Origin of the sequence: Winogradskyella sp. (assembly GCF_013213835.1) — a bacterium.
Lineage (GTDB): Bacteria > Bacteroidota > Bacteroidia > Flavobacteriales > Flavobacteriaceae > Winogradskyella.
The window spans coordinates 57,672-115,342 of record NZ_JABSSU010000003.1; the positions used below are offsets into that span (position 1 = coordinate 57,672).

Annotated in this window: 48 protein-coding genes (2 of these 48 cut by a window edge); 23 read left to right on the forward strand and 25 right to left on the reverse strand. The window is 32.4% G+C overall.

What is annotated here, in order from left to right; translation table 11 throughout:
• Positions 1–220, reverse strand: partial view of a DNA topoisomerase IV subunit B gene (locus tag HRU50_RS03095; RefSeq protein WP_296348066.1) — the beginning only. Its footprint begins 1,640 nt before the window's first position; 220 of the gene's 1,860 nt are visible here — the first part of the coding sequence; the start codon lies at positions 218–220; its stop codon lies beyond the left edge, outside the window.
• Positions 221–360: 140 nt separating this feature from the next.
• Positions 361–1,455, reverse strand: coding sequence for a redox-regulated ATPase YchF (gene ychF, locus HRU50_RS03100; RefSeq protein ID WP_296348068.1), 1,095 nt, complete (start codon positions 1,453–1,455; stop codon positions 361–363).
• A gap of 356 nt (positions 1,456–1,811) precedes the next feature.
• On the opposite strand from ychF, the gene HRU50_RS03105 reads away from it, so the two are divergent.
• Positions 1,812–2,846, forward strand: a complete 1,035-nt coding sequence (locus HRU50_RS03105; protein ID WP_296348070.1) for a hypothetical protein — start codon at positions 1,812–1,814, stop codon at positions 2,844–2,846.
• 68 nt (positions 2,847–2,914) lie between these two features.
• Positions 2,915–3,679, forward strand: a complete 765-nt coding sequence (locus HRU50_RS03110) for a TIGR02757 family protein (protein WP_296349077.1) — start codon at positions 2,915–2,917, stop codon at positions 3,677–3,679.
• A gap of 91 nt (positions 3,680–3,770) precedes the next feature.
• Here the strand turns inward: HRU50_RS03110 and HRU50_RS03115 are convergent, their stop codons facing one another.
• On the reverse strand, positions 3,771–5,660 hold the full coding sequence (locus HRU50_RS03115) for a peptidase M61 (protein WP_296348072.1): 1,890 nt from the start codon (positions 5,658–5,660) through the stop codon (positions 3,771–3,773).
• 85 nt (positions 5,661–5,745) lie between these two features.
• On the opposite strand from HRU50_RS03115, the gene HRU50_RS03120 reads away from it, so the two are divergent.
• From HRU50_RS03120 to HRU50_RS03140, 5 genes are all read left to right on the forward strand, one after another.
• The gene (locus HRU50_RS03120) at positions 5,746–6,753 is read left to right on the forward strand and encodes a glycosyltransferase family 2 protein (RefSeq protein WP_296348074.1); all 1,008 of its coding nucleotides are present in this window, start codon (positions 5,746–5,748) and stop codon (positions 6,751–6,753) included.
• Between the two features lie 73 nt (positions 6,754–6,826).
• A complete protein-coding gene (locus HRU50_RS03125) occupies positions 6,827–8,752 on the forward strand; it encodes a BatA domain-containing protein (RefSeq protein ID WP_296348076.1) in 1,926 nt (641 codons plus the stop codon).
• Positions 8,749–10,002 carry a dihydroorotase gene (locus tag HRU50_RS03130; RefSeq protein ID WP_296348078.1) on the forward strand — a complete coding sequence of 418 codons (1,254 nt, stop codon included), beginning with the start codon at positions 8,749–8,751 and terminating at the stop codon, positions 10,000–10,002. The genes HRU50_RS03125 and HRU50_RS03130 overlap by 4 nt, the downstream gene beginning before the upstream one ends.
• Positions 9,999–10,331, forward strand: coding sequence for a hypothetical protein (locus HRU50_RS03135; RefSeq protein WP_296348080.1), 333 nt, complete (start codon positions 9,999–10,001; stop codon positions 10,329–10,331). The genes HRU50_RS03130 and HRU50_RS03135 overlap by 4 nt, the downstream gene beginning before the upstream one ends.
• A 4-nt stretch (positions 10,332–10,335) precedes the next feature.
• Entirely contained in the window at positions 10,336–10,980 is a 645-nt protein-coding gene (locus tag HRU50_RS03140) for an alpha/beta fold hydrolase (protein ID WP_296348082.1), read from the forward strand.
• Here HRU50_RS03140 and HRU50_RS03145 read toward each other — a convergent pair.
• Entirely contained in the window at positions 10,977–11,483 is a 507-nt protein-coding gene (locus tag HRU50_RS03145) for a hydrolase (RefSeq protein ID WP_296348084.1), read from the reverse strand. The genes HRU50_RS03140 and HRU50_RS03145 overlap by 4 nt on opposite strands.
• A gap of 3 nt (positions 11,484–11,486) precedes the next feature.
• On the reverse strand, positions 11,487–12,248 hold the full coding sequence (locus HRU50_RS03150; protein WP_296348086.1) for an MBL fold metallo-hydrolase: 762 nt from the start codon (positions 12,246–12,248) through the stop codon (positions 11,487–11,489).
• A gap of 91 nt (positions 12,249–12,339) precedes the next feature.
• Here HRU50_RS03150 and HRU50_RS03155 point away from each other — a divergent pair, with 91 nt between their 5' ends.
• On the forward strand, positions 12,340–13,797 hold the full coding sequence (locus tag HRU50_RS03155; protein ID WP_296348088.1) for a TonB-dependent receptor: 1,458 nt from the start codon (positions 12,340–12,342) through the stop codon (positions 13,795–13,797).
• A 71-nt stretch (positions 13,798–13,868) separates the two neighbouring features.
• Here the strand turns inward: HRU50_RS03155 and bcp are convergent, their stop codons facing one another.
• Positions 13,869–14,324 carry a thioredoxin-dependent thiol peroxidase gene (bcp, locus tag HRU50_RS03160; RefSeq protein WP_296348090.1) on the reverse strand — a complete coding sequence of 152 codons (456 nt, stop codon included), beginning with the start codon at positions 14,322–14,324 and terminating at the stop codon, positions 13,869–13,871.
• Between the two features lie 89 nt (positions 14,325–14,413).
• A complete protein-coding gene (locus HRU50_RS03165; protein ID WP_296348092.1) occupies positions 14,414–15,469 on the reverse strand; it encodes a glycosyltransferase in 1,056 nt (351 codons plus the stop codon).
• 127 nt (positions 15,470–15,596) lie between these two features.
• On the opposite strand from HRU50_RS03165, the gene nth reads away from it, so the two are divergent.
• Positions 15,597–16,259, forward strand: a complete 663-nt coding sequence (gene nth, locus HRU50_RS03170; RefSeq protein ID WP_296348093.1) for an endonuclease III — start codon at positions 15,597–15,599, stop codon at positions 16,257–16,259.
• A gap of 27 nt (positions 16,260–16,286) precedes the next feature.
• Here nth and HRU50_RS03175 read toward each other — a convergent pair whose 3' ends face one another.
• Positions 16,287–16,430, reverse strand: coding sequence for a hypothetical protein (locus HRU50_RS03175; RefSeq protein WP_296348095.1), 144 nt, complete (start codon positions 16,428–16,430; stop codon positions 16,287–16,289).
• A gap of 57 nt (positions 16,431–16,487) precedes the next feature.
• Positions 16,488–17,072, reverse strand: coding sequence for a sigma-70 family RNA polymerase sigma factor (locus HRU50_RS03180; protein WP_296348097.1), 585 nt, complete (start codon positions 17,070–17,072; stop codon positions 16,488–16,490).
• Positions 17,073–17,306: 234 nt separating this feature from the next.
• On the opposite strand from HRU50_RS03180, the gene uvrA reads away from it, so the two are divergent.
• Positions 17,307–20,096: an excinuclease ABC subunit UvrA gene (gene uvrA / locus HRU50_RS03185; RefSeq protein ID WP_296348098.1), complete on the forward strand. Its 2,790-nt coding sequence runs from the start codon at positions 17,307–17,309 to the stop codon at positions 20,094–20,096.
• A 6-nt stretch (positions 20,097–20,102) separates the two neighbouring features.
• Here uvrA and HRU50_RS03190 read toward each other — a convergent pair whose 3' ends face one another.
• Complete coding sequence (locus HRU50_RS03190; protein WP_296348100.1) at positions 20,103–21,167, reverse strand: DUF3667 domain-containing protein; 1,065 nt, start codon at positions 21,165–21,167, stop codon at positions 20,103–20,105.
• Positions 21,168–21,392: 225 nt separating this feature from the next.
• Between HRU50_RS03190 and HRU50_RS03195 the strand changes: the two genes are divergently transcribed.
• On the forward strand, positions 21,393–22,076 hold the full coding sequence (locus HRU50_RS03195) for a hypothetical protein (protein ID WP_296348102.1): 684 nt from the start codon (positions 21,393–21,395) through the stop codon (positions 22,074–22,076).
• 159 nt (positions 22,077–22,235) lie between these two features.
• Positions 22,236–23,504, forward strand: coding sequence for a hypothetical protein (locus HRU50_RS03200; protein WP_296348104.1), 1,269 nt, complete (start codon positions 22,236–22,238; stop codon positions 23,502–23,504).
• Positions 23,505–23,613: 109 nt separating this feature from the next.
• Here the strand turns inward: HRU50_RS03200 and HRU50_RS03205 are convergent, their stop codons facing one another.
• The 3 genes from HRU50_RS03205 to HRU50_RS03215 all read right to left on the reverse strand — a co-directional run bounded on the left by HRU50_RS03205 (position 23,614) and on the right by HRU50_RS03215 (position 27,718).
• The gene (locus HRU50_RS03205) at positions 23,614–24,900 is read right to left on the reverse strand and encodes a glycosyltransferase (RefSeq protein ID WP_296348107.1); all 1,287 of its coding nucleotides are present in this window, start codon (positions 24,898–24,900) and stop codon (positions 23,614–23,616) included.
• 81 nt (positions 24,901–24,981) lie between these two features.
• Positions 24,982–27,387: a YfhO family protein gene (locus tag HRU50_RS03210; protein ID WP_296348109.1), complete on the reverse strand. Its 2,406-nt coding sequence runs from the start codon at positions 27,385–27,387 to the stop codon at positions 24,982–24,984.
• 58 nt (positions 27,388–27,445) lie between these two features.
• Positions 27,446–27,718: a DUF4834 family protein gene (locus HRU50_RS03215; protein WP_296348111.1), complete on the reverse strand. Its 273-nt coding sequence runs from the start codon at positions 27,716–27,718 to the stop codon at positions 27,446–27,448.
• 123 nt (positions 27,719–27,841) lie between these two features.
• Between HRU50_RS03215 and HRU50_RS03220 the strand changes: the two genes are divergently transcribed.
• Complete coding sequence (locus tag HRU50_RS03220; protein ID WP_296348113.1) at positions 27,842–28,813, forward strand: transporter; 972 nt, start codon at positions 27,842–27,844, stop codon at positions 28,811–28,813.
• A gap of 8 nt (positions 28,814–28,821) precedes the next feature.
• A complete protein-coding gene (locus HRU50_RS03225; protein WP_296348115.1) occupies positions 28,822–29,940 on the forward strand; it encodes a GNAT family N-acetyltransferase in 1,119 nt (372 codons plus the stop codon).
• 56 nt (positions 29,941–29,996) lie between these two features.
• On the opposite strand, the gene HRU50_RS03230 is transcribed toward HRU50_RS03225, so the two are convergent.
• From HRU50_RS03230 to HRU50_RS03240, 3 genes are all read right to left on the reverse strand, one after another.
• A complete protein-coding gene (locus HRU50_RS03230; RefSeq protein WP_296348117.1) occupies positions 29,997–31,256 on the reverse strand; it encodes an aminotransferase class I/II-fold pyridoxal phosphate-dependent enzyme in 1,260 nt (419 codons plus the stop codon).
• A 194-nt stretch (positions 31,257–31,450) separates the two neighbouring features.
• On the reverse strand, positions 31,451–32,488 hold the full coding sequence (locus tag HRU50_RS03235; protein ID WP_296348119.1) for a PLP-dependent cysteine synthase family protein: 1,038 nt from the start codon (positions 32,486–32,488) through the stop codon (positions 31,451–31,453).
• Between the two features lie 68 nt (positions 32,489–32,556).
• Positions 32,557–34,617 carry a S9 family peptidase gene (locus tag HRU50_RS03240; protein ID WP_296348121.1) on the reverse strand — a complete coding sequence of 687 codons (2,061 nt, stop codon included), beginning with the start codon at positions 34,615–34,617 and terminating at the stop codon, positions 32,557–32,559.
• Positions 34,618–34,693: 76 nt separating this feature from the next.
• Here HRU50_RS03240 and HRU50_RS03245 point away from each other — a divergent pair, with 76 nt between their 5' ends.
• Together HRU50_RS03245 and HRU50_RS03250 are read left to right on the forward strand one after the other, a co-directional pair.
• Positions 34,694–35,017 (forward strand): YbaB/EbfC family nucleoid-associated protein, encoded by a 324-nt coding sequence (locus HRU50_RS03245; RefSeq protein WP_296348123.1) that lies wholly within the window; start codon positions 34,694–34,696, stop codon positions 35,015–35,017.
• A gap of 148 nt (positions 35,018–35,165) precedes the next feature.
• Entirely contained in the window at positions 35,166–36,296 is a 1,131-nt protein-coding gene (locus tag HRU50_RS03250; protein ID WP_296348124.1) for a hypothetical protein, read from the forward strand.
• An 84-nt stretch (positions 36,297–36,380) separates the two neighbouring features.
• Here the strand turns inward: HRU50_RS03250 and HRU50_RS03255 are convergent, their stop codons facing one another.
• Positions 36,381–37,400 (reverse strand): GntG family PLP-dependent aldolase, encoded by a 1,020-nt coding sequence (locus HRU50_RS03255; protein ID WP_296348126.1) that lies wholly within the window; start codon positions 37,398–37,400, stop codon positions 36,381–36,383.
• Positions 37,401–37,505: 105 nt separating this feature from the next.
• Between HRU50_RS03255 and prfB the strand changes: the two genes are divergently transcribed.
• The 5 genes from prfB to HRU50_RS03280 all read left to right on the forward strand — a co-directional run bounded on the left by prfB (position 37,506) and on the right by HRU50_RS03280 (position 42,744).
• Positions 37,506–38,616, forward strand: a protein-coding gene (gene prfB / locus HRU50_RS03260; RefSeq protein ID WP_296348128.1) for a peptide chain release factor 2 whose coding sequence is annotated in 2 segments (ribosomal slippage) — positions 37,506–37,568 and positions 37,570–38,616 — 1,110 coding nt in all. Because the reading frame shifts where the segments join, the coding sequence is not laid out codon by codon here.
• Positions 38,617–39,234, forward strand: coding sequence for an HAD family phosphatase (locus HRU50_RS03265; protein WP_296348130.1), 618 nt, complete (start codon positions 38,617–38,619; stop codon positions 39,232–39,234).
• Positions 39,235–39,268: 34 nt separating this feature from the next.
• Entirely contained in the window at positions 39,269–39,610 is a 342-nt protein-coding gene (gene arsC, locus HRU50_RS03270) for an arsenate reductase (glutaredoxin) (RefSeq protein ID WP_296348133.1), read from the forward strand.
• Position 39,611: 1 nt separating this feature from the next.
• Positions 39,612–40,151: a hypothetical protein gene (locus HRU50_RS03275; RefSeq protein ID WP_296348135.1), complete on the forward strand. Its 540-nt coding sequence runs from the start codon at positions 39,612–39,614 to the stop codon at positions 40,149–40,151.
• Positions 40,152–40,266: 115 nt separating this feature from the next.
• On the forward strand, positions 40,267–42,744 hold the full coding sequence (locus tag HRU50_RS03280) for a TonB-dependent receptor (protein WP_296348137.1): 2,478 nt from the start codon (positions 40,267–40,269) through the stop codon (positions 42,742–42,744).
• Between the two features lie 167 nt (positions 42,745–42,911).
• Here HRU50_RS03280 and HRU50_RS03285 read toward each other — a convergent pair whose 3' ends face one another.
• From HRU50_RS03285 to HRU50_RS03300, 4 genes are read right to left on the reverse strand one after another with little or no spacing between them, the layout of a single operon-like run.
• Complete coding sequence (locus HRU50_RS03285; protein ID WP_296348138.1) at positions 42,912–43,613, reverse strand: hypothetical protein; 702 nt, start codon at positions 43,611–43,613, stop codon at positions 42,912–42,914.
• Positions 43,614–43,643: 30 nt separating this feature from the next.
• Positions 43,644–44,366 (reverse strand): serine protease, encoded by a 723-nt coding sequence (locus HRU50_RS03290; RefSeq protein WP_296348141.1) that lies wholly within the window; start codon positions 44,364–44,366, stop codon positions 43,644–43,646.
• A gap of 12 nt (positions 44,367–44,378) precedes the next feature.
• Positions 44,379–45,659: a trypsin-like peptidase domain-containing protein gene (locus tag HRU50_RS03295; RefSeq protein ID WP_296348143.1), complete on the reverse strand. Its 1,281-nt coding sequence runs from the start codon at positions 45,657–45,659 to the stop codon at positions 44,379–44,381.
• Between the two features lie 22 nt (positions 45,660–45,681).
• On the reverse strand, positions 45,682–48,603 hold the full coding sequence (locus HRU50_RS03300) for a hypothetical protein (RefSeq protein ID WP_296348145.1): 2,922 nt from the start codon (positions 48,601–48,603) through the stop codon (positions 45,682–45,684).
• A gap of 329 nt (positions 48,604–48,932) precedes the next feature.
• Between HRU50_RS03300 and HRU50_RS03305 the strand changes: the two genes are divergently transcribed.
• Positions 48,933–50,822, forward strand: coding sequence for a DUF294 nucleotidyltransferase-like domain-containing protein (locus HRU50_RS03305; protein WP_296348147.1), 1,890 nt, complete (start codon positions 48,933–48,935; stop codon positions 50,820–50,822).
• A 1-nt stretch (position 50,823) separates the two neighbouring features.
• Positions 50,824–51,486, forward strand: a complete 663-nt coding sequence (locus HRU50_RS03310) for a 3'-5' exonuclease (RefSeq protein ID WP_296348149.1) — start codon at positions 50,824–50,826, stop codon at positions 51,484–51,486.
• 41 nt (positions 51,487–51,527) lie between these two features.
• Here HRU50_RS03310 and HRU50_RS03315 read toward each other — a convergent pair whose 3' ends face one another.
• The 4 genes from HRU50_RS03315 to aceB all read right to left on the reverse strand — a co-directional run.
• Entirely contained in the window at positions 51,528–54,461 is a 2,934-nt protein-coding gene (locus HRU50_RS03315; RefSeq protein ID WP_296348151.1) for a fibronectin type III domain-containing protein, read from the reverse strand.
• A 2-nt stretch (positions 54,462–54,463) separates the two neighbouring features.
• On the reverse strand, positions 54,464–55,267 hold the full coding sequence (locus tag HRU50_RS03320; protein ID WP_296348153.1) for a hypothetical protein: 804 nt from the start codon (positions 55,265–55,267) through the stop codon (positions 54,464–54,466).
• 291 nt (positions 55,268–55,558) lie between these two features.
• A complete protein-coding gene (locus HRU50_RS03325) occupies positions 55,559–57,190 on the reverse strand; it encodes an isocitrate lyase (protein WP_296348156.1) in 1,632 nt (543 codons plus the stop codon).
• A gap of 105 nt (positions 57,191–57,295) precedes the next feature.
• On the reverse strand, positions 57,296–57,671 hold the 3' end of the coding sequence (gene aceB, locus HRU50_RS03330; RefSeq protein ID WP_296348158.1) for a malate synthase A. Its footprint extends 1,223 nt past the window's final position; 376 of the gene's 1,599 nt are visible here — the last part of the coding sequence; its start codon lies off the right edge, out of view — the gene reads right to left on this strand; the stop codon is at positions 57,296–57,298.

Sequence of the window (57,671 nt, forward strand, 5' to 3'; positions counted from 1 at the left end):
CCTTGTTACCTTGAATAGAAATTTCAATGGTTTTTCCGGCTCCCATGACGTATTCGTCAATAGAGTTATCTAAAACTTCTTTTAAAAGAATATAAATACCATCATCTGGTGACGAACCATCACCAAGTTTTCCGATATACATTCCTGGACGCATTCTAATATGCTCTTTCCAGTCGAGTGAACGTATATTATCTTCAGTATAATTAGCTTGTTGAGACATAAATAGATGAAACGTTAGATAGATGAACAATATAATATAACACTTCAAAAAATAAAACCACAACTACACAAAGTAATTAACAATAAAAAGCCCAATGTTGTTGAAAACATTGGGCTTTACGATATTTTTATATTGTCTTTTTACACGTTAAACAAGAAGTGCATTACATCTCCATCTTTCACAATGTAATTTTTTCCTTCTACACGCATTTTACCAGCTTCTTTTACTTTAGCTTCACTACCAAAAGACACATAATCATCATAAGCAATCACTTCTGCTCTAATAAAGCCTTTTTCAAAGTCTGTATGAATAACCCCAGCAGCTTGTGGTGCAGTCGCTCCAATGGTTACTGTCCAAGCTCTTACTTCTTTTACACCAGCTGTAAAATAGGTTTGCTGATTCAATAATTTATATGCTGCTCTAATTAATTTAGCCGAACCTGGTTCATCTAAACCTATGTCTTCTAAGAACATTTGGCGTTCTTCGTAGTCTTCTAACTCATTAATATCAGCTTCTGTACCAACTGCTAAAACTAATACTTCTGCATTTTCGCCCTTAACTGCTTCTCTAACCTTTTCTACATAAGCATTACCAGTATTTGCAGCACCTTCATCTACATTACAAACGTACATCACAGGCTTATCTGTAATAAATTGTAAAGGCTTTACATAGTCATCATAATCTTCTTCAGAAAACTCTAATGCTCTTACTGAAATACCAGATTCTAAACCGTCTTTTATTTTAAGCAAGACCGCTTCTTCCGCTTGCGCTTCTTTATTTCCTGTTTTTGCAGCACGCTTTACTTTATCTAGCTTCTTTTCTGTAGTTTCTAAATCTTTAAGCTGAAGCTCCATATCAATGGTTTCCTTATCTCTTATTGGGTCTACAGAACCATCAACATGTACAATATTATCGTTATCAAAACATCTTAAAACATGAAGAATTGCATCGGTTTCTCTAATGTTTGCTAGGAACTGATTTCCTAATCCTTCTCCCTTACTTGCACCTTTTACCAAACCTGCAATATCAACAATTTCTACAGTTGCAGGAATCACTTTTTCCGGGTTAACTAGCTCTTCTAACTTTGTTAATCTTGGGTCTGGTACATTTACCACACCAATATTTGGTTCTATAGTGCAAAACGGAAAGTTTGCACTTTGCGCTTTTGCGTTAGATAAACAGTTAAATAAAGTTGATTTTCCTACGTTTGGTAATCCTACTATTCCAGCTTTCATGGGCCTTTCCCTAGCCCTTTCCTGTGGAAAGGGAATCTTGCGGGTAATACATTAATTAAACAATTGATCCTTATTTCTCTTCATTCCAGTTGGGAAGAATTAAGGATTGGCTTTTTTGCGAGTGCAAATGTAATTAATTCATCTAATACTTTAAAAGAACAAATAGCCTTTGTTAAAAAGAACTATTTAAAAAATTATCTAAAGCATAGAACATATAAAAAAAATAAAGACTTATTTTCTTTACATATAAAATTAAGTATATTCTTACTTAAACGAACCTTAAAACGAATAAATTAATCAATAAACTTAGTTATTTATTAAATTTAGAGTAATAACAAATCTACAAACTACCTAAAATGAAAAATTACAATTACATTTTGCCATTATTTATGGTCTTAATTTTGGCTTGTGAAGACAATATTGAGCCTAATACCCAAATGTCATATAGTTATAATACAAATCAACAAATTACAACTACAGAATCATACATCATAGACTTTGAAGCATTTAATCCTGGTGATTTTGTTTCAAATGTTACAATACCAATTTCTAATAGCAATATAGAAGTTTATGGATCAACAATGGCTTTCCCTAATGCTAATGCAGCAATGATATTTGATTCCTCTAACCCTACTGGTAATGATTTTGATTTAGGAACACCTAATGAAATATATGGTGGCCCAGGCATAGGCAGTGGTGGTTCATCAAATGACACTGCGTTAGGAAATGTTCTAATCTTATCGGAAGATTTAGACACCAGTGACCCTGATGATATTTATGAAATTGGCGCTAAATTTACTTTTAACTTTAGCAACTTAGATAATCTGACTTTAGTTGGTTTTGATATATTAGACATAGAAGTATCTAATAATCCTAAAGTGATTAATCTCATTGATAGTTTAGGAAATATTTTTTACAGTCAAGAAGTCATGGCAAATGGTGACAATTCGAAGTATTATGTCGATCTATTAAACACTTCAGACGCGTCATATATGGAAATAATAATGAATAGTTCTGGCGCAGTAGATAACATTGCATTAGAAATAGAAAATGAGGTTCCTTGTGTTACATGCGAAAGCAGTATAGCCGAACTTTCGTTTACATATATTGGTGGTTTAGAGCAAGTCTCAATTAGATTTGAAACAATATCAGGAGATATCATTTTTGAAAATACAGTTTTACTAAATGAGGAATTTACAATTTACGGAGATGAAAATAATGGTGCATTCTCCAGTGACCTCTTAGTTTTTATTAATGATCAACAAACAGACATTCTAGCAACTGATTGTTCTCAGATTATTGGACCTGGTTTTGTAATAAGCGGATTAGAAGTGACTTATGGTGAAACTATTACTGGCGGTCAGTTATGCCCAGTACAATTTTCATTTTAATTACTAAAGTTATTTTTTAAAAGTTTTAAGTTCGCTTATTTTTACCTGTAATACTATCAATAGTGAAAATTAAAATTTCTGAACTGAAAGACTTTTTAAACGAAAAAGCAGAACGCTACAATAATTCTAAGTTTATTGAAAGTGACCCTATACAAGTACCGCATAAATTCTCGAAAAAAGAAGACATAGAGATTTCAGGCTTCTTAACTGCCACAATTTCGTGGGGAAACCGAAAAAGCATTATCAAAAATGCGCATCGAATGATGGAACTTTTAGATAACTCGCCACACGACTTTGTGTTAAACCATACCAAAGAAGATTTAGAGCCTTTAAAGTCTTTTGTGCATCGCACGTTTAATGGTGATGATTTTGTGCAATTTGTAAAAAACTTACAACATATTTACACTAAGCATGAAGGATTGGAAGCTGTATTTTCTAAATATTCAGAAAAAGATTCACTACAAAAAAGCATTCATCACTTTAAATCTATTTTCTTTGAAATATCTCATCTAGAACGTACAAAAAAACATGTAAGTGACCCATTAAAAAATTCAGCAGCGAAAAGAATAAATATGTTTTTACGTTGGATGGTAAGACAAGATAATGCAGGTGTAGATTTGGGGATTTGGAAATCCTTATCGCCATCTCAACTCAGTTGTCCTTTAGATGTACATTCTGGTAATGTTGCCAGAAAATTAGAATTGCTTAAGCGTAAACAAAATGACGCAAAAGCTTTAGCCGAATTGGATTCAAGTTTACGCAAGCTAGACTCTAAAGATCCAGTAAAATATGATTTCGCCTTATTTGGGCTGGGTGTTTTTGAAGGGTTTTAAATAAAAAAGACTTCCAAAAATGGAAGTCTTCTATTTTATTGAAAGATTCTTGCTTTCACTTCGAGTAACTCAGTGAGCATGCTGGCATTTATTAGCCTTTTAACCAAGCATTTCTTAATTCAATTTGAGATGTCGTTGCTTCTGAACTTTCTACTAAAGACTCACTGATTCCTGTAGCTTTTTCTAACGTACCAGAAAGTGAAATAACTTCACCTTCACGCTCTAATTCTAAAGAATATTCTTGTCCTGCTTGCCATCCAAACATGCCACCAATAACTTGTTGTGCATTTTGTAATGTTAAATCAGCACCATTTACTTTTTTAATGATATCACCTGCTTGAACACCTTGAGATTTCCAGAATGAGTTCTTAAGTGCCATCTGTGAGAAGAATATATTCCCTTTAGTTTGGTCAGCATCAAAAATAATATTCTGCCCACCAGCAAAGATGTAATTTGTAGGCACTTCTGTTTGTCCCATCGTTAGACCAACCATTTCAAAGAAATCATTATAATTAATCGGCACATTACCAACCACATGCGTATTTAAGAATTCGCCTATACTAGGATACGTCATTGCTGTGATTTCAGCAATAAGATTATCGTCCACAAAAGGCTTTTCTTTACCATATATATTAGATAATTCTTTCATTAAGGACAAAATGCTTCTATTACCTTCACTTTCTTTTCTCAACAAAATATCAATACACATATTGATTAATGCACCTTTCATGTAGACATTATAATAATTAGCTGCATATGGTTCTTTCAATACATTTTCGCTCATTATAGTAAAGCTCATAGCATCATCTAAATTTTTAGATGTATTGATTTTAGTCATTACAGTATTATAGAAATCATTTGGTTCTACTAAACCTTCATAGATTTGAAAGTGTTGCGCAAAATATTCTGTAGTACCTTCATACATCCATAAGTGCTTTGAAAAAGTAGGTTTGTTATAATCAAAATAGTGCACATCTTCAGAATGTACAGAAAGTGGTGTTACGATATGAAAAAACTCATGCGCAACAACATCAATGATAGAAGATGCTAATGACTCTTTACTTGAAGATTCTGGTAAAACTACAACAGTAGATGTATGATGCTCTAAAGCACCCATACCTTTTGGTGCTGTTTCAGATCCGTCAGATAAATATAAGTAGATGTCGTAACGTGCTGTGCTATTTATATCACCTAAATAATTCTTCTGAGCTTGCATCATTTTAAAAACAGTCTCTTTTTGACTCGCGGCAGTATGAACGTTATTTGGCGAGTATACAGATAATACGATTTTAATATCACCAACCATGAACTCTTCTACATCAAGTTTACCATACATCATCGGGTTATCTGTAATATCAAAATAACGTGGCGCAGCATATGTGGTTATAGCTTTACCATCATTTGTTAAGAATTCACTTTTAACCTCTAAGGCAGAAGTTCTTTTAAAATCTAAATCAGAGATTACGGTTAACCCATATTGACTATTCTTTAAGGCATCAAAATATCCAATAAACCCATGTAGGTTTAATACGAAATTGTCTTCTTCAATGTTTGTTCCGGCAGGTGAGAATGGTTGCTCACCACCTATTCCACCACTGGTTTCAATATCAAAAGTATCATTAACGTAATACGTCAATTTATCAAGATTTTCTGCATCTTCAATAGACCAAGTATTAACGTCTACTTTTGTTACTTTAAGCTCATTGCCTTTATAATCTAAAGCTTTAAAATCATCTACATATTTTCCGAAGTCACTAACCGAATATGTGCCTTGAACAACTCTTGGAAGCCTATATGTTACTGTTTCCCAAGTAAAACGTCCAGGATTAATTGTTACTGGCACTTTATCGTCTGTAACTTTTGTTAAATCTAGAGTAGTTTGAATAGGATTGTTAATCGCTAAATCATCTGCATTGGTTTTTGCAGAGCCACAGCCCGCTAAAACTACACTCAAACCTATAATGGCTAAATAATTCCTCATTTTAATATTTTTGATTTTGTAACAAGTCGCTCAAAACTAGTATCTGTTACCACTTTTTATCTAAAGGTTTTGTTAAATTCGCTTCATGTCGCAAGTCTTAGTTAGTATAGTTATTCCTTTTAAAAACACAGAACTTTATATTGAAGAATGTATTGTATCTCTTATAAATCAAACACACAAAGATTGGGAAGCTGTTTTTGTTGACGATAACTCAACAGATCCCTCTTTGAATATTGTAAAGAAATATTCAAAAGTAGACAACAGAATAAAGCTTCTTAGAAACACTGGAAATGGCATTATTAAAGCTCTAAAAACAGCATATTGTCATTGTTCTGGAAATTATATCACTCGTATGGATAGTGATGATATAATGTCACCAAATCGATTAGAGGTAATGATTTCTTCTCTACAATTTTATGGTAAAAATCATTTAGCTGTCGGACAAGTAAAGTACTTTAGAGAAGATGGTTTAAGTGAAGGTTTTGCCAAGTATGAAAGATGGCTAAATCAATTGACAAAGACAGGTTCTAATTTTTCTGAAATCTACAAAGAATGTGTAATTCCATCACCTTGTTGGATGCTTCATAGAGAAGATTTTGAAGCTTGTGATGGATTTGAACCAAATCGTTATCCCGAGGATTACGATTTAGCCTTTCGGTTTTATAAAGCTAATTATAAGTGTATTCCTTGTGATGAAATTTTGCTTCATTGGCGTGATTATAGCAATAGAACGTCGCGGACTCATGAACACTATGCAGCGAACACTTTTTTAGATTTAAAACTCGATTATTTCTTAGAGCTAGAATTTGATAATCACAGACCATTAGTCATTTGGGGCGCTGGTAAAAAAGGTAAATCTATTGCTAAATTACTATTAGAAAAGCAAATAGAATTTCATTGGATTTGCGATAATGATAAAAAAATTGGAAAAGATATTTACAATCAAAAACTTCATGGTTTTAAATATCTCAAAGAACTCAAAAACCCACAATGTATTGTTACTGTTGCTAATGAGATTGAGCAAGCTGAAATTTCAAAGTATCTCAAAGAGTTAAATATGAAGTCAATGCAAGATTACTTCTTTTTCTGTTAAAAATTCTCAAAAGCAAAACCTCAAATTTCATGGCATTATCTATATTTGATGCTAAAGATTTTAAGACTTAGGAATGCAGTTTAAACACCCAGAATTACTTTACGCGCTTTTTTTACTCATTATTCCTATTTTGATTCACTTATTTCAGCTTCGCAGATTTGAGAAAGTAAAATTTACGAATGTCAAATTCCTTAAAAATGTTGAGCTACAAACACGCAAAAGTTCGCAATTAAAAAAGTGGCTTACGCTTCTAACAAGAATGCTACTTCTTGCATGTGCTATCATTGCTTTTGCGCAACCTTTTATTCCAAATGATGAAGCTTACAACGAGGAACAAGAAACGGTAATTTATCTCGACAATTCCTTTAGTATGCAAGCCAGAGGACAAAATGGCTCGTTATTAAATGAATCTATTCAAGATATAATAAATAGTTTTTCGGAAGATGAAGAGATTAGTATATTCACTAATTCTAACACTTATAAGAATACGACGATAAAGGCTTTAAAAAACGACCTTATTCAGTTGTCCCACTCTTCAAATCAATTAAATTATGACGCAGCTTTATTGAAGGGCTCTCAATTATTTTCAGATTCAAAAACCGCTAAAAAGAATTTGATTATAGTTTCTGATTTTCAGCAAGAAAGCCAAAACTCTACATTTAATTTTGACGAAGGCATAAGCCTTAAATTGGTACAACCAAAATCTGAAATACGTACAAATATTAGCATAGATAGTGTTTATGTTTCCAATGCTTCAGCCGAGACTTTAGACTTAAGTGTTAATTTATCTAATGCCGCTGAGCCAATAGAAAATGTAACCATTTCATTATATAATGACGATGTACTTTTATCAAAGAGTGCCGTTGACATCGATGATGGTGCTGAAGCAACCTTTACAATTGCTAATAATTTAGTTGTAAATGGAAAGCTTGTAATTGAAGATGTGGGTTTACAATATGATAACATCTTTTATTTTAATATTAATTCTAAACCAAAAATCAAAGTACTTAGTATTAACGAATCCTCTGATGATAATTTCCTAAAACGTATTTATACTGATGATGAGTTTAACTATCAATCTTTCAAACTGAATGCTTTAAATTTCAATCTAATCCCAAATCAAAATTTAATCATTCTTAATGAACTAGAAAGCATATCAAATGCCTTAAGAATTGCACTATTTGATTTTAGTTTAGATGGTGGAAAAATATTAATTATTCCTTCAAGTGAATCTGCTTTACATACTTATATACATTTGTTTAAGAATTTAAATCTATCAACTTTAGGCAAATCCAATAATAAGCAAAAACGAGTAACAACTATTAACTATAATCATCCGCTTTTGGCAGATGCTTTTTATTCTAAGGTTACTAATTTTCAGTATCCAAAAGTAGAACAGTCTTATCGTTTTGTATCAAACAGAAATGCTGTGTTATCTTTTGAAGATGGTTCTGCTTTTTTAACAGGAAATTCTAAATCTTTTGTGTTCTCTGCCGCACTAAACGATGATAATTCTAACTTTAAAAAGTCGCCTTTGATTGTACCTGTACTCTATAATATTGGAAAACAGAGCTTAGAATTACCAAAACTATTCTATACTATTGGCGAGCCTAATACTATTGCTGTTAATACAGTTATTGGGCAAGATGATATTTTAACTTTAAGTTCAGCTAACACTTCGGTTATACCATTGCAAAAAACCTATAGTAAATCTGTTGTTTTGGAAACTGAAGAATATCCTAATACAGCAGGAATTTTAAAGGTTAAAAACAAAGAAGAAGTTTTACAAAACTTAAGCTTTAATTATAATAGATCCGAAAGTAATCTTAAGTATTATGATTTAGAGTCGTTTAACAACTTATCAGTTAGCAACAATTTATCAACAGCCATTAATGATATAAAAAGTAGCGCAAATGTTAATGCGCTATGGAAATGGTTTGTTATTTTTGTGCTAGTATTCTTAATTCTTGAGATACTATTATTAAAATATCTTAAATGAACGCACTCATAAAATCTGCCACTATCGTTGATTCAAAAAGTGATTTTCACAACGAAACGGTCGATATTTTAATTGAAAAAGGTCGCATAGCGAAAATTTCTAAACGCATATCTAATCCCGACAATTACAAAGAAATAAAGTTAGATAACCTTCATGTTTCTCAAGGTTGGTTTGATAGTAGTGTATCTTTTGGTGAACCAGGTTATGAAGAACGTGAAACTATCGAAAACGGATTAAAAACCGCAGCTCAGTCTGGTTTTACCGATGTGGTTTTAAATGCCAATTCTAATCCGGTTATTGATAGCTATGCAGACATCACTTTTGTAAAATCAAAAGCTCAAAACAAAGCTACTAGTCTCTATCCTATTGGTGCTTTAACCCAATCTAGTAAAGGTGTCGACTTAGCTGAGTTGTTTGATATGAAAAATGCTGGTGCTGTTGCCTTTTACGATTATCAGAAACCGATTTCTAATCCTAACCTTTTAAAAATTGCTTTGCAATATGCTAGTAATTTTGATGGTTTGGTTTGTTCTTTTCCACAAGAATCAAAGATTTCTGGTCTTGGTGTTGTTAATGAACATATTAATAGCACACGATTAGGTTTAAAAGGAAATCCTGCGTTAGCTGAAGAATTACAAGTTGCTAGAGATTTATTTTTATTAGAATATACCGACGGCAAATTACATATTCCGACCATTTCAACTGCTAAATCTGTCGAGTTGATTAGAGCTGCAAAATCAAAAAAACTTAACGTTACTTGTAGTGTTGCTATCCATAATTTAGTACTTACAGATGATACTTTAGATGGTTTTGACACTAGATATAAAGTTTTGCCACCATTAAGAACTCAAGAAGATTGTGATGCGCTTATCGAAGGTCTAAAGGATGGCACTATTGATATGGTCACTACTGACCATAATCCTATAGATATTGAAGATAAAAAAGTTGAATTTGACCATGCTAAGTATGGTACAATCGGTTTAGAATCTGCTTTTGGTGCTTTGCAGACTATTTTCACAACTAAAAAAACTATTAGTATTCTTACTCAAGGAAAAGCAATATTTGGTATAGAATCTAGTACTATTAATGAAGGTGAAATTGCTAATTTAAGCTTATTTAATCCTGAAAAACGATACACATTCAGTAAGAATGACATCTCATCAAGGTCAAAAAACAGCGCCTTTTTTGGTGTTGAGCTTAAAGGAAAAAGTTATGGAATTATTGCAAACAATAAAATTGTTTTAAAATGATAGATAGACAAACTATTGAAGAAGGAAAAACTTTAGCCATTGTTGCCTACATTACTTTTATTGGTTTAATCATTGCTATTTTCATGAATATGGAAAAGAAAAATCCTTATGTAGCTTTTCATGCAAGGCAAATGTTAGGATTAATCATCATGCTTCTAGTTTCTAATGTATGTGAAAGGTATGTCAATTCATGGTTTGGCACTATGCTATGGTTTGTAACATTTGGGTCTTGGTTATATTGCCTTTTCTTCGCAATTAAAGGCGAAACTAAAGAACTTCCTGTACTTGGTAGTTATTTTCAAAATGCCTTTAGAAATATAAATTCTTAATCGCTTGAGCAACCTTCATTACATCACTAGACCTTCGTCTTTAAGAGAAAATGCACCATTACTAATAATGTGTCATGGTTATGGTAGCGATGAAAATGATTTATTTTCATTTGCTTCAGAATTACCAAAAGAGTTATTCATAATATCATTGAGAGCACCTTATCCTATGCAACCTTATGGAAATGCTTGGTATGCCATTAATTTTGATGCTGAAAAAGGCAAATGGAATGATAATGTACAAGCTGCAGCATCTGTAGATAAAATTAGTGGATTTATTGATTACGCTTGCGCTAAGTATCCTGTAAACTCACAGAACGTAACACTTTTAGGATTTAGTCAAGGTACTATTTTAAGCTATGCGGTTGCATTTAACTATCCGTCTAAAGTTAAGAATATAATTGCGTTAAGTGGTTATCTCAATGAAGACATTTTTCCTGATGTCATAGAAAATGAAGATGTCGCGCATTTAAACTTTTTCTGTTCTCATGGTTATGTCGACCAAGTGATTCCTGTCGCTTGGGCTCAAAAAACACCAGACTTTTTGAAACATTTAGGAATAAATCATGTTTACAAAGAATATCCTGTTGGTCATGGCGTGGCACCACAGAATTTCTACGATTTCAAGGACTGGCTAAAAAAATATATTTAATTAAAGGTCGGATACATAAAGTATTCTGATAGATGATATTTAAGGTTATTTTCTTCATCAATTTCATAGGTTAAGAAAATCTCGCCCCAATTTGCACCATCAGTAAAATTAGCCACAATCCATCTGTGATTTAAAATTCTAATTTTATTAATTACTAATTTAGATTCAGTCATTGACACAAATGGTACAATTGGATGGTCTTCACCTTCATAATCATTCATCTCATATAAACCTTCATGTATTGCTGTAATTAGCTTGTCAACATCATAACCTTGCATTATGAAATAATCTAAAGCATTATCGTTTCTATCAATATTAAAATAGTTTAGCTCAAAATTTTGATCTTCTAGCTCAGTTATAGCTTGTTCTTTTTCTTCAACTGTCGCTTTAAGCTTTTTTATATCAACTTCGTACTTATCTAAAATATTTTTAGAATTGGCATATTGAAAAATGCACAATAAAGCTGAAAATATAAACAAGTACATGAATATTCTGCTCTTCATAAATTATATAGTAATTTGTAAGTTATCGTACGCTAGGTAAACGTTTTTAGGTAATTTTTGTTGTACTTTATCGTGAAATCCCATATGATGACTGATATGTGTAAGATAAGCACGTTTAGGGTTGACTTTTTTAATAAACTCTAAAGCTTCCTCAAGATTAAAATGCGACATATGAGGTTCTTCTCTTAATGCGTTTACAACCAAAGTATCTAAATTCTTAAGTTTAGCAACTTCTTCATCCGCAACAGTTTTCATGTCTGTGAGATAGGCAAAATCACCAAATCGAAATCCAAAAACTTGCAATTTATAGTGTAATCCATCAACAGGCATCACCTCTAGATTACCTAACCTAAAAGGTCTGTTCTTTATTTTATGCTTGATAACACTTGGCACACCTGGATATTTTTCTTTTGATGTAAATATGTAATCAAACCGTTTCTTAAGTGCTTTAAAAACCCGCTTGTGAGCATACAATTCAATATCACCTTGCCTAAAAAAGAAAGGTCTTATATCATCTAAACCCATTGTATGATCGGCGTGCTCGTGAGTGAATAAGACTCCATCAATTCTCGAGACATTCGCATTAAGCATTTGTTGTCTAAAATCTGGACCACAATCTACCACATAAGTGTAGTTATCCCATTCAACAAGAATAGAAACTCTTAGTCTTTTATCTTTTGGATTTTCGCTTGAACAAACAGGATGAGTACTCCCAATTATTGGGATTCCCTGTGAAGTTCCAGTACCTAGAAATGTTACTTTCAACAGTTGTTAAGTTTAATACAAAAATAAGCTTATTTTTTTGTTTGAAGTAGTAAATTGATACCTTTGCCAATGTACCCAATACCAATAATATATGGAAGAAATAACGTATAAAGGTGATTTTCAAATTGAGAATATTCCATCGTTAAAAGACAAAGCCCTTAGAATAAACCTAAACAAAGATATTTACGGAACATTTGCGGAAATTGGTGCTGGTCAAGAAACTGTACGACAGTTTTTTAGAGCTGGTGGTGCCTCAGGTACAATAGCAAAAACAATGTCGGCCTACGACAAGGACTTTAGTGACGCTATTTATGGTATTGAAGACGACAAAAGATATGTCACTGAAGCACGTCTTAGAAAAATGCTCAATCATGAAGTTGATCTTATTGAAAAACGTATCAAAAGGGAAAATCATCCTAATAAAATCTTCTTTTCTTACGCAAATACGGTTGCGACTATTGATTTTGCCAAAAAGTACAAAGGACATGGTTGGGTTGGTATAAAGTATCAAGTTGCTCCAGACCAAGAATATAATGATATTGTATTGCACATAAGGTTTAAAGAAAATGATGCGCGTTTACAGCAAGAAACATTAGGTAAGCTAGGTACAAACTTAATATATGGCGCATTTTACAAATACAATAAACCAAGAAAACTTTTAAGATATCTGTACGACCATTTAGATAAAGATCAAATAGAGATTGATACTATCAATTTCTCTGGACCTTTATTTAAAGACGTTGATAACCGATTAATGAGTTTACAACTTGTTAAAAACGGAATGACCGATGCCGTAATGTTTGCTCCTGATGGTAATAACGTATTACCAGCGAGAGTTCTGTACAAAAAAAATATATTGGCTTTTAGAGGTAGTTTTAGACCTGTAACCAAGGTAAACATGGATATGTTTGAAAAATCATATGAAATGTTTATCAAAGAAAATAAGGTTGACAAAAACAAAACTCAAGTAATCTTTGAAATCACTTTATCTAACTTAAGAGCTGAAGGTGAAATTGATGAGCAAGACTTTATGGATAGAGCTCGTTTGCTTTGTTCTTTGGGTCAGACGGTATTGATATCTAATTTCCAGGAATATTACAAATTGGTTGAATACTTCTCTCAATATTCAAAAAATAGAATGGGATTAGCCATGGGAGTTAATAACCTTGTCGATATTTTTGATGAAAAATATTACCGTCATCTTAGTGGTGGAATCCTAGAAGCCTTTGGCAAGTTGTTCTATAAAGACTTACGTGTGTATTTATATCCAATGCTAAACGAAGATGGAAGCTTAACTACAAGTGAAAATCTAAAAGTGCATCCAAGAATGAAGGAACTTTATAAGTTCTTTAAATATAATGGTAAGGTCGTTGACATTACTGACTTTGAAAAGTCTATTTTAACGGTTTTCTCAAGAAAAGTTTTAAAAATGATTGCTGAAGGCAAAGATGGTTGGGAAGAAATGCTTCCTGAAGGTGTTGCTAAATTAATCAAAGAAAAAGCATTGTTTGGATATGAGTCAGAGGAAGAAGTCATTCATGAAGCATAATCAAACGTATTTATAAACAAAAAAGAGCGACAATTTTGTCGCTCTTTTTTGTTTTATCGTAGCTCTTTTTCTCAATCTGCTAAAATTTGAGCAGTATGGTCCTTTGTTTTAACTTTGGTAATTACATCTTCTAACACACCATTTTCATCTATTACAAAAGTAGTTCTGTGGATACCATCGTATTCTTTACCCATAAATTTCTTTGGTCCCCAAACGCCGAATGCTTCAATAACAACTTTGTCTTCGTCTGCTAATAAAGGATATTGAAACCCATATTTATTTTTAAAATTTGTTTGACGTTTAGCACTATCTGCACTAACGCCCAGTATTTCATAACCTTGCGATTGAAATCTTTCATAATTATCATTCAGATTGCAAGCTTCAGCCGTACAACCAGGAGTACTTGCTTTAGGATAAAAGAAAACCACTAACTTTTTTCCAGTATAGTCACTCAAAGAAATAGAATTTCCATCTTGGTCTAAAGCGTTAAATTCTGGTGCTTTGTCACCTACTTTTAAATGCGTCATATTGCTTAATTTTTGTTTTTTGTAAAAATACAATGAATGACAAAGCAAGAAAAGGCACAATTTGTTATAAATACGTTAAATGAGTCATGCTAAATTACAAGCTCTTCAATTAGGATTTTCCAATTAGTCATAACTAATTCTTGTGAAAATCTAATTATATTTTCTTTTGCTTTCTTTCCAAATTTTTGTCTTAGATCATAATTGCTGATTAATATTTTTATTGAGTTACAAAGTTCATCTATATCATTAAACGGTACTAACAAACCATCTTCATTATGCTTAATAATTGCTCTTGGACCTATATCACAATCAAAGGAAACAACTGGTACTCCTAAAGCCATTGCTTCCAATAAGATCAGTGGGAAACCTTCTATACGCGAAGAGCATACTAATAAAGAAGAACCTAAATAAGCTTCTTCAATATTTGAAGTATGATTATAAAACTGTACGTTGTCATTAATCAATAATTCTTTAGCAAGATCTTTTAGCGCCAGTTTTGGATTTTCGTTTCCATATATTTTCAATGTCCAATCGGGAAAATTATCTAATACTTTCTTCCAACTTCTCAAAAGCATGTCAAAGCCTTTTTCATAGCTTTGTCTGCCTACAGCAATAACAACTTTATTCTTTAATTCTGCGGCTTTATTGGAGTATTCTGTAGTGATGGGGTTATTTATCACTTCAAGATTATTTAAGTGACTCCAATGGCTTTTATGTTCTTCAGAAAGCACTACAAACTTATCATAACTAAAACCAGACCTTACAATTAATTGAGTTTTAATAAAATTTATAACTTTATTTTTAAATGATTCAGAACTAAAGCCAAGATTCATCTGTCTTGTGGTATGTCTTTGATAAATTTTAGGAATTTGGTCAGTTAAAAATACACCGAGAGTTAATCCAAATATTTCATCAATGCAAACCATAATTACATCTGGATTAATCTTTTTGATTGCTTTATTTATTGAGTTGACCTTGGTTAAATAGCCAATTGAATTATCCTTAAAACACTTTAAATGGGTGAATTTTATATTTTCATTAATTTCAAAATTGGAATTATTGAGTTTAAACTGGGTGTTCAGTAAAACTATATCTATCTCATAATTGAATTTATTTATAAAATAATTAGTTTGAAAAAGAATCATACGCTCTAACCCTGAAGTACCATTTATTGACCGCACGATATAAGTAACTCTCATTATTTCAATTAACTAAAAACATTAAAAATTATAGAACGAAATATATTAATTTTGAATACAAACATCAAAAAACATGACAAAACAGGAAAAGGTACAGTTTGTTGTAGATACGTTAAACAAGTTATATCCCGAGATTCCAATTCCTTTAGACCATAAAGATCCTTACACACTTCTTATTGCTGTTTTAATGTCTGCACAAAGTACAGATGTTCGGGTTAATCAAATAACACCATTATTGTTTGAACGTGCTGATAATCCTTATGACATGATTAAACTATCGGTTGATGAAATTAGAGAAATCATTAAACCAGTCGGTTTATCACCTATGAAAAGTAAAGGTATTCATGGTTTGTCACATATTCTTATAGAAAAGCACAATGGTGAAGTCCCAAATACATATGAAGAATTAGAAGCTCTGCCTGCTGTTGGTCATAAAACTGCAGCAGTGGTTTTATCGCAAGCATTTGGCATACCAGCGTTTCCTGTTGACACACATATTCACCGTTTAATGTATCGTTGGAATCTTACTAATGGAAAAAATGTTGTTCAAACTGAGAAAGATGCAAAGCGTTTATTTCCTGAAGAACTATGGAATGATTTGCACCTTCAGATTATTTGGTATGGTAGAGAATATTCACCGGCCAGAGGTTGGGATTTAGAAAAAGACATCATTACTAAAACTATAGGTAGAAAAACAGTTTTAGACGACTATTACAAAAAGCAAAAAAAATCCTGATTTAACACAATCAGGATTCTTAACAACTTAATTTAGAAGTGCTTCAAACTTCAATTTATTATAATTTATAACACTTAAAGCCTTTGAATAATCCAAAAGACGTTTTATTGTTTCATCTTTTGGTGTTAGGTTATCATTTTTTGGATTTGGTTTAGAGTAAAGTTTTGCCATATTATCATTTTAAGATTTGATATATGACTAAAACGCAATCTAAAACTCTTTATTGTATCAATTTGTTAAAATTATATTATTCTGCTCTATAACCTTACGCATATTAATAAGTGCATAGCGCATTCTACCTAATGCAGTATTGATGCTAACACCTGTACGCTCTGAGATTTCTTTAAAACTCATATCTTGATACATACGCATTAATAATACTTGCTTTTGGTCTTCTGGTAGTTCTTCAATGATGCGCCTTACATCAGATTCAACTTGTTCCTTAATAATGGATTTTTCAGCATTAAGACTATTATCACTTAAAACAGAGAATATGCTAAATTCACCAGCATTATCAAACTTAGGCATTCTACTATTTTTTCTGAAATGATCAATTACAAGATTATGAGCAATACGCATAACCCATGGTAAAAACTTACCTTCTTCATTATATTTTCCTCTTTTAAGTGTCCTAATTACTTTTATAAAGGTATCCTGAAAAATATCTTCTGTGATGTCTTTGTCATACACTTTAGAATAAATGAAACTGTAAATCTTTTGTTTATGCCTTTCAATTAAAACGGCTAAAGCATTTTCGTCTCCTCTAATGTAATTGCTAACTAAAGCTGCGTCCTGGATAAGTTCGTTTCTCATAATATTACTTTTTATGCTGAGAATAGTGTTCTCAACGTGGGGTTTTAAGCTTTTTTAAAAGTAATATTATGCTATACGCAGGTGTTTTTTGAATGAATGAAGTGTAAATATAACAACAAAGATTTCTAAAAAACAAGAAAACCTTATAAATTTTAACATTTTATCTATCATTTATGCATTTTATCAGCTTAAATAGTTTAGGTATCTTTGCAAAATTATATTCTCAATAATGCTATGAAGACCAATCTGCTCGAAGTAAACCCTAAGGAAAACATCATTATAAAAGGTGCAAAGTTGCATAACCTAAAAGATATTGATGTGGTTATTCCTCGTAATAAATTGGTTGTAATCACAGGCTTATCTGGTTCGGGAAAATCTAGTTTAGCCTTTGACACCTTATATGCTGAGGGTCAAAGACGTTATGTAGAGAGTTTATCGAGTTATGCGAGACAATTCTTAGGTCGGTTAAATAAACCTCAAGTTGAATATATTAAAGGTATTGCGCCAGCTATTGCCATAGAACAAAAGGTAAATTCAACCAATCCAAGATCAACTGTTGGAACAACAACAGAAATCTACGATTATTTAAAGCTATTATTTGCCAGAATTGGTAAAACCTACTCACCTATTTCTGGTAATGAAGTTAAAAAGCACACAGTAACTGATGTTATCGAACACATCAAAACTTTTGAAGAAGCTTCTAAGCTTCTTCTGCTCTCACCTATTATTCTTGAAGAAAATAGAACAGTAGAAAACAAACTACAAACGCTTCAACAACAAGGTTATGCTCGTATTAAAGTGAAAGATGAAGTTTTAAGAATAGATGATGCTTTAAAACAAAATATAACTTCTGATAAGGACTTATTTTTAGTTGTAGATAGAATTGTTTTTAAAGACGATGAAGACTTCTTAAATAGATTAGCTGATGCTATTGAAACTGCTTTTTTTGAAGGTGTTGGCGCTTGTATAATAGAATCGCTTGCTGATAAAAAGCAAATAATCTTCAATAATAAGTTTGAATTGGATGGCATGACATTTTTAGAGCCCAATGTACATCTATTCAGTTTTAATAATCCATATGGTGCTTGTCCTAAATGTGAAGGATATGGTGATGTAATTGGTATAGATGAAGATTTGGTGATACCAAACACAGGACTTTCAGTATATGAAAATACTATTTTTCCTTGGCGAGGTGAAAGTATGAGCTGGTATAGAGACCAATTGGTAAACAATTCACATAAATTCGATTTTCCGATTCACAAACCTTATTTTGAGTTGAGTGAAGAACAAAAACGACTTATCTGGAAAGGTAATCAATACTTCGAAGGATTGGACAGTTTCTTTGCTGAACTGGAATCTAAAGCTTATAAAATTCAGAATAGAGTTATGTTATCGCGTTATCGTGGTAAAACGAAATGTAATGTTTGCAACGGCAAACGCTTACGCAAAGAAGCCAATTATGTAAAGATAAATGGCGCTACTATAACTGACTTAGTCGACTTACCACTTAATGAACTTACTGAATTCTTCAAAAATTTAGAGCTCAACGACTATCAAAATAAAGTAGCAAAACGTTTGTTGACTGAAATTAACACACGTTTAGAATTCCTTTCAAACGTAGGCTTAGATTATTTAACGCTTAACAGAAGATCTAATACGCTTTCAGGTGGTGAAAGTCAACGTATCAATTTGGCAACATCTTTAGGAAGTAGCCTTGTAGGCTCTATGTACATTTTAGATGAACCTAGTATTGGTTTGCATCCTAAAGACACCGAGAAACTCATCAAAGTACTACAATCGTTACGCGATTTAGGCAATACTGTAATTGTGGTTGAACATGATGAAGACATCATGAAAGCTGCTGATGAGATTATAGATATTGGTCCTGAAGCTGGCACATTTGGCGGTGAGGTTGTTGCGGCAGGAACTTTTAAAGATATTCTTATTTCCGATACACTTACTGGAAAATACCTTAATGGGAAACTAGAAATTGAAGTGCCTGAAAAAAGAAGAACTTCAAAATACCATATAGATATTGTTGGTGCCAGAGAAAATAACCTTAAAAACATAGATATCACTTTTCCTTTAGATATGCTAACTGTTGTTACTGGTGTATCTGGAAGCGGAAAAAGTACGTTGGTTAAAAAGATTTTATTTCCTGCAATTCAGAAAAAACTAACTGGATTTAGTGATAAAGTTGGCCAGTTTACAGAATTAGCAGGAAACTTTACTAACATCAAACATGTAGAGTTTGTTGACCAAAACCCAATTGGTCGTTCATCGCGCTCAAATCCTGTAACTTATGTAAAAGCTTATGATGACATTAGAGCATTATTCGCTTCTCAAAAATTGAGTAAAATAAGGAATTACCAAGCCAAACATTTCAGTTTTAATGTTGATGGTGGCCGTTGTGAAACATGTAAAGGTGAAGGTGAAGTGACTATAGAAATGCAGTTTATGGCAGATGTGCATTTAACCTGTGAGACTTGTGGTGGAAAGCGTTTTAAAAAGGAAATATTAGAAGTTACGTTTGAAGGTAAATCTATCCATGATATTCTAAGCATGACAATAGATGATGCTATCGATTTCTTTACAACGTATAAGGAAACTAAAATTCAAAAGAAATTGCAACCACTTCAAGATGTAGGCTTAGGTTATGTTACATTAGGTCAGTCCTCTTCTACCCTTTCTGGTGGTGAAGCGCAACGTATTAAGTTGGCAACATTCCTAGGAAAAGGTAGTAAAAGTGATAATGCCTTATTCATCTTTGATGAACCTACAACAGGTTTACATTTTCATGATATTCAGAAATTATTAAAGTCATTTCAAGCTTTAATAGAAAAAGGTCACTCTATTATTGTCATAGAACATAATATTGATTTAATTAAGTGTGCTGACCATGTTATTGACTTAGGACCTAATGGTGGAAAACAAGGCGGAACTCTTGTGACAGAAGGTACACCAGAAGAAATTGCTAATAATGCAGATTCTGTTACAGGAAAATATCTTCAGGAAAAACTGTAATATCTTTTAAGAGTTTATCATCCCAAAGAAAAACAATGACACTGTAGATATCATAACCATGATAGAAAACATAAAAGTAATTACAAAACTTTTTAGAAATGTTGTAAACCAATGTCTTTCATAAAATTTTAGTAATGCTACATAAAAATAGAAAAATGTAGACAGTACAATTAAAAGGCTAATCCAACCAGGAATTTCAAACAAGAATCTATCTATCGCCATCAATAAGGCAAACAGTGTAAATAAAAACGAAAACAAATAGAATGTAAATACTAAATGATGAGAGTAACGACCTCTTTTAAAGTATAATATTTTGAGCATTAAAGCGAAAAGCGGCAGTAAAATAAACATAGAAATTGGCACTGCATCAAATGCTCGTCGGAGTGCATTACCTAAACCAGTACCTTTGGCCATGTTGACCACACCTTTGTATATGCCTTTTTCAAAATACCCAGCATCATCAGACATACCAAGCTCCTTGTAAATGACTTTATCTTTTGCGCCACTATTTATCAATGAGTCTATTTTCTTTTTATCAAAGTCCCAATCTATAAGTTGATTTCCATTTTCTGCCTGAATTAAAGAATCAACTTGTTTAATATCTACTTCGTCAATACCTAATGCATCTTTGCTCTTATCTAAAGTCTTAATGATTTCTTTTCTTTGAGTCGAATCAATCTCAACAACTACATTATCTTTTTCGTTAATTTCTAAAGGTGTATTTGCAATTCTTTCGTTGATTTCATTTGCGCCTTTTTCCCAATTAGCAATTGTAAATGAAGACAAAAAGAAGAAAATCACAGAAACAAAAAGATACATCTGTGCAGGATGCAAATACATCAATCTTTGACCGTTTACAAATCTTTTAGCTAAATAACCTGGCTTGAACATCAATGGTAAGAAGCTCTTTAAGAATCGCGCATCAAAAGAAAAGTAATTACTAATTGTGTTGTAAAACAATACACCTATTGTGAGTTCGTCATTTGTTTTCTGACCACAATGCGGACAAAATTTAAAACCCTGTTCGTATTGGTTTTCACAATTTTTGCATGTCTCTAAGTTTTCGCTCATTGGTCTTAGTTAGCTACGATTAAAGATAAAGAATTTTATAATTTATAAGTACTAATTGAAAAATGAATATTACTAACTTAGACATTATACAGCTCATCATATTCGTAACATAGTGTATTTGTTAGATTTAAAATAATGGCACGTTAATTGAAAACTCAAAAGTAGAACGTAAGCCTAAAAGTCCTAAACGAGTTAGAGACTAGGTGAATCTAAAAACCTATAAGTATGAAAAAACAAGTACTTTTTATGGCAATGGTGTTATTAGGAATAACATCTGCTACAGCTACAACAGCAGGATATGCTGTTTCAAATGGGGAAGATTTAAATAAAAAACGTTACCATTTTACACAACCGATAACGTTTGTAGAACGTGGTATTGAATTTTTAATCTTTCCTGACGGAAGTTTCGATTTTAACACAGATCTGTTTAATTCAGAACCATATCATGACGACTTCTATTATAAACGAAATCGTCGTAATATAAATAGAACATATGGCGCACCTAGAAGCGGCTATTCTGAAAATGGTGGTATTCTTATAAGACACAATAGATTTGGTCAAGTAAGACGTATTGGGAATGTTTTTCTTAATTACGATAGACAAGGTCGTTTAAAAAGAGTTGGCACTTTATATATAACCTACAGAAGAGGTAGAATGACACAAGTTGGTGGATTACGATTATTATATAATAGACATGGTGAGATAATTGGTTCAAGAGGACAAATTAATTTCAATAATACGACTTGTGGTCTTTGGGATAATGAATTTTTCAATTCAGATTACACCTTTAATGATTATGATTTTAATCCATGGGAATCTGGTTGGGAAAGCGACAATGATTATTTCTATTACCGAAAAAATGGAAAAGTTAAAAGACATAAGAAAGTGAACAGTCAGCATCGAGGATAAGGCTTCTTTAGTTTAGGTAAAAATAAAGCCCTGAATAGTATAGAGAACTGTTCGGGGTTTTTACTGAAAATAATTACAGTACTTAATATCAATTAGTTATGTTTTTTGGCATGCTGTTTGATCTCTTAATAATGAGTTTAATCTTAAAACCTATTAATTATGAAACGGATATTATATTTATTTACAGTTTTGGTTGCTTTTAGCACAACTGTATTTGCAACCAACACAGCTACAGAAGCAGAAGCTTCATTAAACAATTTTGTGAGAGGTTACGGAAATTCTTTCATTTTTAATGAGGCAGGCATTGAGTTCTCAGTATATGCAGATGGGCAATTTGACTTTTACATGCCTAATTACGGACCAGATGTAAGTGTTGGAATTAATGCACCTGGATTCACCTTAAGTTTTAATGGTGGATTTGATTACAACCCATATGTACAGTATGACAGCTTTGGTGCGATCATTCAAATTGAAAATACACCAATATTCTATGATTTTTATGGAAGAGTAAATCAAATTGGTAACATCTTTATCAATTATAACAACTTTGGTAGGATTAACAGAATTGGTGGGTTAAACATATACTATAGAAATAATGTCTTTTGGAGATATGATGGATTCATTAATGTTTACAATAGAGTATATGTTTGGAGACCTTGGCATAGATTTTACATGGTTCCACCAGTAAATTTCTGTGTAGTTAATGTGAATCCATATAGACAGTTTTATAGACCTGTAAGACACATTTGGTATAGACCATATAGAAACAATCTGAGACACTTTGCAGTTCATAATGGAAGACGTGGAAATGCTCAAATAACTAGAAGGAATAGAAGAATCAATGAAAGGTATGTACAACGACCTAGAACAAGAGCAGAGCGTGCAACGAGAACACGAGTAGAACGCAGTAATAGAGAAATAACGAGGACTAGAAATACACGATTGACTAGTAATGACAATACAAGAAGGAGAACGACACGCAGCGTAGAAACTAGAACTAGAAATAATTCTATTGACGCAACACCAAGTACTAGAACTGGAAATACAAGATCTATTAGAAGTACGAGATCTACGGATAGAGTGACTACTCCAAACAGAAGTACCTCCAATAATACTAGATCAATTAGAAGTAATCGTTCAACTGAAAACAGTAGAGTTTCTAGATCAAACAGAACGTTTAGAAGTTCTGAAAGCGCAAGAGTTTCAAGCAATTCTAATAATAATGTGACCAGAAGCAGAAGTGCTGTGTCTAACAAAGTAGAAAGAACAAATAGAAGTTCATTAAATAGTAGAAGTACAAGCAGTAGAAATACAAGAAGTACAATACAAAGTAAAAGAAAGTCATCTTCAGTATCGACGAGATCTAATCAAGGGAGAAGTAACAATAGAGCTTCTTCAAGATCTAACACAAGACGATCTAGAGGATAAATGAAATAAAGATTTTTTGGTTGGTTAGTAGAAATCCTGTGATGTTTGCCTTAAAGCACTTATGGGATTTCTCAGTTAGAAAGCATCTGTAATCGCAGATGCTTTTCTATTATTCCAAAAGTAAATTACCTAATTTTTCAGTAAGTGATTTTCTACTATAGGGTTGTAAACCAATAGCATTTACTTTAAGATCATTATTTTTAAATAATTCAAAATACTTTAATATCTGTTCTTTTAATTGATTCTTGTCTTGATACTTAAAATACGAGCCTGTATTTGTAGATTTAATAATTTGTTCTATATCTGAATTCTCAGGACCAATTGCTAATATTGGTGTTTCAGAAATCATATACTCAAATAATTTCCCAGGAATGATTGCTTTTGTGTCTTCAGAATCAATCTCAATGAGTAATAAAGCCTGAGACTTCATTTGATATTTTATAGCTTCTTCGTGATTAACGTATCCAACAATATTTAGATGGTTATTTAATCCTGAAGCTTCTATTGAAGAAACGACATCATCACTAACAACACCAATTAAGTTCAATTGAAAAGCTTCTGAAAATTCACTGTTCTCATTTATTAACTCTGAAAGTACTTGCCAAAGTATTAATGGATTTCGCTCAGATAACAATGAACCAATATGTGATAGCGTAAAATTCTTATCCTTCTCTTCTACTCTTACAGAATGCGAATCATAACCATTAGTGATTACTGTAATAGGCTGCTCGGTCTTAGTTTCAAATTCTTGCTTGGTATGATTGCTTGTTACAATGATATGGTCAGCAGAATTCAACACTTCAGATTCTAAAGCAATATGTTTTCTTGCAGAAGATTTTGTTAGTTTTAGTGCCTTATGATAACCTATTGTAGTCCATGGATCTCGAAAATCTGCAAACCATTTTACTTTATTTAACTTTTGTAATTGTAAACCTACAAGATGTAAACTATGCGGTGGACCAGTTGTAATTATGGTCTCTATATTTTTTTCTTCAATATATTTTGAAAGAAAAGCTACTGAAGGTTTTATCCAATTTTTCCGAGCATCTGGTATAAAGAAGTTGCCTCTAACATAAAGCATCAAACGTTCTATAAAAGATTGCTTCTTTTTCTTCGGAATAACCCCAGAACTTATAGATTTTGTGCTCTTTTTAGAAAATAGCTTAGCTAAAGCATATGGTTCTTTAATCGGTTGTTTAATAATGATAATCTCATTAGGAATATCACTTATTAAACTTTCATCTACAATAGGATAACTCGGATTTTCTGGGCAATATACAATGGGGTCTATGCCAAACTCTGGTAAGTACTTTACAAATTTTAACCAACGTTGTACGCCTGGTCCACCAGCTGGTGGCCAGTAATAGCAGATGATAAGTACTTTTTTCTTGTTCATAACTTTCATTCCTTCGAAAGCTGGAATCTATATGTTTTCAGAAATTTAAAGAGATTCCTGCCTTCGCAGGAATGACAACAATTAAGCTTCTTTCTTTTTAAAACTAAAAAATAGTCCTAACCCTAATAAGATAACAAATATACCTGTACTAGCTAAAGCAATGGTACTGCCAGTTTTAACAACTTTAGGCTCAAACTTAAATTCTATAGTATGGTTACCTTTTGGTAATTTCATACCTCGAAGAACATAATTAACACGATCATGAGAAACTTGTTCGCCATTTAAATAGGTTTGCCAACCTTTACTATAATAAATTTCAGAAAAAACTACAAAACCATCATTTGGATTAGATGAAGCATACTTTAAATAATTTGGTTTAAAAGCTTTTAATTCAATCGAAGCCATGGAATCAACAACAAAAGTAGCGTCAGAAAGCATCTCACTTGTAGTCACAGCTACGTCCTTAGTTTTTAAATCATCAAGTGCTTTAATTTCTGCATTTGCACTTTCAACTTTTTTGAGATTTTTAATAAACCAGGCATTACCGTTTGGCTCTGTATATGCTGTAGTTGCTCTGGTTTGTCCTTGGTCATTAGCTTCAATAACATATTTGGTATTCAACATGTTAAGAACTTCGGGGTTGTTCTTATACACATGAAACTCTAATAATTCATTATAACGACCCAGCTTTGCGGCGTGATATCCAAATAACGAATTGTGATAGTAAGATGCTTTTGCTGGCGCATTACTGGCAGCATCAAAAACTCTAAAATGACTATTGTCTTTTAATATTTGTTTATCTGCCGTATTTGGCTGATAAGGCTTGTCTACTCGTAATGCTGATACAAAATCATCATTATTGACATATCCTTTATTTATTGACACCAAATCAAATAGAATTAAAACTGCAAATACGACTACCACAATATTTTCATTAAGCTTTTTCTTAATAAACAAGAAAACCGCAGCGGCTGAAAGTAAAACAAGTAAAAGTGTTCTTAAAGTGTCTGTTGTAAAAAGTGACTTTCTATCTTTAATTAATGCATCTACTAAAGGTTCTGGAATACCATTATCTCTAAAACTTTCAAAATCAAATAATGAAGATTTAAATAATAAAAAGATGATACATAAGCCTGCTGTAATAGTAACTGAATACATCAGAGCTTTAAGCTTTTCTTCATCTTTTTCAAAATCATTAAATAATCTCATTAATGCAAAAACACCCAAAATAGGTATACATAATTCTAATATCACTTGGATAGAACTAACTGCTCTAAACTTGTTATATAACGGCACGTAATCAATAAAAAAGTCGGTTAAAAACCCTAAGTTTTTACCATAAGACAGTAATAATGACAAAATTGTTCCGCCAACTAACCACCATTTTAGTCGACCTTTTACTAGGAATAAGCCCAATACGAATAAGAAAATTATAACTGCACCCACATATGCAGGTGCTTCAACTATTGGCTGATCTCCCCAGTACATTGGGGCGTTTTTAGTCACTTCTAACGCTTCCATTGGTGACGCGCCCAGAGTGACATAAGTTTTATAGGTTTCAGAATCTTTTCCTATATCTTCTGAATTTCCTCCACCCATAAACTTGGGAATAAACAGATTAAAGGTTTCAGCTAATCCGTAACTATATTCTGTAATATAGGATTTATCTAATCCTGAAGTCACTTCCTTTTCCGTACCATCAGGATTGATTGTTAATTCGCTTTTACCGCGTGTACTTTCTTTGACGTACTCTTGAGTAGCTAATATATTCGTCGCATTTAAACCAACAGCCAATATTGCTGCAACGGATAACAAACCTACTGATTTAAAGAAATGAGGTAATTCTTTTTTCTTGTAGGCATCAATCAAATAAACAATTCCTAAGACAATGACTAACAATAATAAATAATAAGTCATTTGGTAATGATTAGCTACCAACTCTAGTCCTAAGGCAACTATTGTAAGTAAAAATCCCGAAATGTATTTCTTTCTAAAGGTTAGCAAAATTCCAGCTAAAACAAGCGGCATATAAGCAATGGCGTGTGCTTTTGCATTATGCCCAACACCTAATATTATGATGAGATATGTTGAAAAACCGAAAGCTAATGACCCCAAAGCAGCAAGCTTAAAATCAACCTTGAGGACTAACAATAAAATGTAAAAACCAATAAAATAAAGAAACAGATAGTCAGCTGGTCTTGGTAAAAATCTAAGACTTAAGTCGAGCTTTTTAATATAATTATGGGGATACTTTGCGCCCAACTGATAGGTTGGCATACCACCAAATGCACTGTTTGTCCAATATGTTTCTTCACCAGTATCCTTAGCAAATTCTTTCTGTTGTTGAGCCATACCAATATAGTGCATAATATCGCTCTGAAATATTTTTTTTCCCTGTAAAACCGGACTAAAATATGCTAAAGACAATACCACAAAGCCAATAATAACAAGAATATGTGGTAGTAAACGTTTTAAAGAAAATGCCATGAAAAAATCCTAAAAATTGAATCTGAAAAGTAATTATTTTTTTGGTAAGAAAAGAAGATTAATCAATTTCTTCAAAATCAATATACTCACCAACCTTTTCGTTTGATGATTTTGTTTGGTTAGGCATTTTGTCAATTATTGTTTCACCTTCTTTACGCTTTTGCTCAGTTCTTTGTTGAGCTTGATTCTGAAAACCACCAAACTGCTGACCAAATCTTTCTTGAGCTTTCTTAGCGGCAAACCTCATAAGTACAGGTGCAAATATTCTAGATAGAATCTTTAACCCGTAGTACACTAGTAAGATGATTAGAATTGTTCTTAATAAGCCCATAAGCTCAAGATTGTTATATTGTTTAATATATTATTCAAAAATACAATTATACACATTTATAATCCGTTATTATTCCTTAAAAAAAGTATAAAATACATATATTTGAATTTAAACCATAGATAAATGCGAAGACTCAAATCACTTTTAATTTTTACTGCTCTACTTACCTATTCCTTTTCTTTTGCACAATATACAGACGTGATTAACTCAAATCGTCCTGGTGTTTCAGAAAGTGCCTTTTCTGTCGGGACCAATGTTGTTCAATTTGAAGCAGGGGCATTTACTGTTAACGAAGAACATTCTAGATTAAATTATGATGTTTCGGGATTTGGGCTAGACTTTGCAATCCGATATGGCCTATTATTTGAAGAGTTAGAATTACAGCTAGATGGTGTATATCAAAATGACACACAAACTATAAACAGTTCAGCAGTATCAGTAGAAAATCCAAGAGCCAACTTTAGAAATCTTACTTTAGGTGCAAAGTATCTACTTTACGATCCATACAAAAATGCAGAAGAGGCTAAACCAAATTTATACAGCTACCATGCGAATAGAAAATTTCAGTGGAAATCACTAATTCCTGCTGTATCACTATTTGTTGGGGCAAATTTTGACACAGAAAATAATCCTTACACAGGTCCTGGAATAGAAGGATTTAGTCCTAAGGTAATGCTTGCGACTCAAAATAATTTTAATGGCGGCTGGGTATTTGTAATGAACCTTATTAAAGATAGAATTGGTACAGATTTCTCTGATTTTCAATATATTTTAACACTGACACATTCTTTCACACCACAATGGGTTGTTTTTGGTGAAACACAAGGGATCAAGAGTGATTTTTACGCTGATAATATTTTTAGAGTTGGTGGTGCTTATTTATGGAGTTCAAATTTTCAGCTAGATGCGAATATTGCTTTTAATACTAAGGATACTCCTTCAATTTTTAATATTGCCTTTGGTGCTTCTTATCGATTAGATTTTCATCAAGATAAACAAATTGATAACGGCAACGGAAATACTGGAAAATTCAAGAAAAAAAGAAAAAACAAAAAGAAGAAAAAGAAAAAGGAAGATACTGACGACGATCTATAACCAGCCACATGATTACAATTAAAGAAGCTATAAGTAAAAAGGACCTTAAAGCATTTGTAAAGTTTCCTTTCTCGCTATATAAAGATTCTGAATATTGGGTTCCTCCAATAATTAAACAAGAACTTGAAACATTTAATAAAGATAAAAATCCTATTTTCAAGGATGCTGACGCTCGCTTTTTTCTCGCTTTTAAGGACGGGAAAGTTGTTGGTCGCGTAGCAGCAATTATTAACTGGTTAGAGATTAACAATCAAGGCATAAAAAAAATGCGTTTTGGTTGGTTTGATTTTATTGATGATTTAGAAGTAAGCAAGAAACTTCTAGAGACTGTAGAAACGATTGGAAGGAAAAATAATCTTGAGTATACTGAAGGTCCGGTAGGATTTTCTAATTTAGATAAGGTTGGTATTTTAACAGAAGGGTTTGAAAACATTGGCCCAATGATTACATGGTATAATTATCCTTATTATGTAAATCATTACCAAGCACATGGTTTCATAATTGAAAAAAAGTATTCAGAAAGTAAGTTTCTATTTGAAAATGTAAAACCAGAGGCCTTTAAAAAAGCACAAGAACTTATTAAACGAAGATACGGACTTAAGGCTCTAAAGTTTACGAAGACAGAAGAAGTCATGCCTTACGCGGATAGAATGTTTGACTTATTTAATGAAAGTTATGCTTCGTTATCTTCATTTGTTGAAATTACTGATATTCAAAAAGAATATTTCAAGAAGAAATTTATAAGTTTTGTTAATCCTGAATACATAAAATTTGTTGTGGATAGTGAGGACAAACTTATTGGTTTTGCTATAGTAATGCCTCGTTTTGCTGAAGCGCTTCAAAAAATTAAGGGTAATTTATTTCCTTTTGGCTTTAGGCATATTTTAAAAGCCAAGAAAAATAGTAAAGATGTTATTTTCTATTTAATAGGGATACATCCAGAATATCAGAATAAAGGTGTACATGCTGTGATTTTTAATGAATATTATGAAGTTTTCACTGAAAAGGGTATAAAAACTTGCTACAGAACACCAGAACTAGAGGATAATGAAGCTATCCATAAAATTTGGAAACATTTTGATCCAGTAGTATACAGACGTCGAAAAACATTTAAAAAGGATTTATAATTAAAAAAGGCTTTACGATATGTAAAGCCTTTACTATTTTTAATTTACAACGTTGGTTACTCACCCATTGCAGCAATTAAAGCTGCAGACATTCTTCTGTAAGTACCATTTTCTAAACGTTCTCTAATAGCGTCAAAAGCGTCTAAAGTTTCTTTGACATCTTCTAATGTATGTGTTGCAGTTGGAATCATTCTTAATAAAATTAATCCTTTAGGTATAACAGGATAAACTACTATAGAACAGAATATTCCGTGATTTTCTCTTAGATCTTTAACTAATGCCATTGCTTCAGGAATGCTACCTTTTAAATACACTGGTGTCACACAACTTTGAGTAGTTCCTATATCAAAACCTCTCTCTTTTAACCCAGATTGTAATGCATTTACATTTTCCCAAAGTTTAGCCTTTAACTCTGGCATAGTGCGTAACATTTCTAAACGCTTTAATGCACCGACTGTTAATTGCATCTGTAAAGACTTTGCAAACATTTGAGAACGTAGATTATATTTTAGATAATCAATAATCTCTTTATCACCTGCTATAAAAGCACCTGTACTTGCTAAGGATTTTGCGAATGTTGCAAAATACACATCTATATCATCTTGTACACCTTGCTCCTCACCTGCTCCAGCACCAGTTTTCCCTAAAGTACCAAAACCATGAGCATCATCAACAAGAAGTCTAAAGTTGAATTTCTTTTTTAATTCTACAATTTCTTTTAATCTTCCTTGCTCACCACGCATACCAAATACACCTTCAGAAATCACAAGAATTCCACCACCTGTTTGCTCGGCCATTTTCGTAGCGCGTTCAAGATTTTTCTCTAAGCTTTCAATATCATTATGCTTATACGTAAAACGCTTGCCCATGTGTAATCTTACACCATCTATAATACATGCATGAGAATCCACATCATAAACTATAATGTCATCTTTAGCAACAAGTGCATCAATAGTAGACATGATTCCTTGATAACCAAAGTTTAATAAATATGCAGCTTCTTTACTTACAAAATCAGCCAATTCATTTTGCAATTTTTCGTGAAGATCTGTATGTCCAGACATCATTCTTGCTCCCATCGGATAAGCAGATCCATATTTGGCAGCAGCCTCTGCATCAACTTTCCTTACCTCCGGATGGTTTGCAAGACCTAGGTAATCGTTAATACTCCAAGTTATAACATCTTTTCCTTGAAATTTCATTCTGTTAGAAATTTCACCCTCCAATTTCGGAAAAACAAAATACCCTTCAGCCTGAGAAGCCCACTTCCCTAACGGTCCTTTGTCTTTGTAAATTTTATCAAATAAGTCCTTCATAAATAACGGTTGCTATTACTTGTGCCTGCACTGTTTTGTACTCACACCTTAAGTTAGTTAATCTAGTTCAGTTGGCAAAATTAGGTAATATTATGATGATAGCATAATATTATTCCATTAACTATTAACCGACTTTTAAACATAAAAAAACCTATCATTTAACGTGATAGGTTCTTGTTTATTAGTTCGTTAGCTTATTTAATATACTCTATCGGAGCATGTACTTCATTCTGACTATCAAAAAATCCTTGATCTTCCATCCATTTGTCATTATAAACTTTACTCATATATCGAGAACCGTGATCTGGAAAAACAACGACAATTTTATCAGAATTTTTAAATTCACCTTGCTCATTAAGTTGCTTTAATGCCTGCATCGCCGCACCACTTGTATAACCTACAAAAAGACCTTCAGTTCTTGAAATTTCTCTTGCAGTATGGGCACTTTCTTCATCGGTTACTTTAACAAACTTGTCGATTAAATCAAAGTCTGTTGCCGTTGGAATAAGATTTTTTCCTAATCCTTCTATACGGTATGGGTAAATTTCTTTTTCGTCGAACTCTCTAGTTTCATGATATTTCTTTAGTACAGAACCATAAGCATCAACACCAATTATTTTAACCTCAGGATTTTGTTCTTTAAGATATTTAGCAATACCAGATATTGTTCCACCTGTACCACTACACGCCACTAAATGCGTGATTTTACCTTCAGTCTGATTCCATATTTCCGGTCCGGTTGATTTATAATGCGCATCAATATTTAACTCATTAAAATATTGATTTATATAAATAGATCCTTTAATCTCGTCATGCAAACGTTTTGCTACCTGATAATATGATCTCGGATCATCAGCCTTAACGTGCGCTGGGCAAACATATACTTTTGCACCCATTGACTTTAACATATCTATTTTGTCTGCCGAAGACTTTGAACTTACAGCAAGAATACATTCATAGCCTTTTAAAATACTCACCATTGCAATACTAAAACCGGTATTACCCGAGGTTGTCTCAATGATTGTATCTCCAGGAGTTAAAATTCCCTTGCGCTCAGCTTCTTCAATAATATGTAATGCTATTCTATCTTTGGAAGAGTGACCAGGATTGAAGGCTTCTACTTTAGCATAAAACTCACCATCAAAATCTTTGGTCATTTGATTTAGTTTAATAAGCGGTGTACTACCTATCAGTTGTAATACATTATTAAACACATTTTTGTTTTTGTCCATAAATGTTAGTTAATGAGAGTAACTTTTATATACTCTAAAACCCCACAAAACTAATCAATTTTTTTTAATTACTCATAAATACCTTCTAAATCTAAAAGAAATGCAAATTCTTCTGCATCTTCCTTTAAACTTTCGAATCTTCCAGAAGCACCTCCATGACCGGCATCCATATTAGTTCTAAGTAAAATCTTATTAGAATCTGTTTTTAAATCTCTTAATTTTGCTACCCATTTTGTCGGTTCCCAATACTGTACTTGTGAATCATGAAGACCAGAGGTCACTAACATATTTGGATAATTTTGTCCTGTTACATTATCATAAGGTGAATAAGACTTCATATAATTATAAAAGGTCTCTTCGTTAGGATTTCCCCATTCATCATATTCCCCAGTTGTTAAAGGAATAGAATCATCCAACATTGTTGTTACCACATCCACAAAAGGTACAGAGGCTACCACACCATTATATAAATGAGGAGCTTCGTTAACAATAACACCCATTAATAATCCACCTGCACTTCCACCCATTGCATATAGATGTTTAGCGGATGTATATTCCATAGAAATTAAATACTTAGAACATGCTACAAAATCTGTAAAAGTGTTTTTCTTATTTAGAAGCTTTCCATCGTTATACCAATCTCGCCCTAAATATTCACCACCTCTGACATGAGCTATAACATATATAAAGCCTCTATCTAATAAACTTAATCGGATGGTTGAGAAATAGGGATCTACGGTAGAACCATAACTACCATATGCATATTGTAACAATGGATTTTTACCGTCCATAGTTATTCCTTTTCTGTAAACCATAGACATAGGAATTTTGGTACCATCATCTGCCGTTGCCCAAATACGCTTAGAAGTGTAATTTTCTTTTTTAAACTTACCTCCTAAAACTTCTTGCTCTTTTAAAACTTTTTTAGATTTAGTGTTCATGTTAAATTCTATAACAGAAGCTGGTGTTGTTAAAGAATTATAGGCATATCTAAGTACGTCTGTATCAAATTCAACATTGGTAGTTGTGTAAGCAGTATAAGTTTCACTATTAAAAGGTAAATAGTATTCTTCGTTTGTGAAAGATGAAATAATTCGAATTTCATTTAGTCCATTTTCTCTTTCACTAACGACCAAAAAGTCCTTAAATATATCTATGTTTTCAATTAAAACAGACGCTCTATGTGCTATTACTTCCTGCCAATTTTCAATGTTCCTCTCATTTTCCTTACAACGCATTAATTTAAAATTAGTGGCATTATCTTTATTTGTAAGTATGTAGAAATAATTCTCAAAATGTGAAATACTATATTCTAATGCTCTAACTCTCGGGCAAAAAACCTCAAAGTTGCCATTAGGTTTATCAGCATTAAGAATATGATATTCATTAGTAAGTGTACTGTAGCAAGCTATAATGATGTATTTTCTAGACTTTGACTTGTACACGGTAGCACCAAAAGTATCGTCAGATTCTTCGTAAACAAGTGTGTCTGAGTTTTGCCCTAAGGAATGTTTAAAAATTTGAAATGCTCTTAATGTTACTGGGTCCTTCTTGGTGTAAAACAATGTTTTGTTGTCATTAGCCCAAGACGAAGATCCAGTTGTATTTTCTATAGCTTCAGACTTGACCTCATCAGTTGCAATAGTTTTAATATGAATAGTGTACTGTCTTCGACCCGTGGTATCAATACCGTAAGAAACCAACTTATTATCTGGACTAATACTTATTCCAACCAATCTAAAGTAGGAATGTCCTTCTGCCATAACATTACAATCAAAGAGCAACTCTTCTTCTGCTTCTAAAGATTCTTTTTTACGAGAATAAATAGGATAATCTTTACCTTTTTCAAATTTAGTGATGTACCAATAACCATTATACTTATAGGGAACCGAGGAATCATCTTCTTTGATTCTTGATTTCATCTCTTCAAACAGGTTTTCTTGAAAACTCTTCGTATGCGTTAGAATTTTATCGCAATAAGTATTTTCTTCATTCAAATACTGAATAACTTCAGGATTTTCTTTGTCGTTTATCCAGAAATAGTCATCAATTCTTAAATCATTGTGTTTCTGTAGCTTTTGCGGAACCTTTTTAGCTCTAGGTGCTTCCAGATTATAAGTTTTATTCATTAGTGTTTTCGATAGTCTAAAAAATGAGCGCAATTTACTAATTTTACGCCTTATTAATTCTAAAATTTATAATCCTATGTTTGGTGATATGATGGGAATGATGAGCAAACTTAAGGAAGCTCAGAAAAAAGTTGAAGAAACGAAAGAACGATTAAATAGTGTCCTTATTGACGAGTCAAGTAGTGACGAAAAATTAAAGGTAAGCATCACAGCCAATAGAACCATTAAATCTATTGAAATAGATGATAATCTACTTGAAGATAAAGAAATGCTTGAAGATTATTTAATTCTAACCATTAATAAAGCTATTGAACGCGCTACCACTATTCATGAAACTGAAGTTGCATCTGTAGCAAAAGCTGGAATGCCTAATATACCTGGTATGGATATGTTTAAATAAGGTATTTATAAACTTAGGGCTCTCGTTTTATCTATAAAAAATACCTTTTGTCTATTCGTCTATTATTTGTAGAAATTCAACAATTAATTTCATTAACACTTTCTTAAACAAATATATTTGGTTCGCTATTAACTAAAGATAATCAATTATGAAGCAATTATTTAGAGTATTAACTTTATGTCTCTTAATTTCATTCACCTCTTGTCAGAATGAAAGCACAGATGACACAAATCAAAATCCTGAATTAAGAGTCGTTGACGGTATTGTTGTTGGAGACGGTGAGGAGGATAAAGAATTAATGTTTAACAAATCTAGTGAGATTTTAATGAAATCCACTGGAAATGCATCTAACTGCGACTATCTTGTTAACGGAGATGATTTACCTAGTTCTGTAAGTATCACTACTACAGCAAAACCTGGGTCTGAAGGTTATTTCTCAATAAACATTAATGATTCAACAGATGTTCTAGCAGGATCTGACATACCTGCCTGGTGTGTAGATGTAGATTTAGGTTTGGGCGCTAATGAAACACACGATTTTACAGTTTATTCTTCGTATGAACCTCTACCTAGTGGTGCATTTGAACATCCAGAAAATTTTGACAAGGTAAATTGGTTATTAAACCAAACTATCATTGGCGAAAATAGTCCAAACGGTCTTGGAGCTTATACCTTTGGACATATTCAATATGCTATTTGGGATTTAATTGATGACTTTAACTGTAATTCTTGTACATACTTAACTGACCCAATTGGAAATTGGAACTCCAATGGTAATGATATCGCAATGGGACAAGAACTTGTTAATTTAGCAAAGAATAACGGTGCTGGATTTACCCCACAATGCGGTGATAAGGTTGGTGTTGTATTAATTCCTAATAACGACAAACAGCCATTAATTATAATGAAAGATTTACCTGAACCTGAAGTGTGTAACGATTGTTTAGGAAAAGTAAATAACATTACATTTAAATGGGATTGGCCTCATGATTGGAGAGTAAGACTGTATCAACGATATAAGAAAACATGTTATGCTGTTAAGATTTTCGATGATGTTGTTGGACAAGATGATTTAATGTCGGTTAGTGGCGCAAATCCAAATGGTACTTTTGGAAAATGGATTTATGTATACGTTGGTAACTGTTATTACACTAAATTTAAAACAAACTGTAGCTTTAACATTGGGCCAGGATATAAACGTGGTGTTGTTGAAGTTGTAAGTGGAACAAGTACTCAAGGTGGTGAACTATGTGAGTATGAATATCAACACTGTTGGTAAAATATTAAAATAAAAAACTTAATAGCAATAAAAAGAGAGATACTTATGTATCTCTCTTTTTTATTTATAAGATTCTTCAAAAACTTAGATATTTCTCAATGTAGTTATTAATTTATTATGCATCTCATCAGTATAATCTATATGAGTTACCATTCTCAATTTATTACTCCCCATTCCAATAATAAAAATATTATTGGCATTTAATTTTTCTATAAAATCATTTTCACCTACTCTATCATTCAACTCAAAAATAATAATATTTGTTTCTAAGGGTTCAACTTTCTTTATCAATGAAAGTTCAGAAAGCGTCTCACCTATTTCGATAGCTTTTTTATGATCTTCTGTTAATCTATCAATATGATTTTCTAAAGCATATAAACCGGCAGCAGCCATATAACCTACCTGTCGCATTCCACCTCCAAATATTTTACGAATTCTAATAGCGTTTTGCATTAACTCATTATCACCTATAAGTACGGAACCCATTGGACATCCTAAACCTTTACTCAAACAAACCGAAATAGTATCAAATAGTTCACCATATTGTTTTGGTGATTCACCTTTAGCTATAAGTGCATTCCATAATCTAGCACCATCTAAATGATATCCGAGGTTATGTTTATCTGCTACCTTTCGTATGCGTTGCAACTCTTCAAAATCCCAACAAGCTCCTCCACCTTTATTAGTAGTGTTTTCAATCGCTATTAAGGATGTTAGTGGACTATGATAAAAATCTGGTGGATTTATTGATGCTTCTGCTTGTTCTGCTGTAAACATACCTCTATGGCCATTTATTAATTTACATGAAATTCCACTATTAAATGACGCACCTCCACCTTCATAATTATATATATGAGCATATTTATCACAAATAACTTGTTCGCCTGGATTAGTGTGTAATTTTAAAGCTGCTTGGTTGGCCATACTACCTGTTGGAAAAAACAACGCCATGTCTTTCCCAAACATTTTAGCGAGTCTTTCTTCTAGTTCATTTACCGATGGATCTTCTTTATACACATCATCTCCTACATCAGCAGATAACATTGCGTCTAACATTTCTTTTGTAGGCTTTGTTACTGTATCACTTCTTAAATCAATAATCATTATTATGTCATTTTTATGAAGATAAAACTACACATTTTAAAAATCCAATTCAAAATTATGGGAATGAAATGATGCATATTATATTTGCTAGAAACTAAAACATATATGATAACTTCCGATCAAATTAAAGATCTTAATTCCCGTCTAGACAAACTTAGACAGTATCTTTGACTTAGATGCTAAACTTATAGAAATCGCTAACGAAGAAGAACAGACGTTCGACCCAAACTTTTGGAACGACTCAAAAAAAGCCGAACAGGTAATGAAATCCTTAAGAGAGAAAAAAAGTTGGGTAAAAGATTATAACACTGCTAAAACATTATCTGAAGACTTAGAAGTCATTTACGAATTTTATAAAGAAGATGAAGCCACTCAAGAAGATGTAGAATATCGCTTTGAACAAGCTACAAATTCCCTCGAAAAATTAGAGTTTAAAAACATGCTTTCGGATGAAGGCGATAGCTTAAGCGCTGTACTACAAATTACTGCTGGTGCTGGTGGCACCGAGAGCTGCGATTGGGCAAGTATGCTTATGCGTATGTATTTAATGTATGCTGAAAAAAGTGGTTTTAAAATCAAAGAATTGAATCATCAAGAAGGTGATGTCGCTGGCATAAAAACAGTAACCCTAGAGATTGAAGGCGACTATGCTTTTGGTTGGCTTAAGGGTGAAAATGGTGTGCATCGTTTAGTTAGAATTTCACCATTTGACAGTAACGCAAAGCGTCATACAAGTTTTGCTTCAGTTTATGTTTACCCTTTGGTTGACGATTCAATTGAAATTGAAATAAATCCAGCAGATATTGAAATTACAACAGCACGTTCTAGTGGTGCAGGTGGACAAAATGTAAACAAAGTAGAAACTAAAGTTCAGCTATTACATAAACCAACCGGTATACAAATACAATGTTCAGAAACACGTTCGCAGCACGATAACCGTGCCAGAGCAATGCAGATGTTAAAATCTCAATTGTATGAAATTGAACTTCAGAAACAAATGGCACAACGCGAAGATATAGAGGCGAGTAAAATGAAAATTGAATGGGGAAGCCAAATTCGTAACTATGTAATGCATCCTTATAAATTAGTAAAAGATGTACGATCTGCTCATGAATCTGGTAATGTAGATGCCGTTATGAATGGTGATTTAGAACCATTTTTAAAGGCCTACCTTATGATGATGGGACAAAAAGAAGAAAACCCAAGTAACTTGTAAATGAAAAGTATTGATACCATAATTTTCGATTTAGGTGGTGTTTTAATAGACTGGAATCCAGAATATGTTTTTCTTGATGTTTTTAATGGTAACAGAGAAAAAATGCAATGGTTTTTTGATAATATTTGCACATCCGATTGGAACGAAAACCAAGATGCTGGCTATCCGCTTCAACAAGCTACAGAAGACCTTGTTAATTTATATCCTGAGTACGAAGAACATATTAGAATGTTCTATGGTCGCTGGGAAGAAATGCTTGGTGATGCTATAGAAGGAACTGTTGATATTCTAAGAAGTTTTATTGACAATCCAGACTATAAAGTTGTGGCCTTAACAAATTGGAGTCACGAAACTTTTCCTATTGCTTTAGAGCGCTTTGAGTTCTTACATTGGTTTGAAGGCATTCTTGTTTCTGGTGAAGAAAAAACACGTAAACCTTTTAAAGAAATTTATGAGTTAACACTTAACCGCTTTAATATAAAAGCAGAAAAGGCTATCTTTATAGATGATAATTTAAGAAATATTGAAGCTGCGATAGAGCTTGGTATTAATGGCATACATTTTGAAACACCAGAACAGTTGCTTGACGAATTAAAGACGTATTCAATAACTATTTAAAATAAGATTCCTGCTTTATCGGGAAAATATATATATGATTACAATTTATCACAACCCAAGATGTAGAAAATCTAGAGAAGGCTTAGAGATTTTAGAGTCTTCTGGTAAAAACTTTGAAATTGTAAAATATCTAGATGAACATTTAAATGAAGACACTTTGAAAGCTATAATCAAAAAATTAGGTATTGCACCAATAGATTTAGTTAGAAAGAATGAAGCTATTTGGAAGTCAGACTATAAAGGAAAAGATTTATCAGATAGCCATATTATTAAAGCAATGGTAAATCATCCCAAATTGATAGAACGACCAATTGTCGTAAATAATAATAAAGCTGTGGTTGGAAGACCCCCAGAAAATATTAAAAACATTATCTAGTATGAAAAAGTCATTATTTTTAATTGTTCTTCTTATTGTAGGCATGGATGGCTATAGCCAAATGACAGGTGGTTTTGGTGGACGAGGTCGGGCGGCCAGAGAGATTAATAGAATTCCACATAATAATTCAGAACCTAGTGAAAAAGAATTAGCCGAACGTGAAAGAAAAATGGAAGAACGTAAAGCGGAGTATATTAATAACTTCTTAACGACTCTAGAGGCAGACGATTTTCAAAAGGAAATAATAAAACAATATCTTTCTAGCTATTACGATGAAAAATTAAAGCTTTATAAAATTCAATACGAAAGATCTTTCGATAGAGAAAAAGCGATTGAAAACCTTAACAATACCCATTTTAAAGAATTAGAAGAACTCATTTCTAAAAATGACATGATCAAACTCAAAGAACTTATAACAGGTGACTTTGACGAAAAAGAGGTTGAAAAAGAAAAGAAGAAAAAGAAGAAGAAAAAAAAGAAAAAGAAGCGAAAAAAGAAAAACGAAGACGAAGAAGATAAAAAAGAAAAAATAGATGAATAAATGCTTTCAATAATAGTATAAGGAATGCTAATTACCATTTAACAAAAGATTAAGTTAGGTAGAAAATAGTAAATGTACTTTTGCGCAACTAAGCACAACTATCATTTATTTTTTTATGAAACTTAATCTTTTTGCATTTCTATTTGCTCTATTTATAACTTCTATTTCATTTGGACAAAAAGATATCACCGTAAAAGGAAAAGTTATTGATGAGGAGCTGAATTTCCCTTTAGAATACGCTACCATAACAATAAAAAGACCTTCTGACAATGCTGTAGTTACAGGTTCAATTACAGATTCAAAAGGTGACTTTTCAGTTGAAATTCCAGCAGGAACCTACAATATATATGTTGAGTATATTTCTTATAAAACAAAAGAATACTTAAACAAAACAATTTCTAAATCTATTAATCTCGGAACAGTCAGCTTATCACCAGATGTCTCATCATTAGATGAAGTTACTATTGTTGCTGAGCGCACAACAGTAGAGATTAAGTTAGATAAGAAAATATATAACGTCGGTAAAGATTTAACCGTGCGAGGTGGCACTGTTAGTGATGTTTTAGATAATGTACCTTCGGTATCTGTAGATGTGGAAGGAAATGTTGCTTTAAGAGGTAATGATGATGTAAGAATTCTAATAAATGGAAAGCCATCAGGTTTGGTAGGTCTTAACTCTACAGACGCTCTAAGACAATTACCAGCTGAATCTATAGAACGTGTTGAGGTTATTACTTCACCTTCAGCCAGATATGATGCAGAAGGATCCGCAGGTATACTTAATATTATTCTTAGGCGTAGCAAATTACAAGGCTTAAATGGAGCTATCACAGTAAATGGTGGCTATCCGACTCAAGCTGGTATTTCTGGAAATATTAACTACAGAACTGGTGATATAAATATATTTAATACCACAAGTTATGATTATAGAGAATCTCCAGGAAATGCTTTAAATGAAACTGAATTTTTTAATGGTGAGGAGCCTAGTACGTTTTTAATTGAAGAGCGCGATTTTGACAGAGAACGAAAAGGCTACAGCACAAACACAGGCATAGAATGGTATGTCAATGAAACGAGTTCTATAACCGGAACCTTTGTGTATCGCGATAGTGATAACGAAAGAAATGCTTTTAATCTAGCAAGAGAATTTGATGCAAATAATAATCTCACAAACACTACAATCCGAAGAGATCCTGAGTTTGAAGACGATAAAACTGTACAATATTCATTAAGCTATGACAAACAATTTAATGGTAACAGCCAACACAAATTAACACTAGATTTTCAGGTTGAAGATAGCCAAGAATTAGAACAGTCACTCATTAATCAAAATGGTTTTGATGTAGAATTCGTTGAAACTGATGAGAGTCAGAACAGAATATTACTCCAAGCAGATTATGTGCAACCTGTTGAGGAAACCGGTCAATTTGAGTTTGGTTATAGAGGTGAATTCTTTGATCTTGTTACCGATTATTTAGTGGAGTCTAGTTTTGATGAAGGAAATACTTTCCAGATTAATACAAATCTTAGCAACAGCTTAGATTTTAAACAACATGTAAATGCTTTTTATAGTCAATTTGGAAATAAGATCGGTGAAAAATTCTCATATCTTCTAGGTTTGCGTTACGAAGGCACTCGCATTACTATAGATCAGGTTACAAGTGGCGATTTTGATAAAAAAGAATACCACCAACTATTTCCAACAGTAAACTTAGCTTTTGAATTATCTGAAGACGAGAATATTACTTTTGGCTACAACAGACGTATTAGAAGGCCACGATCAAGGTTCATCAATCCATTTCCTTCTCGAAGTAGTGCCACTAACCTATTTCAAGGAAATCCAGATTTAGATCCGACTACAACCGATGCTGTAGATTTTGGATACTTCAAAAAAATTGGGAAATTATCTCTAACAAGTTCTATATACTTTCAACATACTAAAGACGCCTTTAATTTTGTAGCATTAAGTACTGATAATTTTTACATTTTTGAAAATAATCAGACCGTTAACATTAACGATTCTAACTTTGATCAACTCAATGAAGATTTTGATTTAATACCTGTTATTAGACGTACACCAATTAACCTAGCAACGAATGAACGCTTTGGTTTAGAATTCACTTTAACCTACAGACCAACCAAAAAATGGAATCTGAACGGTAACTTCAACTTATTTAATTCTAGTACAAGAGGTGATTTTGAAGGACAAAATTTTGATGCTGATAACCTAAGTTGGTTTATAAGATTAAATAATAAATATACGCTTCCTGGTGATATAGATTGGCAAACACGTGTGTTTTACAGAGGTCCAAGCGAAACTGCCCAAAGTAGAAATCAAGGCATATTCTCAACCGATTTAGCCTTCAGTAAAGACTTATTTAAGGATAAAGCTTCTATTGCCTTTAATGTGAGAGATGTTTTTAATTCTCGTAAAAGACGTAGCGATAACTTCACTGACACTTTTAATAACTATAGTGAGTTTCAGTGGCGTGTACGCTCATTCAATGTGGCTTTTACCTATAGGTTTAACCAACAAAAGAAGCGTGAGCGCAATGGTGGAAGAAATGGTGGTGATTTTGAGTTTGAGGGATAAAAGGTTCCAGTATTTTATTAACTAACGGTTGTGTTTCTAAATTCCATTTTTAATTTCATTTATTAACTTTTATAAAAAAAACATCTACCTATTAAAGATAGATGTTATCAATTAATTAGAAGAAGTTCAACAAGTTAAAAGACTCGTCAAACAATATTTTTTTGTTTTTATTTACGTTTAAACATTCTATTAGTCATACCTCGAATGTCATCAATGGCTTTTCCTTTTACTAACCAAGAAATTCCAAATGGTATTACTGCTGTGGTCTCAAAAATATAAACATAGTAATCGTGTATTATAAATTCTTTAGTTATCCATTTCTCAATAACAATACAAATTATAATAAGTGCCACAGAAACAAAAACCGTATTACCACAACATTTATATAATTTATGATTACCATCATCTGAACCTCTTGTAAATTTAAAACGTGACATCCAACCCATACACAAAATAAAAACACCAGCAGCCACTAAATGAATGGTGCTAAATGTTTTATCTATATGCCCAAATAAAGGTTCTAAAGGCGTATTGCATAACTTTTCTATCGCTTCATTTCCACTATCGTAACAACATGTAGGTATTAAAACCACAATCAAAGCTGCTAAACCACCAATATTAGTTAAAAAATCATCGCTTATTTTTTCTGTTGATGTATCTATTTTATAACCTCTATAAGACAATAAAAAGAGTCCAAAAGAAGATAGAATAATGATAAAAATAAGCGACGATAATGTATGGTAATAATAATGACTAATTGATGCTAAAAATTCACCTTTAGCTATTGGCAATACAATTGGTAATAGTAAACCTAATGTACCTATAAGTTTACGGATACGGTAATCTGAGTGTTGTAGGTTTGATTTCATATTATTTATGTATTAAATTCCTTCATTACTTTATCTCGTCATTCTTTCCATAGTACTTTGAATCCATCGTTTTTTTGAATCTTTAATTAGCGTTCCATTATGACGAATAGAATTAATTCCAATAACATGATACTCTGAATTTCGTTTTACCATGATTGGTGATCCGCTATTTCCTCTTTTAGTATCTAAATTATGCTTAAAGGAAGAATTCCTTATTCTTCCTAGTGTGGACTCATCGAGTGTCATAATAAATTGATCAGCATATTCATCTGCTGCTGGATAACCAGCGCAGTATACAGGTTCGCCCTCTTCTAAACTCGTTAAATCCTCTAATATTGGTAAAATTGGGAGATTATCTAAATGCCTGTTATTAGATACGATCTCTTCGGGAATATATATCAAAGCCATATCGTGCGAAATATGTGTTCTTCTTCGTCTAAAACTATAGCCTGGAGCTATACTGATATTTCGACGATAACCTATATTGTAAATAATTGAACCAAGATGCTCATCATTACCTATTTTTGAAGGATAGATTGAGAGTTTATTAGGCTTATTAAGTCCAAATATGAGTCCTGAAACATTATGCGCTGAAGTTAACAGAAAGTTTCGGCTTATAAAGAACGATGTAGAATGATGATCTCTTTCTCCTCGGCGGTTTCTTCTAACATTTTGATAAGCAATACCATCAAACTTTGAAGCTCGTATGGTTTCAATTGAAATTTGATCTGGAAAGTTGTTTTCTGGTGGCATGGTTGGGTTTATTTAATTATTTAAAATCTGTTCTATTCGTATTACTTTTTCTCCTTGGCAATAGGGAAACTTACAAAGTGTAGTCTCATAGCAAATGCCGTTAAACTCGTAGTCTAATTGACCCGAAACCAAAATGCCTATGACTTTATTAGTACATAAATTAAATATCGGAGAACCTGAATTACCCTGAAATCCATCTAAGGACGTATAAAAATATTGAAAAGGAGCATTATCTTCAATGTTAGCATTCAGGGCAATCTTGATTGGTAAACCTGCTGGATGACCTATCATGAAAATCTCAGTTTTATAGTCAATGGAACGTGAATTTTCCCATTCTAAAATTGGTCTTTTAAATTCCCGATCTACTGTAAATTGAACTACATCTAATTCCTCATTTACATATTCAAAGGATTTAGGATAAAAAACGTTAGACTTAGGGATTTTTGATTGTATTTGACCATCACCATTTGAAATGTCATACCCAAAAACGACAACATAATCCTCAATATGCCTTTCAAATACATGCTTAGCAGTTAACATTGAATTTTCGCCAACAATAAATCCTGTACCTGTACCGACAACGGGTTGATTCTTGAAAATTTGGTTGTCACATAGATTATATATTTCACCTAAACTACTCGAAGTATCTAATTGATAACTATCTAACGAATACTTAAACAATTTCTCCTTCTCCATAATTACGGCAACTGATTCAGTCTTTTCAAGAATTGAAGATTGCCATTTGACACTTGAATCTAAATCAGAACGTTCGAATCGACTATCATATCTTTTTTTACCTACTAACCTTTTCGCATTTAGACAAGGTAGATTAATATTTTCTAAATCTTCTTCTTCTGGTGCAGCAACCATGAGCGCCATTTCAACCACAGTTTCAGTCTCCATATCGTAAGCTTCTAGAATTTCCTTTTCTTCGATGATCTGGTCTGGTTCATATATAATAACGTCATCAAACTCCTCAAGAATAACATCAATTACTTTTTCATTCTTAACCTGTATCTCTTTGCTGTAATATTCAAAAAGAAGATAACTCAATGTATCGCCTTTAACAGCATGTATTGCATAGTTTCCTTCCTGGTTTGTTAAAACGCTGTTATAGTCCGTCTTATTTATAACTATTACCTCTGATAATGGTATTCCTTCATTATTGGTGATAATTCCTATAATTAAGTTCTGTTTTATAGAATCTACACTTTTCACATTATTTTCAACAACAATGGTATCTTTTACTTGCCCAATTAAGTAAAATGGAAAAAAAAGAAAAGTCAGGACCATTAATTGATTTAAATATTTCATCCTAATCTACACCTCTATTGAACAATGTAAACAAAGGAATATCTATTACTAGGCCTAAGCTCACTCTATAAGATTCAATATCATTAAATACACCAGCACCATTATCAATATCCCTAAGTTTTGGACCATACTGAACACCTGCATTTATTGCAAAGGGTGAATTGTTAAATCCATAACTTAGGTACAACCCTGGGGAAAAGATATCCTTAATATTAAAATCAGGTAGTGTTTCTGTGTTACTATCATTATCTAATCTAAGTCTCACAGGTGCACCAATGTCTATGATTGGAACAAAAAAGCCAAAGCTCCCTTTTTTAGTTTCGAAAAACTGGCCATATATACCTATAGGAGCAGTAATACCTAAATGTTCCGCGTCCTTATCTGAACCACTGTCACTAAACTCAAAACCTGCCAAAATTCCAGGATATGAATTTATAGACACATAGGTAGATGTCTTTTCTTTTGCCGACGAACTACCAGCAGGAAGTGCGAATGCCTCAAGCGCTGCCTCAACATCTTCAGAATTTTTAGATACGGCAATATCAGTGATAAAATGAACAATTTTCAAGACATTATGGTCTTTAATTTTAAATACTTTTTTAGTCAATTCTGGAAGATAGGCGTTAAAATATCTTAAAAACTCTTCTTTGGATTCTTCTAGTTTAGAGCTATCATTCAAAAGATATGCGTTGTAGGTGTTTTTAATTAAACTTTTGAGACACCCCTTTAGTTGTGATTGTATGTTAGCCTTTAGTCCGCTATTATCAATATATTCTTCAATCGGAAGAATTATGGAGTTCGTTAAATCTACATCTGTATATTCATTAAAAACTTCCTCAAAATCAGACAAAAACTCAGTTTTTAACTTTTCAATTTCCTTTTTAAAATCCTCATTACTATCAGCTTTTATAGCATTATCAACTTTCTTAAATTGTATTTTTATATTGGCTAATTTTGGATCTAAGGGGTAATTGACTATTTGTTCTACTATCACTGCTAAATCTTTTAAATCTTTCTTTTTCTTATCAGAATTTGGAATTTTTGTAGTGCTTAAGAATGTTTTTAACACTTTGATATTTTTGGAAACCTCAAGTGCATTACTCAAATTGGTTATAGCAGATATTGACACCTTGTTTTTCGAGAAATTAGAAGAAATTTCTAGAGCACTTATTATAGCTGTCGTATAATTTTTGTTGTGCAGATCTAAAAATATATCATTAACTGATTTGGCAGTCTCAAAATATGGTTTGGTCTTTTTTATTACAATATTCTCATCAATATTGGAATCCAAAAAATGAAGAGTTTGGCCTTTAATAAGGATGTCATCAACTGTATTCACTAAAGCTTCTGAAAATTCTATTAGAGTTCCAACCACACTGTGTACTTGGGTAATTTCTATCTTTTCATTGTTTTTATTTGCTTTTTTAATATTCTCGAGATCAGATTGAATTTTTTCTACATTAGTGACAATGTGATTAATATGGTTTTTAATAAACTTAATCGATGTTTCAGTAGTTGTGACATTATCTGGCGTGACATTCTCCATAAGTTTTTTAAACTTCAAATTAACTAAAGCATAATCGTCTTTGACAAACTGAACTTTGAAGTATTTTTCTTGTTGCTGGTTTAAAAATCCTATGTACAAAAAATAGAATTCCTTTTCTGATCCATAGTTACTCATAAAGTCTAAAGACACTAATTTTTGTTTACCATCATCAATGACCAATAAACTATGAGCAAGTAGAGATGTTAGTTTAATGGTGTTTGCAATGTTGAATTTTATCTTTTCTCTTGAATTTTCTGCCCAGCGTTGAAGGTTAGGGCTATTCTCTAAAATTTCGAAATAGTCTAATGGTTCTTTTATTTTTGAAATCTGAGGTATTAAATCCAAGGCTTCAAAAGCAAATCCTATATCTGGATTGTTCTTTATCAACTTTTCAAATCTTGGCGTCGTCTGTAAATTACTTGCATTTGCCAATAGATTATTTAAGTCCTTTTCTATGTATTGCTTAAAATCATCAGTGAAATTCAATACTTGGCTAGCCTCGAAGCTTTTTATGTAATCCGTTGTTTCAGGTAGCAATACAATTAATTCGTTTAAATAACTCTCCTGACTAGGATTATTTAAATAGTTCTGAATTTTCTCTATGGCATGGGTTGTTAATTCCTCTTTAATCCGCTTCGCTAAAAACCGACTTAGGCCATCAATTATGGTTTCAAAAGTAAGGTCCCCTCCTAAAAAAGGCAGGGATTTTTGAATTGAAGAGCTGTAGTTGACTTGAGCAGAGAAATCTTCCTTATTAAAAAACACCGTTGAATACTTTTTAATAAATAGTTCTAGAACATGACTTAAATAAGTATTCTTTGAATTTTCGTAAATATCACTCAACTGAGAGAATGAAATTAAATCTGAATAAAATTTTATTAGATAATAATTTTTCTTCTCGGCCTCGTAATTTCTTATGTCAGTATCATTTAATCGATTTTGATTTCTCTCATTGTTGTAAAGTAGTTTCTGTTTATTATAAGATTCGAATGCTTCTTGCAACTCACTTACTTTCAAGCAAAATTTTGCGATTTTTGTTGAATCATCATCGTTGTCAACATCTATCCCAAAAAGTACATAATCAACAACAAACTGTTCTTCTGAAATTGAGATTACTTTAATTAGTTTATCAAAAAAATCTTCACAACCTTTATCTACATCGCGTTCTATATCTGTTAAATATGATTTAAAGATGGACGTAACCCTAAACATATCTTTTGATATGGTTTCATTCCTTAACTCCGGATCAACTGCATTATAGTCCTTTTTCAATAAGTCCATCAGCTCTGCTGCATCTCCTGCGACTGGTGCCGATTTTTGTGCAAAAACATTAGTTAGGGTCGCTAAAATTAAAATTAGCAGTAATCGAAGTTTCATAATCCGTATAATTTAGTTGGTTAATGTTTCAAAATTAATTGCAATAAAAACTGTAAACCATACCCAATACAAGGTATCTTTTACTTATAATCGCAATGTCAACAACGAATTATGTATTCAGTATCATTTAAGGAGATGACACTCAGTGAATCATCTTAAAGCTATAATAAATAATTTTTTAATGCTATTTTTATTAGATAAAATGCAGGTAAATCCTTTTAAAAGATGAAACTAATCACACCTAACAATGAATTTTTAACTATACCATTTTATCAACAAACATGACGTTTCTCATATATGGTAAACCCATTTTTGGCTAACTTGTTGCCATGAATACCATTGCAGAACGTATCTTCGATTACCTAAAGGCCTTTCCGCCATTCAATCTACTTACAAGAAGTCAACTTTTTGCCGTCTCTGAAAGGGTTGATGTCATTTATCTTGAAAAAGATAAATATCTTTTTGAAATAGACAAACCTGTCGAGGATCATTTTTATGTAGTTAGAGATGGCGCTGTAGGATTATTCAGAGAAAATAATAGTTTAGTTGATGAATGTGATGAAGGCGATATTTTTGGCTTAAGAGCTCTACTTCGTACTGGTCTGTATAAGCTAAATGCAAAAGCCATTGAAGAAAGTATTGTCTACAGTATTTCATCAGAGTTATTAGAAAAATACATCACTACAAACAAGGATGCTAGTCAGTTTTTAATGGCAAGTTTTGCATCTAACACACGTGTTAAACAAGCTGATGATAATGACTTTATAGAATCTCTAAATCGCTCATCTGAATACACGTATCTGCAAACTGCTGATTATTCAAAAAACCCTATAACTTGCAGCATTCATACTAGTGTAAAAGAGGCAGCTCAAATAATGACACACAAACATGTTGGATCGATAATTATTGTAAATGACAACAAGCCCATTGGTATTATCACCGATAAAGATTTAAGAACCAAAATCGCAACTGGGAAATTCACCATTGATGATAAAGTATCAGCAATAATGTCTTCGCCTGTAATCACCTATCCTGAAACAATTACAGTTGCTGAGACACAAATTGCCATGTTAAAAAATAAGATTACTCATTTATGCATTACAAAAGATGGTACAGATAATTCTGAATTAACAGGAATATTATCCGAACATGACATCATTGTTTTAAGAGAAAATAATGCCTCTTCGCTAATTAAAGAAATTAAGCGAAGTTATTGGCCTGAACAACTTAAAGATATTAGAGAACGTACAGAAACACTACTAACTAAATATCTAGAACAAGATATTCCTATTGACTTTATTTCAAAGTTAGTTTCTGCTATAAATGATGCGATTACACAACGTATTATAGAGTTTGCATTGACAGAAATGGACTCCAAACCACCAACCAAATTTACGTGGTTGGCCATTGGTAGTCAAGGACGACAAGAGCAATTGCTTATGACTGACCAAGACAATGCCTTGGTTTTTGAAGATGTAGAGCCATCCAAATATGAAGACACAAAATCATACTTTTTAAAACTTACAGATCATATAAATCATTCTTTAGAAATTGTTGGTTTCGAGTTATGTCCTGCTCAAATGATGGCTAATAATCCAAAATGGTGCAATTCAATTACTGAATGGTCTCAACAATTTAAGAGTTGGATAGCAACACCAGATCAAGATAATTTGATGCTTTGCACTATTTTCTTTGATTACGAGCATGTTTATGGTGACACATCACTTGTAAATCAGTTATCTGAACAAATCTTTGAAAGCATTGCTTCGCATGATATTTTCTTGACTTACCTTGGCAGAAATGCACTTCAAAATCCACCACCATTAAGTTTCTTTAGACAATTTTTAGTAGAAGATGATGGCGAACATAAAGATCAATTCGATATAAAATCTAGAGCAATGATGCCTTTGGTAGATGCAGCACGACTCTTAATTCTTTCACACAATATTAAATCTACTAATAACACCTTAGAACGCTATGAGAAATTAGCGGAACTAGAACCACAAAACAAAGACACTTATATATTTTGCCTAGAATCATATAAAAATCTGTTACGCTTTAGAACACAACGTGGTTTAGCTAATGATGATTCAGGTAGATTTATTGACTTAGAATCTCTCAATAAAAGTGATAGATTAAGATTAAAACGGAGTTTTAAAGCAGTAAAATCGATACAAGAACTTATTAAAACACGTTTTAAATTATCACAATTATTATAAAATGCATTGGTTTAAACGTAAAACTTATCCTGAATTTTGGAATAATTATGCTTCACATTTTAAACGAGCTCAAAGTCAAGAGCTCGAAAAAATCCGTTTCATGGTTTTTGATACAGAAACCACTGGATTAGAGACTAAAAAAGACAGAGTTTTATCTATAGGATGTATTGCTATTAGTCAATTAAAAATTAAAGTATCCGATCAGCTTGAAGTGTATTTAAAACAAGAATTATTTAATGCTGACACCGTAAAAATTCATGGTTTACTAAGGGATGGAAAGCTAACTAAGATTGATGAACTTGAAGCATTAAAAGAATTTTTAAACTATATAGAGGATGCTGTTATTGTAGCACATCATGCAGCTTTTGATGTGGCTATGATTAATGAAATGCTTAAAAGAAATGATTTGCCTAAACTGAAAAACAAAGTTCTTGATACTGGTCATTTATTTCAAAAGACAAAAATAGACACTAGCAAAACACATTTTAGCTTAGATGAACTTTGTAAACGATTTCATATACCTATGCACGATAGGCATACAGCTTCTGGTGATGCTTATATTACTTCACTTCTGTTTTTAAAATTATTGTCATTGCTTAATGATAAAAACAAATTAAAACTAAACGACCTTTTAAGTCCTGTTAAGCGTATAGGATTATTATGAAAAAACACACCCAAATATGAGTGTGTTTTCACCTAACTAAATTATTTTAGAATGATTTTTTCTGTTCTAAGCTTCTCTCCCATTTCTAATTTCACAATATAAACACCAGAATTTAAGTGCTCAACATTTATCAAATTAGAATGACTTCTATGATCTAATTCTTGAGAAAGTACTGAACGACCTTGAACATCATATAAAGTAACTATAGACTCATCTTTTAAACTACCATTTATATTCAACACATTTGGTTTATCAGTTGTAAATATTTGCAAGCTATTTATTTCGTTAATCTCAATTGACAATGTCGAATTAGAATAATGAAGATAGAATCTTCCTGTTCCACTTAAATCTGTACTAGCAGTAAATGTATAATCATTAGAATTTAGTAATGTAAAAGAATTCGTGTCGTTATCCTCTAAATAGACATAAGTATTGCCTGGTAATTCATTTTCCTCAATACTAATAGTTACACTTTCATTAGCATTTAAATTAACACCTAAAGGCACAATAACATTTGCTAAATCAGTTAAAGATAAAGCTTGTATTGCCATATCTATGCCTGTATTATCATCAACTAAATGAGAATACAATGAAAAATTAGCATTAGTAGCATCTAGTGACCCAGCGTCATACCCTACATCTAAGCCAGTACTTGCCATATCAGTAAAGTAAAAATCTGTAGTGTAAACTTTAGAGGTACTCACCATTTTTAAACCGAGGTGTGCAAAAGAAGTATTACTGTTATCATTTCTTCCAAGAATAAAATCATCAGCCCCACTAATTGTACGCATAGCCGGTGTAAATGATAAATTATTGGTTCCACCCGTGCCATTAGACGCAACAAAGAATCCTTGACCAGGCGCTATGTTTTTTCCTGTATTTTGAACATTGTTAATAATCGTCCATATTCCTGAGCCGTCTGTTCCACTATTATAACCATAAATTGCGTTATGACTGGCATCAAAAACATCATTACCAGAAGCACCATTAATGCTAAGAAACTCTTGAGAATTTATATAACTCGTATACGGATTTCCTACCAAATTCCAATAGTTTGAAGCACCTATAGATATTGTTGTACTTACATTCCCTATATTTACATCGCCTTTAAAAGAAACAACACTTCCGTCATTCGTTGCAGAACGATAACCTTTGGCAGCTTCTAACAATGTTAATTCATTCACAACAATATCATAATTTTCATAATTACCAGACACATTGTTATAAGGTGCAAACGCACGTAAATCGTTTGAAGCAGCTAAATTCTTGTTCCAGTCGGCAAAATCACTAAATGTTTCCATAGTTCCACCACTTACAGGTGAAGAAACTAAATCATTTCCACTACCCGAAACTGAACCAACCTGATTCACGAATCTATCATATCTTGTTGAAGCATTAACTGTACTTGTTGCATCTGGGTTTAGGCTAGAATAGCTGTTAGAGTCAGACTCCAATAAAATACTATTAGCTGTTAAGGTGACCCCTGAATCAATTGTCAATGTAGCACCAGGATTAACAACAATAGTGTTAAAAGTTGTATTACTAGAAATGGTTGCATCACCTGAAACAACAATTAAATCTTCTAAATTTGTAGCAATGCCATTTGGGTTGTTTCCATCTTGCCAACCATTATCATAAACATAATCTGGTCCTTTATGGATCGTAAAATTATCTTCTTCTGTTCCACTTTCATTAATATATCTCAAAGTAAGGTTATTACCTTCTACCTCTAAAACACATGAACCATGTGAATACCCTGGTGAATAAAAAATAGCATTATGATTAAAAAGTTTAGTAACCGATGTTGCAGAGTTAGATAATACTGTGTAGACAGTTCCAAGTCCTGCATCATCTCCTATTTCTGATTTACTGTAAACACCGTCACCTGAGCTTTTTCCATCACCACTACCAGTTACACCAACAGCATGAATTGACAAATCAAAAGATGCTGATAAACCATAGTGTCCATTTATTAAATAAGATCTCTCATAAGATTCACAATGACCACCAACAACAAGATCTACCCCATTACTTTCTAGCATTGGTATAAAGTTTTCTCTCATCTCTATAAGTTGAACTTCTGCTGGTACCCCATAAAAGTCTAAACCTTCAGACGGATGCCAACCACCTGAATAAGGCGGATGATGCCATAAAGCTACTATCCATTTTTGAGTTGTATTTTGAATATCATTTAAAGCCCAATTATACATTGTACCCCCAATTGATCTGTCTTCATCAAAAGAATTTAAAACTATAAAGTGAATATTTCCATAATCAAAAGAATAATATGATTCTGTACCAGAAGCCATTCCTCCAGACTCACCAGATGTTGGAAAATTAAAAACATCATAATAAGTACCTGTCTGAGTTGCTGTGTCAGAAGAAGGTCCATCTAAATTACCTATGCAAGACCACAGCATTGAGTTTTTTAATTTATCATCAAACATACCAAAAACAGATGCTTGATATTGTTGATCATTTCCTTGACTACCACCATTATCTCCTGTTAAAAAGATACCATCTGTATCATTTGAGCCTATATAACTATAATATTGGTCTCTTACATTTACAGCAGTTGTATTGGTAGCACTTCCATTTCCTGTATGACCCAAGAACCAAAATCTATAAAGGTCTGTAGAACCTAATGTAGGATGTGTTTTAAAAAACAAATCTGTTGCGCCAGACACTAAGCTTCCTGATGTTCCTAATCTGTAATAATACTTAGTACCTGAAGTTAACCCCATAATCTCTATTTGATGTTCTGTCTTTGACGTAGTGTTACTTATTGTAGAAAATGAAGCAAATCCAGAATCTGTACTATACTCTATTACAGAGGTATCATTAACATCGGTACGCCATCTAACAATAACACTAGTCTCGGTACTTTTTTGAAGATATGGTCCCCTCACAACAGATTGGGCAAATCCGACTGCAAACCCTAATATTAATAATAATGACACGTAATCTTTTTTCATTTTTATAGCTTTGTTATTTCAGTTTTCTTAACCCTTAGTTCAGAATAAAATTCTCTCATAAACTTTGTATTTCTAATTCTATGAGGTAGTTTTTTGTAATGAAATTCTGCTTCACTAATTGCTAATAAAGCATTTTTATAAGTTTTTTGTTTTATATAGATATCTGCTAATTTTAAGTAAGCTCTTTCTTTTCGATGACTTATATCAATTGTCTTTTCTTGATATTTTAGTGCTGTACTGTAATCTTTAATTTCAATAGCATTAGAAACCAATAAATCATAAAGTACAATAACATTTCCTAGCTTCTCTATTCCTTGAATTAAAATATTTTGAGACCGTTCTATACCTTTTTTTGTTTTGGTTAGAAACCATGCATTAGAAGCATCTATAAAATTTTCTGGAAGTACTTTATTTGAATGAAGTATAACCTTTTCAAAAGCCTTAGCAGACTTTTTATAATTTCCTAACTTTTTGTAGACTTGAGCTAACAATTTTTGATAATTAATATCTTCATTGTTACTCTTAAGCATTCGAAGCATAATTTTTTTACTTAATTCAAAATTACTAAGTTGAAAATGATTCTTAGCTAAATAAAAATTGACGACATCATTATCAAGCCCTAATTTTTGAGAAGTCTGAAAATCAAATAAACTATTTTCATACTTCTGATGTTGATAATAAAGTTTACCTCTTTTTATATACAGACTAGCACTATCTGGATGAATCGCAATTTCTTCTGTGGCCCTTAAAATTCTTTCGTGCAGATCGCCATGAGCATTTAAATTAGTATTAAATGAAAGAATCAATAGGGGTATAAGTAATCTACAGTACAAAAGTTGTCTTACGAGTAAAATTAATAGCTCCTCAAAAGAACTGAATTTTTTAAAAAATTATTGAATAATTTAGATAAAATGTCAAATAAGTTTGTTTAAATACAAGATGTAATTTTTAATTTTTCACAAGCTTTAAAATATGTTGAATTTCAGATATTTAACAAGTTCGGAAGCAAAAAACACACCCAAATATGAGTGTGTTTTCACCTAACTAAATTATAAAACAGATTAAAGAATCAGGGATTATAAATTTATAAACATAATTTAAGCAACTATTTCGAGTTCTTTTTCAACTTTCTTTTCTTTTGGTTTTGCTTCAAATTGGTTAGACGTATTTTTAGCACCACCAGCTTTTAGAGCTTTTTCACCTGCAAAGAATGTTTTGTGGTCATCACCAAGATCAGAACCAGCCATACGCTGATGTTTTACACACGACACACCTTTTCTTATTTCTTGACGCTGAACACCATTTACATAAGCAAGCATACCTTCTTCACCAAAATAACCTTCAGTCAAATCACTCATGTGTAATGCTGTTGTATGATATGTTGGTAGCGTAATTAGGTGGTGAAAAATACCAGCTTCTCTTGCACCATCTAGTTGGAATGACTTAATCTTATCATCAGCTCTAACACAAAGTTCTGTACCATCATATTCAGCTGACATTAAATTCTCCTTATCATAGTATGACATGTCTAAACCTTCTAGCTGCATGTCTTCATATGCTTGATTTCTAAAGTTCAATGTCCAATTAAATGAAGGTGAGTTGTTATAAACCAACTTAGCACTTGGTTCTACATCTCTTATTCTATTCACCATGTGAGCAATTTGCTTCACATTTGGTGTTGGTGTTTCAATCCACAATAAATCTGCACCATTTTGAAGACTTGTAATACAATCAAGCACTACTCTATCAATATTAGTACCTTCCTTAAATTGATACAAACCATTTGGTAAACGTTTTGGACGCATTAACTTACCATTTCGCTTTAGTAACACATCATCTTCTTTGGCCTCCGCAATGGTTATTTCTTCAGCATCAACAAATGCTAAGTATTGAGATGCTAAATCACCAGGTTCTTTACTAACAGGAAGTTTTTGTGTTAATCCTGCACCTTCAGAATCTGTGCGCGCTACAATGATTCCATCTTCTACACCAAGCTCTAAAAATGCATAACGAACAGCATTTAACTTCGCTATAAAATCTTCATGAGGAACAGTTACTTTACCATCTTGATGTCCACATTGTTTTGCATCAGAAACCTGATTTTCTATTTGAATAGCACAAGCACCAGCTTGAATCATTTTTTTAGCCAACAAGTAAGTTGCTTCTTCATTTCCAAAACCAGCATCAATATCAGCAATAATAGGTACGATATGTGTTTCAAAATTATCAATTTCTGCTTGCACATCTTCACCATTAGCTTGTCTTCTAAACAAATCATTAAGTTCTATAGCATCAGCTTGACGTAAGAAATCATAAATCTCTTCAATAAGTGCAGGTACAGCAGTTTTTTCGTGCATAGATTGGTCTGGTAATGGTCCAAATTCTGAACGTAAAGCCGCAACCATCCAACCAGAAAGGTATAAATAACGCTTGCTTGTTGTTTTATGATGCTTCTTAACTGCAATCATTTTTTGCTGTGCAACAAAACCATGCCAGCAGCCTAATGATTGCGTATAGTTTGAAGCGTCCGCATCATATTCTGCCATGTCCTTACGCATTATTGCTGCTGTGTAATTTGCAATATCTAATCCTGTTTTGAAACGGTTTTGAGTTGTCATTCTTGCCGCGTTTTCCGGATTGATTGCATTCCATGTGTTTCCATACTTTGCCTTAAGATCTCTTACTGTTTGCAAAGCAGAAGCATAGTTAGTTTGTGGTAAATTTTTCATAGTTTTGAAATGTATTAAAGATGATATACTAGATTTAATATTAATCCCGTTTAATGTTGCCGCATTAGCGGGATTATTTTTTATTTATTTAGTTTTTTGTTGATTTTATATTTGTTGATAAGCCGATAATGTTAAGAATTCTTCAAACTCATCTTGCGTTACTAACCTTTTAAATAAGGATATGGCATCACAAAATTTCGTATACTTTATTTTCTCTTCTCCTACTTCTCTTATTAATTTTTCAACTTCATTGTCAAAAATGGCCTCAAATAAGTCCTTATTAAAAACCCTTCCATCCTCAAGAAGCGCTTCATTTTTAAGCCATTGCCAAACTTGAGTTCTTGAAATTTCAGCTGTAGCAGCATCTTCCATTAAATTGTATAAAGCCACTGCTCCATATCCTCTAAGCCAAGCTTCCATATATAGAATACCTACGTTAATATTCTTTCGTATTCCAGCTTCTGTAATGGTGCCTAATGGT

Excerpts from the sequence above, each read along its gene's own strand:
- HRU50_RS03255 (WP_296348126.1), bottom strand. The coding sequence starts at position 37,400 with ATGATTATTGATTTAAGAAGTGATACAGTAACAAAGCCTACAAAAGAA.
- HRU50_RS03300 (WP_296348145.1), bottom strand. The coding sequence starts at position 48,603 with ATGAAACTTCGATTACTGCTAATTTTAATTTTAGCGACCCTAACTAAT.
- HRU50_RS03220 (WP_296348113.1), top strand. The coding sequence starts at position 27,842 with ATGCGAAGACTCAAATCACTTTTAATTTTTACTGCTCTACTTACCTAT.
- HRU50_RS03290 (WP_296348141.1), bottom strand. The coding sequence starts at position 44,366 with ATGCCACCAGAAAACAACTTTCCAGATCAAATTTCAATTGAAACCATA.
- HRU50_RS03105 (WP_296348070.1), top strand. The coding sequence starts at position 1,812 with ATGAAAAATTACAATTACATTTTGCCATTATTTATGGTCTTAATTTTG.
- HRU50_RS03230 (WP_296348117.1), bottom strand. The coding sequence starts at position 31,256 with ATGAAGGACTTATTTGATAAAATTTACAAAGACAAAGGACCGTTAGGG.
- ychF (WP_296348068.1), bottom strand. The coding sequence starts at position 1,455 with ATGAAAGCTGGAATAGTAGGATTACCAAACGTAGGAAAATCAACTTTA.
- HRU50_RS03175 (WP_296348095.1), bottom strand. The coding sequence starts at position 16,430 with ATGGCAAAACTTTACTCTAAACCAAATCCAAAAAATGATAACCTAACA.
- uvrA (WP_296348098.1), top strand. The coding sequence starts at position 17,307 with ATGAAGACCAATCTGCTCGAAGTAAACCCTAAGGAAAACATCATTATA.
- HRU50_RS03310 (WP_296348149.1), top strand. The coding sequence starts at position 50,824 with ATGCATTGGTTTAAACGTAAAACTTATCCTGAATTTTGGAATAATTAT.
- HRU50_RS03130 (WP_296348078.1), top strand. The coding sequence starts at position 8,749 with ATGAACGCACTCATAAAATCTGCCACTATCGTTGATTCAAAAAGTGAT.
- bcp (WP_296348090.1), bottom strand. The coding sequence starts at position 14,324 with ATGACGCATTTAAAAGTAGGTGACAAAGCACCAGAATTTAACGCTTTA.
- HRU50_RS03295 (WP_296348143.1), bottom strand. The coding sequence starts at position 45,659 with ATGGTCCTGACTTTTCTTTTTTTTCCATTTTACTTAATTGGGCAAGTA.
- HRU50_RS03190 (WP_296348100.1), bottom strand. The coding sequence starts at position 21,167 with ATGAGCGAAAACTTAGAGACATGCAAAAATTGTGAAAACCAATACGAA.
- HRU50_RS03315 (WP_296348151.1), bottom strand. The coding sequence starts at position 54,461 with ATGAAAAAAGATTACGTGTCATTATTATTAATATTAGGGTTTGCAGTC.
- HRU50_RS03215 (WP_296348111.1), bottom strand. The coding sequence starts at position 27,718 with ATGGGCTTATTAAGAACAATTCTAATCATCTTACTAGTGTACTACGGG.
- HRU50_RS03225 (WP_296348115.1), top strand. The coding sequence starts at position 28,822 with ATGATTACAATTAAAGAAGCTATAAGTAAAAAGGACCTTAAAGCATTT.
- HRU50_RS03120 (WP_296348074.1), top strand. The coding sequence starts at position 5,746 with ATGTCGCAAGTCTTAGTTAGTATAGTTATTCCTTTTAAAAACACAGAA.
- HRU50_RS03235 (WP_296348119.1), bottom strand. The coding sequence starts at position 32,488 with ATGGACAAAAACAAAAATGTGTTTAATAATGTATTACAACTGATAGGT.
- HRU50_RS03180 (WP_296348097.1), bottom strand. The coding sequence starts at position 17,072 with ATGAGAAACGAACTTATCCAGGACGCAGCTTTAGTTAGCAATTACATT.
- arsC (WP_296348133.1), top strand. The coding sequence starts at position 39,269 with ATGATTACAATTTATCACAACCCAAGATGTAGAAAATCTAGAGAAGGC.
- HRU50_RS03145 (WP_296348084.1), bottom strand. The coding sequence starts at position 11,483 with ATGAAGAGCAGAATATTCATGTACTTGTTTATATTTTCAGCTTTATTG.
- HRU50_RS03285 (WP_296348138.1), bottom strand. The coding sequence starts at position 43,613 with ATGAAATCAAACCTACAACACTCAGATTACCGTATCCGTAAACTTATA.
- HRU50_RS03165 (WP_296348092.1), bottom strand. The coding sequence starts at position 15,469 with ATGATTCTTTTTCAAACTAATTATTTTATAAATAAATTCAATTATGAG.
- HRU50_RS03265 (WP_296348130.1), top strand. The coding sequence starts at position 38,617 with ATGAAAAGTATTGATACCATAATTTTCGATTTAGGTGGTGTTTTAATA.
- HRU50_RS03275 (WP_296348135.1), top strand. The coding sequence starts at position 39,612 with ATGAAAAAGTCATTATTTTTAATTGTTCTTCTTATTGTAGGCATGGAT.
- HRU50_RS03195 (WP_296348102.1), top strand. The coding sequence starts at position 21,393 with ATGAAAAAACAAGTACTTTTTATGGCAATGGTGTTATTAGGAATAACA.
- HRU50_RS03305 (WP_296348147.1), top strand. The coding sequence starts at position 48,933 with ATGAATACCATTGCAGAACGTATCTTCGATTACCTAAAGGCCTTTCCG.
- HRU50_RS03210 (WP_296348109.1), bottom strand. The coding sequence starts at position 27,387 with ATGGCATTTTCTTTAAAACGTTTACTACCACATATTCTTGTTATTATT.
- HRU50_RS03240 (WP_296348121.1), bottom strand. The coding sequence starts at position 34,617 with ATGAATAAAACTTATAATCTGGAAGCACCTAGAGCTAAAAAGGTTCCG.
- HRU50_RS03200 (WP_296348104.1), top strand. The coding sequence starts at position 22,236 with ATGAAACGGATATTATATTTATTTACAGTTTTGGTTGCTTTTAGCACA.
- HRU50_RS03205 (WP_296348107.1), bottom strand. The coding sequence starts at position 24,900 with ATGAACAAGAAAAAAGTACTTATCATCTGCTATTACTGGCCACCAGCT.
- HRU50_RS03280 (WP_296348137.1), top strand. The coding sequence starts at position 40,267 with ATGAAACTTAATCTTTTTGCATTTCTATTTGCTCTATTTATAACTTCT.
- HRU50_RS03325 (WP_296348156.1), bottom strand. The coding sequence starts at position 57,190 with ATGAAAAATTTACCACAAACTAACTATGCTTCTGCTTTGCAAACAGTA.
- HRU50_RS03115 (WP_296348072.1), bottom strand. The coding sequence starts at position 5,660 with ATGAGGAATTATTTAGCCATTATAGGTTTGAGTGTAGTTTTAGCGGGC.
- HRU50_RS03135 (WP_296348080.1), top strand. The coding sequence starts at position 9,999 with ATGATAGATAGACAAACTATTGAAGAAGGAAAAACTTTAGCCATTGTT.
- HRU50_RS03155 (WP_296348088.1), top strand. The coding sequence starts at position 12,340 with ATGGAAGAAATAACGTATAAAGGTGATTTTCAAATTGAGAATATTCCA.
- nth (WP_296348093.1), top strand. The coding sequence starts at position 15,597 with ATGACAAAACAGGAAAAGGTACAGTTTGTTGTAGATACGTTAAACAAG.
- HRU50_RS03125 (WP_296348076.1), top strand. The coding sequence starts at position 6,827 with ATGCAGTTTAAACACCCAGAATTACTTTACGCGCTTTTTTTACTCATT.
- HRU50_RS03250 (WP_296348124.1), top strand. The coding sequence starts at position 35,166 with ATGAAGCAATTATTTAGAGTATTAACTTTATGTCTCTTAATTTCATTC.
- HRU50_RS03245 (WP_296348123.1), top strand. The coding sequence starts at position 34,694 with ATGTTTGGTGATATGATGGGAATGATGAGCAAACTTAAGGAAGCTCAG.